The sequence below is a fragment of the Paraburkholderia mimosarum LMG 23256 = NBRC 106338 genome, from assembly GCF_000739815.1.
Taxonomy (GTDB): Bacteria; Pseudomonadota; Gammaproteobacteria; order Burkholderiales; family Burkholderiaceae; genus Paraburkholderia; species Paraburkholderia mimosarum.
In genome coordinates this window covers 1-57671 of sequence record NZ_BBJJ01000041.1, presented here as the reverse complement: position 1 = coordinate 57671, position 57671 = coordinate 1, and the positions used below count along the sequence as shown (strand labels likewise).

Annotated in this window: 50 protein-coding genes and 7 pseudogenes (1 of these 57 running past the window's edge); 48 read left to right on the top strand and 9 right to left on the bottom strand. The window is 59.5% G+C overall.

The genetic code is table 11. The annotated features are described in order from the left end of the window. The 29 genes and pseudogenes from BMI01S_RS24805 to BMI01S_RS24675 form a co-directional block, all read left to right on the top strand. Nucleotides 1–111: the 3' portion of an aromatic ring-hydroxylating oxygenase subunit alpha gene (locus BMI01S_RS24805; RefSeq protein ID WP_028231820.1), read on the top strand. 1212 nt of this gene lie to the left of the window's left edge; the window shows 111 of its 1323 coding nt (coding positions 1213–1323); its start codon lies beyond the left edge, outside the window; it ends in the stop codon at nucleotides 109–111. Beyond that, nucleotides 101–649 (top strand): aromatic-ring-hydroxylating dioxygenase subunit beta, encoded by a 549-nt coding sequence (locus BMI01S_RS24800; RefSeq protein WP_051381474.1) that lies wholly within the window; start codon nucleotides 101–103, stop codon nucleotides 647–649. Before BMI01S_RS24805 ends, BMI01S_RS24800 begins: the two co-directional genes overlap by 11 nt. An 11-nt stretch (nucleotides 650–660) precedes the next feature. After that, entirely contained in the window at nucleotides 661–984 is a 324-nt protein-coding gene (locus BMI01S_RS24795) for a bifunctional 3-phenylpropionate/cinnamic acid dioxygenase ferredoxin subunit (RefSeq protein WP_028231818.1), read from the top strand. Continuing rightward, the gene (locus tag BMI01S_RS24790; protein ID WP_028231817.1) at nucleotides 981–2192 is read left to right on the top strand and encodes an NAD(P)/FAD-dependent oxidoreductase; all 1212 of its coding nucleotides are present in this window, start codon (nucleotides 981–983) and stop codon (nucleotides 2190–2192) included. The genes BMI01S_RS24795 and BMI01S_RS24790 overlap by 4 nt, the downstream gene beginning before the upstream one ends. Continuing rightward, the gene (gene hcaB, locus BMI01S_RS24785; protein WP_028231816.1) at nucleotides 2193–3041 is read left to right on the top strand and encodes a 3-(cis-5,6-dihydroxycyclohexa-1,3-dien-1-yl)propanoate dehydrogenase; all 849 of its coding nucleotides are present in this window, start codon (nucleotides 2193–2195) and stop codon (nucleotides 3039–3041) included. Then, complete coding sequence (gene bphC, locus BMI01S_RS24780) at nucleotides 3038–3910, top strand: biphenyl-2,3-diol 1,2-dioxygenase (RefSeq protein WP_028231815.1); 873 nt, start codon at nucleotides 3038–3040, stop codon at nucleotides 3908–3910. Before hcaB ends, bphC begins: the two co-directional genes overlap by 4 nt. Nucleotides 3911–3925: 15 nt before the next feature. Further along, entirely contained in the window at nucleotides 3926–4768 is an 843-nt protein-coding gene (locus BMI01S_RS24775) for an alpha/beta fold hydrolase (protein ID WP_028231814.1), read from the top strand. A gap of 78 nt (nucleotides 4769–4846) precedes the next feature. Then, on the top strand, nucleotides 4847–6472 hold the full coding sequence (locus tag BMI01S_RS24770; protein ID WP_028231813.1) for a 3-(methylthio)propionyl-CoA ligase: 1626 nt from the start codon (nucleotides 4847–4849) through the stop codon (nucleotides 6470–6472). An 81-nt stretch (nucleotides 6473–6553) separates the two neighbouring features. After that, a complete protein-coding gene (locus BMI01S_RS24765; RefSeq protein ID WP_244145395.1) occupies nucleotides 6554–7351 on the top strand; it encodes a 2-keto-4-pentenoate hydratase in 798 nt (265 codons plus the stop codon). 28 nt (nucleotides 7352–7379) lie between these two features. Continuing rightward, entirely contained in the window at nucleotides 7380–8330 is a 951-nt protein-coding gene (locus tag BMI01S_RS24760; RefSeq protein ID WP_028231811.1) for an acetaldehyde dehydrogenase (acetylating), read from the top strand. Nucleotides 8331–8342: 12 nt separating this feature from the next. Further along, complete coding sequence (dmpG, locus tag BMI01S_RS24755; protein WP_028231810.1) at nucleotides 8343–9365, top strand: 4-hydroxy-2-oxovalerate aldolase; 1023 nt, start codon at nucleotides 8343–8345, stop codon at nucleotides 9363–9365. Between the two features lie 181 nt (nucleotides 9366–9546). After that, on the top strand, nucleotides 9547–10311 hold the full coding sequence (locus BMI01S_RS24750; RefSeq protein ID WP_028231809.1) for an OmpW/AlkL family protein: 765 nt from the start codon (nucleotides 9547–9549) through the stop codon (nucleotides 10309–10311). A 43-nt stretch (nucleotides 10312–10354) separates the two neighbouring features. Further along, nucleotides 10355–11125: an enoyl-CoA hydratase-related protein gene (locus BMI01S_RS24745; protein WP_028231808.1), complete on the top strand. Its 771-nt coding sequence runs from the start codon at nucleotides 10355–10357 to the stop codon at nucleotides 11123–11125. Then, nucleotides 11067–12215: a phosphotransferase family protein gene (locus tag BMI01S_RS24740; RefSeq protein WP_244145396.1), complete on the top strand. Its 1149-nt coding sequence runs from the start codon at nucleotides 11067–11069 to the stop codon at nucleotides 12213–12215. The genes BMI01S_RS24745 and BMI01S_RS24740 overlap by 59 nt, the downstream gene beginning before the upstream one ends. 34 nt (nucleotides 12216–12249) lie before the next feature. Then, on the top strand, nucleotides 12250–13461 hold the full coding sequence (locus BMI01S_RS24735; protein WP_028231806.1) for an acyl-CoA dehydrogenase family protein: 1212 nt from the start codon (nucleotides 12250–12252) through the stop codon (nucleotides 13459–13461). Nucleotides 13462–13508: 47 nt separating this feature from the next. After that, the gene (locus BMI01S_RS24730; RefSeq protein WP_028231805.1) at nucleotides 13509–15590 is read left to right on the top strand and encodes a 3-hydroxyacyl-CoA dehydrogenase NAD-binding domain-containing protein; all 2082 of its coding nucleotides are present in this window, start codon (nucleotides 13509–13511) and stop codon (nucleotides 15588–15590) included. A gap of 14 nt (nucleotides 15591–15604) precedes the next feature. Continuing rightward, entirely contained in the window at nucleotides 15605–16783 is a 1179-nt protein-coding gene (locus BMI01S_RS24725) for an acetyl-CoA C-acyltransferase (protein WP_028231804.1), read from the top strand. A 50-nt stretch (nucleotides 16784–16833) separates the two neighbouring features. Beyond that, nucleotides 16834–17619, top strand: a complete 786-nt coding sequence (locus BMI01S_RS24720) for an SDR family oxidoreductase (RefSeq protein ID WP_028231803.1) — start codon at nucleotides 16834–16836, stop codon at nucleotides 17617–17619. A gap of 23 nt (nucleotides 17620–17642) precedes the next feature. After that, on the top strand, nucleotides 17643–18620 hold the full coding sequence (locus BMI01S_RS24715; RefSeq protein WP_028231802.1) for a quinone oxidoreductase family protein: 978 nt from the start codon (nucleotides 17643–17645) through the stop codon (nucleotides 18618–18620). Between the two features lie 110 nt (nucleotides 18621–18730). Then, nucleotides 18731–20296, top strand: a complete 1566-nt coding sequence (locus BMI01S_RS24710) for a methyl-accepting chemotaxis protein (protein ID WP_161635542.1) — start codon at nucleotides 18731–18733, stop codon at nucleotides 20294–20296. An 11-nt stretch (nucleotides 20297–20307) separates the two neighbouring features. Continuing rightward, on the top strand, nucleotides 20308–21453 hold the full coding sequence (locus tag BMI01S_RS24705) for a Re/Si-specific NAD(P)(+) transhydrogenase subunit alpha (RefSeq protein WP_028231801.1): 1146 nt from the start codon (nucleotides 20308–20310) through the stop codon (nucleotides 21451–21453). A 21-nt stretch (nucleotides 21454–21474) separates the two neighbouring features. Further along, nucleotides 21475–21801, top strand: a complete 327-nt coding sequence (locus tag BMI01S_RS24700; RefSeq protein WP_028231800.1) for an NAD(P) transhydrogenase subunit alpha part 2 — start codon at nucleotides 21475–21477, stop codon at nucleotides 21799–21801. 14 nt (nucleotides 21802–21815) lie between these two features. Further along, nucleotides 21816–23270 carry an NAD(P)(+) transhydrogenase (Re/Si-specific) subunit beta gene (locus tag BMI01S_RS24695; protein ID WP_028231799.1) on the top strand — a complete coding sequence of 485 codons (1455 nt, stop codon included), beginning with the start codon at nucleotides 21816–21818 and terminating at the stop codon, nucleotides 23268–23270. A 356-nt stretch (nucleotides 23271–23626) separates the two neighbouring features. Further along, nucleotides 23627–24376 (top strand): electron transfer flavoprotein subunit beta/FixA family protein, encoded by a 750-nt coding sequence (locus BMI01S_RS24690; protein WP_028231798.1) that lies wholly within the window; start codon nucleotides 23627–23629, stop codon nucleotides 24374–24376. A 13-nt stretch (nucleotides 24377–24389) separates the two neighbouring features. Beyond that, the gene (locus BMI01S_RS24685) at nucleotides 24390–25334 is read left to right on the top strand and encodes an electron transfer flavoprotein subunit alpha/FixB family protein (RefSeq protein ID WP_028231797.1); all 945 of its coding nucleotides are present in this window, start codon (nucleotides 24390–24392) and stop codon (nucleotides 25332–25334) included. 155 nt (nucleotides 25335–25489) lie between these two features. Then, nucleotides 25490–25669, top strand: a pseudogene (locus tag BMI01S_RS44075) (acetyl-CoA C-acyltransferase); the annotation flags it as partial. Nucleotides 25670–25673: 4 nt separating this feature from the next. Continuing rightward, complete coding sequence (locus BMI01S_RS41040; protein WP_154671339.1) at nucleotides 25674–25928, top strand: hypothetical protein; 255 nt, start codon at nucleotides 25674–25676, stop codon at nucleotides 25926–25928. 365 nt (nucleotides 25929–26293) lie between these two features. Continuing rightward, a pseudogene (locus BMI01S_RS24680) lies at nucleotides 26294–26755 on the top strand (biotin carboxylase N-terminal domain-containing protein); the annotation flags it as partial. A 153-nt stretch (nucleotides 26756–26908) separates the two neighbouring features. Further along, nucleotides 26909–27688 (top strand): SDR family NAD(P)-dependent oxidoreductase, encoded by a 780-nt coding sequence (locus BMI01S_RS24675; protein WP_036045755.1) that lies wholly within the window; start codon nucleotides 26909–26911, stop codon nucleotides 27686–27688. Between the two features lie 156 nt (nucleotides 27689–27844). Here the strand turns inward: BMI01S_RS24675 and BMI01S_RS24670 are convergent, their stop codons facing one another. Continuing rightward, nucleotides 27845–28807 (bottom strand): LysR family transcriptional regulator, encoded by a 963-nt coding sequence (locus tag BMI01S_RS24670; RefSeq protein WP_028231794.1) that lies wholly within the window; start codon nucleotides 28805–28807, stop codon nucleotides 27845–27847. Nucleotides 28808–29194: 387 nt separating this feature from the next. Here BMI01S_RS24670 and BMI01S_RS24665 point away from each other — a divergent pair, with 387 nt between their 5' ends. The 10 genes and pseudogenes from BMI01S_RS24665 to BMI01S_RS24625 all read left to right on the top strand — a co-directional run bounded on the left by BMI01S_RS24665 (nucleotide 29195) and on the right by BMI01S_RS24625 (nucleotide 38193). Further along, nucleotides 29195–30145, top strand: coding sequence for a 3-carboxyethylcatechol 2,3-dioxygenase (locus BMI01S_RS24665; protein ID WP_028231793.1), 951 nt, complete (start codon nucleotides 29195–29197; stop codon nucleotides 30143–30145). A gap of 28 nt (nucleotides 30146–30173) precedes the next feature. Continuing rightward, nucleotides 30174–31685 carry a 4-hydroxyphenylacetate 3-hydroxylase family protein gene (locus tag BMI01S_RS24660; protein WP_042290885.1) on the top strand — a complete coding sequence of 504 codons (1512 nt, stop codon included), beginning with the start codon at nucleotides 30174–30176 and terminating at the stop codon, nucleotides 31683–31685. Nucleotides 31686–31748: 63 nt separating this feature from the next. Then, nucleotides 31749–32276: a flavin reductase family protein gene (locus BMI01S_RS24655; protein WP_051381472.1), complete on the top strand. Its 528-nt coding sequence runs from the start codon at nucleotides 31749–31751 to the stop codon at nucleotides 32274–32276. A 38-nt stretch (nucleotides 32277–32314) separates the two neighbouring features. Continuing rightward, nucleotides 32315–33212 (top strand): annotated as a pseudogene (locus BMI01S_RS24650) (2-keto-4-pentenoate hydratase). A gap of 90 nt (nucleotides 33213–33302) precedes the next feature. Continuing rightward, nucleotides 33303–34649 (top strand): MFS transporter, encoded by a 1347-nt coding sequence (locus tag BMI01S_RS24645; protein ID WP_028231791.1) that lies wholly within the window; start codon nucleotides 33303–33305, stop codon nucleotides 34647–34649. 316 nt (nucleotides 34650–34965) lie between these two features. Beyond that, nucleotides 34966–35145: pseudogene (locus BMI01S_RS39310) on the top strand (2-hydroxy-6-oxo-6-phenylhexa-2,4-dienoate hydrolase); the annotation flags it as partial. After that, nucleotides 35138–35419 (top strand): annotated as a pseudogene (locus BMI01S_RS42030) (IS5/IS1182 family transposase); the annotation flags it as partial. The pseudogenes BMI01S_RS39310 and BMI01S_RS42030, both read left to right, overlap by 8 nt. Before the next feature lie 47 nt (nucleotides 35420–35466). Next, a complete protein-coding gene (locus BMI01S_RS44070; RefSeq protein WP_407669056.1) occupies nucleotides 35467–35661 on the top strand; it encodes a helix-turn-helix domain-containing protein in 195 nt (64 codons plus the stop codon). A 799-nt stretch (nucleotides 35662–36460) separates the two neighbouring features. After that, on the top strand, nucleotides 36461–36880 hold the full coding sequence (locus BMI01S_RS24630) for a GFA family protein (protein ID WP_028231789.1): 420 nt from the start codon (nucleotides 36461–36463) through the stop codon (nucleotides 36878–36880). 29 nt (nucleotides 36881–36909) lie between these two features. After that, nucleotides 36910–38193: an acyl-CoA dehydrogenase family protein gene (locus tag BMI01S_RS24625; RefSeq protein WP_028231788.1), complete on the top strand. Its 1284-nt coding sequence runs from the start codon at nucleotides 36910–36912 to the stop codon at nucleotides 38191–38193. 65 nt (nucleotides 38194–38258) lie between these two features. Here BMI01S_RS24625 and BMI01S_RS24620 read toward each other — a convergent pair whose 3' ends face one another. Further along, nucleotides 38259–38465: an efflux RND transporter permease subunit gene (locus tag BMI01S_RS24620; protein ID WP_028231787.1), complete on the bottom strand. Its 207-nt coding sequence runs from the start codon at nucleotides 38463–38465 to the stop codon at nucleotides 38259–38261. A 156-nt stretch (nucleotides 38466–38621) separates the two neighbouring features. Here BMI01S_RS24620 and BMI01S_RS24615 point away from each other — a divergent pair, with 156 nt between their 5' ends. The 4 genes and pseudogenes from BMI01S_RS24615 to BMI01S_RS24600 all read left to right on the top strand — a co-directional run bounded on the left by BMI01S_RS24615 (nucleotide 38622) and on the right by BMI01S_RS24600 (nucleotide 42565). Then, complete coding sequence (locus BMI01S_RS24615; RefSeq protein WP_028231786.1) at nucleotides 38622–39422, top strand: SDR family NAD(P)-dependent oxidoreductase; 801 nt, start codon at nucleotides 38622–38624, stop codon at nucleotides 39420–39422. A 9-nt stretch (nucleotides 39423–39431) separates the two neighbouring features. Further along, nucleotides 39432–39850: pseudogene (locus BMI01S_RS24610) on the top strand (thiolase C-terminal domain-containing protein); the annotation flags it as partial. 107 nt (nucleotides 39851–39957) lie between these two features. After that, complete coding sequence (locus BMI01S_RS24605; RefSeq protein ID WP_244145397.1) at nucleotides 39958–41688, top strand: long-chain-fatty-acid--CoA ligase; 1731 nt, start codon at nucleotides 39958–39960, stop codon at nucleotides 41686–41688. A 541-nt stretch (nucleotides 41689–42229) separates the two neighbouring features. Beyond that, nucleotides 42230–42565 (top strand): hypothetical protein, encoded by a 336-nt coding sequence (locus BMI01S_RS24600; RefSeq protein WP_154671335.1) that lies wholly within the window; start codon nucleotides 42230–42232, stop codon nucleotides 42563–42565. 207 nt (nucleotides 42566–42772) lie between these two features. Here BMI01S_RS24600 and BMI01S_RS24595 read toward each other — a convergent pair. After that, nucleotides 42773–43111 (bottom strand): annotated as a pseudogene (locus BMI01S_RS24595) (ATP-binding protein); the annotation flags it as partial. A 281-nt stretch (nucleotides 43112–43392) separates the two neighbouring features. On the opposite strand from BMI01S_RS24595, the gene BMI01S_RS41030 reads away from it, so the two are divergent. The 4 genes from BMI01S_RS41030 (at nucleotide 43393) to BMI01S_RS24580 (ending at nucleotide 45984) form a co-directional block, all read left to right on the top strand. Continuing rightward, on the top strand, nucleotides 43393–43530 hold the full coding sequence (locus tag BMI01S_RS41030) for a hypothetical protein (RefSeq protein ID WP_154671334.1): 138 nt from the start codon (nucleotides 43393–43395) through the stop codon (nucleotides 43528–43530). 122 nt (nucleotides 43531–43652) lie between these two features. Beyond that, entirely contained in the window at nucleotides 43653–44087 is a 435-nt protein-coding gene (tnpA, locus tag BMI01S_RS24590; RefSeq protein WP_042290883.1) for an IS200/IS605 family transposase, read from the top strand. Between the two features lie 504 nt (nucleotides 44088–44591). Then, nucleotides 44592–44909 (top strand): hypothetical protein, encoded by a 318-nt coding sequence (locus BMI01S_RS41025; RefSeq protein ID WP_042290881.1) that lies wholly within the window; start codon nucleotides 44592–44594, stop codon nucleotides 44907–44909. A gap of 646 nt (nucleotides 44910–45555) precedes the next feature. Next, nucleotides 45556–45984 carry a hypothetical protein gene (locus tag BMI01S_RS24580; protein WP_028231780.1) on the top strand — a complete coding sequence of 143 codons (429 nt, stop codon included), beginning with the start codon at nucleotides 45556–45558 and terminating at the stop codon, nucleotides 45982–45984. Between the two features lie 46 nt (nucleotides 45985–46030). On the opposite strand, the gene BMI01S_RS24575 is transcribed toward BMI01S_RS24580, so the two are convergent. From BMI01S_RS24575 to BMI01S_RS43180, 6 genes are all read right to left on the bottom strand, one after another. Further along, on the bottom strand, nucleotides 46031–47044 hold the full coding sequence (locus BMI01S_RS24575; RefSeq protein ID WP_154671333.1) for a mechanosensitive ion channel family protein: 1014 nt from the start codon (nucleotides 47042–47044) through the stop codon (nucleotides 46031–46033). A 169-nt stretch (nucleotides 47045–47213) separates the two neighbouring features. Further along, on the bottom strand, nucleotides 47214–50306 hold the full coding sequence (locus BMI01S_RS24570; RefSeq protein WP_028231778.1) for a biosynthetic peptidoglycan transglycosylase: 3093 nt from the start codon (nucleotides 50304–50306) through the stop codon (nucleotides 47214–47216). 716 nt (nucleotides 50307–51022) lie between these two features. Then, complete coding sequence (locus tag BMI01S_RS24565) at nucleotides 51023–51514, bottom strand: polyphosphate kinase 2 family protein (RefSeq protein ID WP_208460994.1); 492 nt, start codon at nucleotides 51512–51514, stop codon at nucleotides 51023–51025. An 81-nt stretch (nucleotides 51515–51595) separates the two neighbouring features. Then, nucleotides 51596–52714, bottom strand: coding sequence for an alpha/beta fold hydrolase (locus tag BMI01S_RS24560; protein WP_028231777.1), 1119 nt, complete (start codon nucleotides 52712–52714; stop codon nucleotides 51596–51598). Nucleotides 52715–52778: 64 nt separating this feature from the next. Next, nucleotides 52779–55196 carry a plasma-membrane proton-efflux P-type ATPase gene (locus BMI01S_RS24555; RefSeq protein ID WP_244145398.1) on the bottom strand — a complete coding sequence of 806 codons (2418 nt, stop codon included), beginning with the start codon at nucleotides 55194–55196 and terminating at the stop codon, nucleotides 52779–52781. A gap of 563 nt (nucleotides 55197–55759) precedes the next feature. Continuing rightward, a complete protein-coding gene (locus BMI01S_RS43180) occupies nucleotides 55760–55888 on the bottom strand; it encodes a hypothetical protein (protein WP_255217821.1) in 129 nt (42 codons plus the stop codon). Nucleotides 55889–56173: 285 nt separating this feature from the next. Here BMI01S_RS43180 and BMI01S_RS24550 point away from each other — a divergent pair, with 285 nt between their 5' ends. After that, a complete protein-coding gene (locus BMI01S_RS24550; RefSeq protein WP_028231775.1) occupies nucleotides 56174–57625 on the top strand; it encodes a trypsin-like peptidase domain-containing protein in 1452 nt (483 codons plus the stop codon). Nucleotides 57626–57671: the final 46 nt, after the last annotated feature.

Sequence of the window (57671 nt, the reverse complement as noted above, 5' to 3'; positions counted from 1 at the left end):
GGCTGTTACAGCGAGGAGGCCGCACGGCGGCTCTATAGCCACTGGCTCAAGTTGATGTGTATTCCGACGCAAAACGATACGTGCGCCAAGGAGGCCGGCCATGGTTGCTAAGGAAATCGCCGCGACGCGCGCGAACGCAGTTTCGGCAGCAGAGCACTTCGCGATCGAACAGTTCCTCTTTCTCGAAGCCGAGCTTCTCGACGGCAGGAACATCGCGGAGTGGATCGAGCTGATGGCCGACGACCTCCGTTATGTGATGCCGATCCGCCGCAACGTGGGGCCGCGCGAGCGAAAACTGGAATGGACCAGTCCTGATGAACTCGCGTATTTCGACGAAAGCAAGGAAAACCTCAAGCTTCGTCTGCGCAAACTTCAATCGGGCGCCGCATGGGCCGAGGAGCCGCCGTCTCACACGCGGCATCTGATCACGAACGTACGCGCAAGCGCTGCTGGGCAGGGCGAATACCTCGTCCGCTCGAACTTCCTCGCCTATCGCAGCAGGTCGGAACGACAAACCGACTACCTGATCGGGGAACGCCATGATCGCCTGCGCTGCGTCGAGACGGACGCGGGATTTCAGATCGTCAGTCGGCGCATCTTGCTCGATCAGACGACGTTTCTCGCGAACAACCTCAGTTTCTTCCTTTGAGGGTGAGCGTAATGTCGTTTACGGATGTTTGCTCAGTATTGGACGTCCCGAGCGACGCCGGGCTGAGGATCGACGCTGGACCCGAGGCGGTCGCTGTGTTCAAGATCGACGGCGATTTCTACGCCATCGAGGACAAGTGTCCGCACGGCGACTGGTCCTTGTCTGACGGCTACCTGGATGGCGGGCTGATCGAGTGCAGCCTGCATATGGCGAAGTTCTGCGTGAAGACAGGGAAGGTCTGTGCGCCGCCGGCCATACGCGACGTCAAAGTGTTTCCGGTCAAGGTAGTGGGTGACCGGGTACTGATCGATCTTGAACCTGAGGCCGGCATATGAAACAGCCGCTTGCGATTGTCGGATCGGGCCTCGCCGGTGTACGCGCGGCGCAGACGCTTCGTGCCAATGGGTATAGCGACAGAATCATCCTGGTCGGCGAGGAGGCCCAGCACCCGTACGAGCGGCCTGCGTTATCCAAGGAAGCACTGTGCGGGGGCGCTCCGCCGGTGCTGTGCTCGACGGAAGACTTGAATGCGTTGGAGCTCGACTGGCGTCGAGGCGCGCGCGCGGTGTCGATTGACGCAGGCGTACTCGCGCTTGACGACGGCACGTCGGTGGCGACCGACGGCATTTTGCTGGCGACCGGCGCCCGGGCTCGCAAGGTCGACTTGCCCGGCGTGTCGTTGCCAGGCGTCTATACGCTACGTGCGCTGGGTGATGCGTTCGCGCTTCGAGACGCGCTAGCGGCGCAGAGCGAGATCGTCGTCATCGGTGGTGGCCTGATTGGGTGCGAGGTCGCGAGCACCGCGCGCAAGGCCGGGCATGCGGTAACTGTCGTCGAGTCTGGCGAGGAACTGATGGAGCGTGCGCTCGGGCGAATGATGGGCCATTGGGCGCGGGTTCAACTCGAGCAACTCGGTGTGGTTATTCATCGATCAGCGACGGTCGCTTCGATCGAAGGTCATACACGGGCGCAAGGCGTGAGATTGTCGAACGGCGCCTACTTGCCGGCTAACGTCGTTGTCTTGAGTGTGGGAGCCCAACCATGCGACGAACTCGCACAAGCCGCAGGCGCGGCGTGTATGCGCGGCGTGGTCGTCGATGCCGCGGGCCGCAGCACCATTCCCGGAATCTTCGCTGCCGGTGATGTTGCCTCGTGGCCGCTCGTAGAAGGCGGGCGCCGCTCTCTCGAGAGTTTTCTCAACAGCCAGGCGCAGGCGGCCGTCGCAGCATGCGCAATGATCGGGCGCGTGAACGAGCAGCCTCAGACCGCGCTCTCCTGGACCGAAATCGCCGGGCGAAAGATTCAACTTGCAGGCGATCTCACTGGCTCGGGAGGGATGGTTATTCGGGGCGATGAGACAGGCGCGTCCTTTTCCGTATTCCGTGTATCGAACGGACGGGTGGAAGGCGTTGCGACAGTCGACGCCCCGCGTGAATACGCGACGGCCAAACGGCTCGTTGAGTCGCGAATCGCGGTGCCGACCGATCTGCTGGCCGATCCCTCTACCGAGCTTCGCAGCTTGCTTAGCTACAAGGTGAACTAAATGAAAAAACTGGAAAACCAGGTCGTGCTGGTGACAGGCGGCGCATCTGGCTTGGGCCGCGCCATCGTCGAGCGGTTCGTTTCGGAAGGCGCGCGGGTGGGCGTGCTTGACCGCTCGGCTGATCGGATCGCCGAAATCCGCGCTGCACTCGGTGATGCTGTGATGAGCTTTCAGGGCGATGTTACGTCGTATGAGGACAATCTTCGCGCAGTGAATGGATTGGTCGCTCAGTTCGGCCGCCTGGATTGCGCGATCGGGAACGCCGGGATTTGGGATTTCAAGGTCGCACTGGTCGATCTCGCCGAAGACAAGCTCTCTTCGGCGTTCGAGGAATTGTTCGCCGTGAACGTGAAGGGCTATCTTCTGCTCGCCAAGGCCGCTTTGAAAGCGCTGGCCGAAAGTCGCGGGAGTCTGATCTTTACGGCATCGAACGCGTCGTTTCAGTCGGACGGTGGCGGGGTCCTCTACACAGCCAGCAAGCACGCAATTCGCGGCATCGTTACGCAACTCGCTTTCGAATTGGCGCCGTTCGTCCGCGTCAACGCCGTTGCCCCGGGGGGAATGATCACGAACCTCAGCGGCGTGAAGTCGCTCGGACTCTCGGATGCCACGATTCCGGCGGAGCCGTTCGTCGAAATGGCTCGCCATGTGGTGCCGATCGGTCATCTGCCGACTCCGGCCGACTACACCGGCGCCTATGTTTTCTTCGCATCACGCGAAGACAACGTGCCGGCGACCGGAACGGTCCTGAGACACGACGGCGGGTTAGCCGTTCAAGGATTTATCGATAGCCGCGGCGGAGCCGGGTTGCTCGAAAAACTTTCAATCAATCAGGAGACAGTCGCATGAAGGTGCAATCGTTGGGTTATATCGGAATCGACGCTTCCGACTTATCCGCCTGGAAACGTTACGCGACCGAATTCCTGGGCTTGATGCCTGGAGAAAACAGCGCGTCCGGTGATCGCTATCGTATCGATAACCGTCTCTGGCGGATTTCGGTTGAACAAGGTGAACGCGATGACATCGCCTATGCAGGGTTCGAACTGGAAGGGCCGGAAGCCCTCGCGCGAATGGCCGGGCACCTGCAGGACCTGGGGTACAGCGTCGAAAGCGATTCCGGCGAGCTCGCGCGCAGCCGGCAGGTGCGCGGGCTAGCACGTTGCGCCGATCCGTGCGGCATGCAAGTGGAACTGTACTGGGGCGCGACCGAACGCGGCGAAGCACCGTTCCGATCGGCTGTGGTCGACGGTTTCGAAACCGGCGACCAGGGGCTTGGGCATATCGTGCTGCTTGTTCCTGACGTCAAAGCAGCGCTCAAATTCTACTGCCAGGGATTGGGCTTCAAACTGTCCGACATCATCACGATGCCGATCGGTCCCGACCACACGCTCGAACTGCATTTCCTTCACTGCAACCCGCGGCATCACACGTTGGCTTTCGCCGAAATGCCTGCCCCAAAGCGCCTGCAGCACTTCATGTTGCAGGTGCCGTCGATCGACGACGTCGGCTTCGCGCTCGATCGCGCAAAGCAGCAGAGCGTTCCGGTCACGATGACGTTGGGTCGCCACACCAACGACCAGATGGTCTCCTTTTACGCGAGAACGCCGTCTGGGTTTGAAGTCGAATACGGCGCGGGAGCGGTAAGCGTCGACGAGTCGTGGACGGTGGTGAGTCACGATCGGATCAGCCTGTGGGGCCATCAGCGTACCGGCCAGTGAGATTGGGAGAACAACATGAGTGAAGTGAATTTCCGCAGCGCGTTCGTCGAATTCGAAGGCACCCGAATCCACTACCAGGAGGCGGGTGAAGGTCCGGCTCTGATCATGCTGCAGGGATCGGGGCCGGGCGCGTCCGGTTGGTCGAACTATAGCCGGAATGCGCCGTTCTTCGCGCGCAGCCACCGTGTCATCGTGCCTGACCTCGCCGGGTGGGGCAAATCCGACATGAGGCCGATTGGCGTATCGATTCCTGGCTGGTGGGCGAACTCGATTCTCGGTCTCATGGAATCTTTGTCCATTGCGCAGGCTGACGTCATCGGCAATTCGCTCGGCGGAATGATTGCCCTGAAGATGGCCTTGACTGCTCCGGAACGTATCGGCCGCCTCGTGCTGATGGGGCCGGCCGGCGGCTTCCCGACGCTTGGCCAATGGCCCACGCCCGCGATCCGCACGTTGGCGACCGCTTATGAGGGCGATGGCATTACGGCGGAAAAGGTGAAGAGTTTCATCAGCGAGAGCCTGTTCGATCAATCCGCGATCACCGATGAACTGGTCAAGGGCAGACTTGAAGCGGCAATGGATCCGCGCATCATTGCGCAGCCGCCGATGCGCCTGGAGTCCGGACAACCGTTCGAAGAACTCTGGCGAGACCCGGGCCTTGCGACGCTGCCACACCAGACACTGATCATTTGGGGCAGAGAGGACCGCGTGGTTCCACTCGATACCGGAATGATCTATGTCAAGCGTATTCCCAATGCGCAACTCAACACCTTCCCGAAGTGCGGCCACTGGGCGCAATGGGAATGGGCGGATCGGTTCAATCGAGTCGTTTCGTCCTTCCTCTCGGAAGAGCGTTGACGGGCGCGAGAAGCGCAGGGCGGCTGAGGCGAATACGACGCCGATGATTGTTGAACCACGACCTAATAGAGATCTTCCATGGCAATGAGAGGCCGGATGATGAGCACGCCCCTGCTCATCTCTTCGATCATAAGGCGCGCGGCCCGATACAACGGCGGCGTCGAGATTGTTTCGCGCAGCAGCGATGGCGACATTCATCGCTATACCTATCGGGAGTGCGAGCTCCGCGCGCGCAAGCTGGCCCAGGCGTTGGAGGCGCTCGACGTGCGACAAGGAGATCGCATCGGCACACTGGCGTGGAATAGCTATCGCCATCTGGAGCTTTACTACGCCGTGCCAGGTGCGGGTGCGATCTGCCATACCATCAATCCACGATTGTTTCCTGAGCAAATCGTCCATATCGTCAACGATGCCGAAGACACGTACGTGTGTTTCGACGCTCAGTTCTTGCCGCTCGTCGAGGAAATCGGAGGACGGTGCCCAAGAGTCAAGGCATGGATCATGATGGCCGGTCGCGAGGACATGCCCGCGGCTAGCAACGTTTCCTTGCTCTGCTACGAAGAATTGATCGGTGCGCAGGACGGAAATTACGAATGGCCGATGTTGGACGAGAACCTCGCATCGGGCCTTTGCTATACGTCCGGTACGACCGGCAACCCAAAGGGCGTGCTGTACTCGCATCGTTCGACGGTTCTGCATACGTACGCTTCCGCCTTGCCCGACTCGCTGAGTTGTTCGGCGTCGGAGGTCATCATGCCCGTGGTTCCCATGTTCCACGTGAATGCATGGGGGCTGCCGTATTCCGCGGCGCTCGTCGGCGCGAAGTTGGTGCTTCCGGGGTCCAGGCTCGACGGCGCTTCTCTCTACGAGCTGCTCGAGCGGGAGAAGGTTACGTTCTCCGCCGGCGTGCCGACTGTGTGGCTGGGTTTGCTCGAATACGTCCGGTCGAACAACCTCGCGTTCTCGACATTCCGTCGAACAGGTATCGGCGGGTCCGCCGTCTCCCGTTCGATTATTCGCACCTTCAAAGGATTGGCTGTCGACGTGGTTCATGGCTGGGGCATGACGGAGACTTCGCCGATGGGCACCAGCTGCACGCTGCGAGGTCAGCATGCCGCGCTTTCCGAATCCGAGCAAGAAAAGGTCCTCGAGAAGCAAGGTCCTGTGATTGCAGGCATAGACATCAAGATCGAAGATGGTGACGGTCACGAATTGCCCTGGGACGGCAAAGCGGCCGGCGACCTCTTCGTTCGTGGCCCGTGGGTGATCGATTCGTACTACGGCAACGACACGTCGCCGCTGCAGGATGGCTGGTTTCCAACTGGCGATGTGGCGACGATCGATGCGGATGGCTACATGCAGATCACCGACCGCAGCAAGGACGTCGTCAAATCCGGAGGTGAATGGATCTCGTCGATAGACATCGAGAACATCGCAGCGGCTCACTCGGCGGTGCATATGGCCGCGTGCATTGCCGTGCGCCATCCGAAATGGGGCGAGCGCCCATTACTGGTCGCGGTTAAAAAAGCCGGCGCGAATGTCAGTCGAGATGAATTGCTGCAGTTTTTTGAAGGAAAGGTTGCGAAGTGGTGGGTTCCGGACGATGTGGTTTTCGTCGATGCCATGCCCATGACCGCCACCGGGAAATTTCAAAAAGCCGCACTGCGAGAGCAGTTCAAGGAGTATCGATTGCCGACGGGCTGAATATCGAAGCTTATCGATGGAACACACCACCTATTTCAAGGCTGCGGAACGAACGGCAGTCCGCGCCGAAGATCCTGGTTCATGACGGTTGGACGTATGGCTAATTCATCTATTCTTCAGCAAGCTGCGGATGTCTTACACGAAGCCCGCAGTACGCGTATCCCGGTTTCCAGGATTTCGGAAAGGTTCGGGATCGAGAGTCTGCACGACGCGTATCGGGTAGCGGCGATCAACACGAACCGTGCTATCGACGCTGGGAAACGAATTTGCGGGAAGAAAGTTGGACTGACATCGGTTGCGGTCCAGCGACAACTCGGGGTCGATCAGCCAGATTTCGGCGTCCTGTTCAGGGATATGGAGTTTGTCAGCGGCGCAGACATTCCGGTCAGTAGCCTGATTCAGCCCAAGGCCGAGGGCGAGGTGGCATTTGTCATTGGTCGCGATCTGACCGAAGAGCTGAGCTGGGGCCGATTCCTGCAGGGAATCGAGTACGCGTTACCGGCGATCGAGATTGTCGACAGCGCGATCGAAAACTGGAGCATCACGCTCGTCGATACGGTGGCAGACAACGCCTCGTGTGGCCTTTATGTCCTCGGCACGGATCCGAAACGCATTTCCGATCTCGATCTCGCTACTTGCCAGATGCGCTTCCTGAAAGCGGACGAGCTGGTTTCGGAGGGGCATGGGGCCGCATGTCTGGGCCATCCGCTTCTTGCCGCCTGGTGGCTCGCCCAGACGATGCAACAACTCGGCGATCCGCTTCGCGCTGGCGATGTCGTGCTGTCGGGTGCGTTGGGGCCGATGTTCCCTATACGCAAAGGCGACGCATTGCAGTTGGAAGTCGACGGGCTAGGCAAAGTTTCCTGTATCGCCGCGTAGGCGATCGATTTAACGAGCGGGAGAATTCATGACAGGCAAGTTGAAAGTCGCGATCATCGGTTCGGGCAACATTGGCACCGATCTGATGATCAAAATCATGCGACACGGTGATCATCTCGAGATGGGTGCGATGGTCGGCATCGATGCCGCTTCCGACGGTCTCGCGCGTGCTGCACGTATGGGTGTCGCGACGACGCACGAAGGCGTCGAGGGGCTTACGCGCCTGCCGGTGTTTGGGGACATCGATATCGTCTTTGACGCTACGAGCGCGGCAGCGCATGTGAAGAACGACGCATTCTTGCGGCAGCTCAAGCCCAACGTTCGCATGATCGACCTGACGCCGGCCGCGATCGGCCCGTACTGCGTCCCGGTCGTGAATCTCGACGCACATGTCAATACGCTAAACGTCAACATGGTGACTTGCGGCGGCCAGGCGACTATTCCGATGGTGGCAGCGGTGTCGCGCGTCGCAAAAGTGCACTACGGCGAGATCATTGCCTCCATTTCGAGCAAATCCGCTGGGCCCGGCACGCGCGCGAACATCGACGAGTTCACGGAGACGACGTCCAAAGCGATCGAGCAGGTTGGCGGCGCGGCAAAGGGGAAAGCCATCATCATCCTCAATCCGGCCGATCCACCCCTCATCATGCGTGACACGGTTTATTGTCTGTCCGATTCGGCCGACGAAGAGGCCGTGGAGCGGTCGATCGAGGACATGGTCGCCGCCGTCAATCGCTATGTGCCCGGCTATCGCCTCAAGCAACGGGTGCAATTCGATCGGATAGAAGCCCATGTACCCTTGAACATCCCTGGTGTGGGCGCGCGTATGACAGGCCTCAAAACCTCGGTGTTTCTCGAGGTCGAGGGCGCCGCGCATTATCTCCCGTCCTACGCCGGCAATCTCGACATCATGACCTCCGCGGCGAAGGCTTGTGCTGAGCGCATGGCCGCCGAGATGGTCGCCCATGCTACGACCTAGGGGAAACACGGCATGACACTCGGCAAAAAACTGTACATCTCCGACGTGACGCTGCGAGACGGTTCGCATGCGATTCGTCATCAATACAGCGTGCAACAGGCGGCGGCGATTGCGAAAGCGCTCGACGAAGCCAAAGTCGATTCGATCGAGGTGGCGCATGGAGACGGGCTGCAAGGATCGAGTTTCAACTACGGATTCGGCGCTCATACCGATCTCGAATGGATAGCCGCGGTGGCGGAAACGGTCAAGCACGCGAAGGTCGCGACATTGCTGCTTCCCGGCATCGGCACGATTCACGATTTGCGCAACGCCTATGATGCTGGCGCTCGTATTGTCCGAGTAGCCACCCATTGCACCGAGGCCGACATCTCCAAACAGCACATCGAGTACGCGCGAGAGCTCGGGATGGAGGCGGTGGGCTTCCTCATGATGAGCCACATGACCACCCCGCGCGACCTTGCACAGCAGGCGAAGCTCATGGAGAGCTACGGGGCGACGTGTTGTTACGTCGTCGATTCCGGCGGCGCATTGGGAATGAATGACGTACGCGAGCGGTTTCGCGCCTTCAAGGACGTATTGAAGCCGGAGACCGAGACAGGCATTCACGCGCATCACAATTTGAGCCTTGGCGTTGCTAACAGCATCGTCGCCGTCGAGGAAGGCTGCGACCGCATCGATGCGAGCCTTGCCGGCATGGGCGCCGGTGCGGGAAACGCGCCGCTCGAAGTGTTTATCGCCGCGGCCGAACGGCTCGGCTGGAACCACGGCTGTGATCTCTATAGCTTGATGGATGCTGCCGATGATCTGGTTCGTCCGCTCCAGGACCGGCCCGTTCGTGTCGATCGCGAAACGCTGGCGCTGGGTTATGCGGGCGTCTATTCGAGCTTCCTTCGTCACTCCGAAAGCGCCGCTCGGAAATACGGATTGAAGACCGTCGACATCCTTGTCGAACTGGGGCGACGCCGCATGGTTGGCGGGCAGGAGGACATGATCGTCGACGTGGCGCTCGATCTTCTTCACGCTCAGCAGTCGTAGGAAACCTGGTGGTCCAAGGATAGCGGATCGGTCAAGCGAGAGATTTTCAATCGGCAAAAATAATCGGCGCAGTAAGTTATGTAATTAGTAATGCAAAATAAAGCTCGACAATTAGTGGCCATTGAGAGCCCAACCGGCGCCTTTCGGGACTGAGGTCGCCGTAAAATGGAGGAGACGAAATATGAGGAAGCAACTGAATTCGATCGCGCTGGCGATTTCGATGTGCGGTATCACGGGTACGGCGTACGCACAGGAGGCGGGAAGCGTTGTCGTGACGGGTGGTGCGGCGTGGATCGACATGACGCTATCTAGTGCAGAGGAAGTAAAAAGCAGCTCCCAGTTCGGCACTTTCACTTCTCCTGGAACAGGCGCGGAAATTCATAACACCTTCACGGGAGAGTTTCTCGTAACTTACTTCGCAACCGAGCATATTGCGATCGAAGGAGCAGTGGGGATTCCGCCGAAATTGAATTTTTACGCCCATGGCGTTGTCGCCCCGCTTGGGCCGCAGGGGCCGTCAATGCCGGTCGGCGATCTCAAGCCATTGGTATCGGCTCGGGTGTGGGCGCCCACATTGTTCGTGAAGTACTACTTCGGACAGAAGGACAGTGTGTGGCGGCCATTCCTGGGTGTCGGAGTGAACTACACGTGGTTCAGCTCTGTCCAGCTTCATCCGGCATTTAGTGGGGCGCTCGGTCAGTTTGCCGGACCTGGAGGAAGGGCTGACGCATCGGCGAGTTCGTCGTGGAACCCCGCCTTTTCTGCGGGGGTGACCTATCGCCTCAACGACAGATGGTCAGTGTTGGGCTCGATTACCTACATTCCGCTAAAGACGACTGGAAGATTCAATGCAGTCAGCGCCAACGGAACCACCGTTTTGAGCAATACGTCGAGAATCACGGCCAATCCGATCATCGGCTTTGTTGGCGTTTCTTATCGATTTTGAGCAGCTGCTCGAGTCTGAATGGTATAGCGAAACAGGAGATTTTATCGTGAGCGACGTAAACGTTCAAGTCGATGGGAAGGTAATGAGTCTCACGATATCCAGGCCGGAAAAGAAGAATGCGTTGACCGGTGAGATGTACGGCGCGCTTGCGGACGCGCTCGAATCAGCTGCCGCTAATGGGCGCGTGAACGCCGTTCTCATTCAATCTGATGGCGACACCTTCTCGGCGGGAAGCGACCTGGGTGAATTCTCCGGCGAGGCAATCCGTGACGGCATCGGCAAGAGCCGCGGTGCGCGGTTTCTACGATGTCTGGCGGCAATGGAGGTTCCCGTCGTGGCCGCCGTACAAGGCAAAGCCATTGGTGTCGGAGCCACCATGCTATTGCATTGCGACTACGTCATCCTTGCGAACGACGCGCAACTCAGCGCGCCGTTTGTCGACCTGGCGCTGGTTCCTGAAGCGGCGTCGGGCTACCTGCTTCCGTTCCAGGTCGGAAACATTCGTGCGTTCGAAATGATCGCGCTCGGCCGCCCTGTCGATGCGCAGACCGCCGTGGAATGGGGAATCGCCAATCGATCGGTGCCGGCTGATCAGCTTCGAGCCGAAGCGAAGGCGATTTCGGAGGTTATCGCTGCGAAGGCGCCGGGCGCGATCAGAGCGACGAAACGGTTGATGAGTGAGCGCAGGAGAGTGATCGATCAAATGAACGCGGAATTCGATGCGATCGACAAGCAATTGGCAGGGAACGAGTGCAGTGAAGCCTTGGCTGCATTCAAGGAAAAGCGTCGTCCCGATTTCTCGAAGCTTCAATAACGTGATGGATAAAAGCAACACTGATACACGGTCGCATGAGGCGGCCATGAGGCGAGCCCCTGATTTCGACATGCGGCGATTGGAATCGTGGCTGGGCGGAAATTTGCGTGGTTTTAGCGGGCCACTCGAAGCATCGCAATTCTCGGGAGGCCAGTCGAATCCAACCTATTTGCTGACGACGCCATCCGCCCGCTATGTCCTGCGCCGCAAGCCATCCGGCACGCTATTGCCGTCCGCTCACGCGATCGATCGAGAATATCGCCTGATACATGCGTTGAACGGATCCGCGGTGCCGGTCGCACATGCGCACTGCTATTGCGACGACGCGTCGGTGATCGGCGCCGAGTTTTATGTCATGAGCTATGTGGAAGGCCGCGTGCTTTGGGAGCCCAGCCTTCCGGGCATGACGCCCGACGAACGCCGCCTGGTTTTCGATGAAATGAATCGTGTCATGGCGGCGCTTCATACGCTGGATGTGGACGCCATCGGGCTCGGTGATTACGGCAAGGCCGGCAGTTACTTCGAGCGGCAAGTATCGCGCTGGACTAAACAATACCGCGCATCCGAGACGCACCGCATCGATTCCATCGAGCGGCTGATCGAGTGGCTTCCGCTCCATCTGCCGTCCACGGAGACGACGAGGGTCGTTCACGGCGACTTCCGTATCGACAACCTGATTTTCGCGCACGGTGCTCCGCGCGTGATGGCTGTCCTGGATTGGGAGTTGTCGACGCTCGGCGACCCGATGGCGGATTTCGCCTACCTGTGTCTCGCCTGGCACCAGCCGGCCGGCAGCCTGCGCGGGCTCTCAAACTTCAGCGACGTGGAGCTGACGGAACTGGGAATACCGCAGGAGCGGGAATTCGTCTCGCAGTATTGCCGCCGCGTCGGTATCGAAGAAGTGGAAGCGCGCGACTGGAACTTCTACCTTGCCTACAACTTCTTTCGTGTGGCCGGGATTCGGCAAGGAATCATGAAACGCGCACTCGATGGCAACGCCAGCAGCGAGCAAGCGTTCGAACAAGGCCGACTGGCAGCCGCGATGGGCGACTTTGGCTGGCGCTGCGCGGAACGCGCAATGTCCGAGTGAACGCCGTGCGGATCTTAATTTGGGAGTGGAATCGATGACCTTTGCACCGTCGGAAAACGTTCGAAACCTGCAGAGCCGCGTTTCGGCGTTCATGGAGCAATACGTGTACCCGAACGAGGACCGTTATGAGCGGGAAGTCAGCGAGGGAGATCGTTGGCAGCCGATCGCGCTCATCGAGGAGCTCAAAGCGCGTGCGAAGGAGCAAGGCCTGTGGAATCTGTTCCTGCCCGATTCGCAATATGGTGCAGGGCTGACGAACGCCGAATATGCGCAGCTTTGCGAAATCATGGGCCGTGTGCTGTGGGCTTCCGAGGTGTTCAATTGTTCAGCACCGGACACCGGCAATATGGAAGTGCTGGTCCGTTACGGTACCGACGCGCAGAAGAAGGCGTGGCTGGAACCGTTGCTGCGCGGTGAGATACGCTCCGCTTTCGCGATGACCGAGCCGCTCGTCGCTTCGTCGGACGCGACGAACATCGAGAGTTCGATCGAGCGCGACGGTGACGAGTACGTCATCAACGGCCGGAAATGGTGGACCTCGGGCGCCAATGATCCGCGTTGCCGCGTGTTCATTTTCATGGGGAAGAGCGACCCGAACGCGGCCGAGCGTCATCGTCAGCAGGCGATGATCCTCGTCCCCCGCGACACGCCCGGCGTGACCATCGTTCGGCATCTGCCCGTGTTCGGCTTCGATGATGCGCCGCACGGGCACGCGGAGATCCTTTTCGAGAACGTCCGCGTTCCAGTCGCGAACATGCTGCTTGGTGAGGGCCGCGGCTTCGAGATTGCGCAGGGACGTCTCGGACCCGGACGTATCCATCATTGCATGCGGTTGATTGGCCTGGCGGAGCGAGCGTTGGAGATCATGTGTAAGCGCGGCTTGTCGCGATCGGCGTTTGGGCGGCCGATTGCCGAGCAGACGCTGACGCAGCAGCGCATCGCCGACGCTCGAATCGCCATCGAGCAGACACGCCTACTGGTGCTCGACGCCGCACACAAAATGGACACGATCGGCAACAAGGCGGCAGCCCGGGAAATTGCAATGATCAAAGTTGCGGCCCCCAGCATGGCATGCACGGTGATCGATTGGGCCATCCAGGCCTGCGGAGGTTACGGTATGCAGGATCGCTTTCTCGCGCAAGCCTATGCCGCTGCGAGATCGTTGCGCATCGCAGATGGCCCGGACGAAGTGCATCGAAATCAGATTGGGCGCATGGAGCTGGCTCGCTATCGCGATGCCCGCTGATTGATCCAGGCAGCAGCCCCGTACATCGCACATAGAAAGGAATGGACATGACTGCACACTACAGCGTGCATGAAGATGTAGCGGTTATCACGCTCGATAATCCCCCCGTTAACGGCCTCGGCCATGCAACGCGTCTCGCTATCGTAGAGGCAATGGAGGCCGCAACGGATGACGTCCGCGTGCGGGCCATTGTCATCACGGGCGCGGGCAGCGGCTTTTCGGCCGGGGCGGATGTGCGCGAATTCGGCACGCCCAGCGCAATGCAACAGCCGAGCATACACACGGTTATCGCGGCTCTGGAATCCAGCGCCAAGCCGGTGATTGCCGCGATTCACTCGTTAGCAATGGGCGGCGGGCTCGAATTGGCGATGGGCTGCCATTATCGACTCGTCACGCGCGGCGCTCAGATCGCGCTGCCCGAAGTGAAGCTCGGCGTACTCCCCGGAGCAGGTGGGACGCAGCGGCTCCCCAGAGCCATTGGCCTCGAAGCGGCGCTCAACATGATTGTGTCGGGCCGCGTCGTCTCTTCGGACGAACTATCGGACAGCGGCCTGTTCGACTTAGTGGTAGAAGGCGATCTCTTGCCGGGCGCCATGAAGTTTGCACGGCAAGCAGCAGAGCGGGGTGAGTTGCCGAAGCTGCGCGACCGTCGGATCGATCACGTCAACCCGGACGCATTCCTGCAATTCGCTCAAAACACCGTTGCGGCCGCGAGCCGCAATTTCCCAGCGCCGCTCAAATGCGTCGAAGCAGTGCGCGCTTGCGTGCAGCGATCGTTCGATGAGGGCATCGGGGTCGAGCGCAAGCTGTTCATGGAGCTGATGAACACGTCGGAATCGCGCGCGCTGCGGCATGCGTTCTTCGGAAAACGCGCTGCCGCGAAGATTCCTGACCTGCCGCGCGACACGCCGGTGCGGACGGTAACGCAAGTGGCTGTCGTCGGTGCGGGCACGATGGGAACGGGCATTGCGATGAACTTTCTCAGTGCGGGCCTTCAGGTCACGATTCTTGAGACGCGGCAAGACGCGCTCGAGCGCGGTGTCGCGGCGATCCGCAAAAACTACGACGACAACGCCAGAAAGGGCAAGCTCACGCAGGAACAGGTCGAGCAGCGTATGTCCCTTCTGACACCGACGCTCTCCTATGACGACCTCCGGCACGCCGACCTCATTATTGAAGCGGTGTTCGAGGAAATGGGCGTGAAGGAAAGTGTGTTCCGGGCGCTGGATGCTGTCGCAAAGCATGGAGCCATCCTGGCATCGAACACCTCGACCCTGGACGTGGACAAGATCGCCGCGTTCACGAAGCGGCCTCACGACGTGGTCGGTATGCATTTCTTCAGTCCGGCCAACGTGATGGAACTTCTCGAGGTCGTACGCGGTGAGAAGACCGCACACGACGTGCTGGCGACAGTCATGAGTCTCGCCAGGAAGATCGGCAAGACGGCGGTGGTTTCCGGTGTTTGCGACGGCTTCATTGGTAACCGGATGATCAATCAGTACCTGCGCCAAGCAGGCTATCTGCTGGACGAGGGGGCGCCACCAGAACAGATCGATCGTGCGATCGAGAAGTTTGGCTTTGCGATGGGCCCGTTCCGCATGCTCGACCTGTCCGGCAACGACATCGTCTGGGCGATCCACAAGCGCCATGCGGTGGAAAGGCCGGATCTCGTGTATTCGAAGACCACCAATCTGCTCTGTGAGATGGGGCGGTTCGGCCAAAAATCCGGTGCAGGCTGGTACGACTACAAGGCGGGCGATCGCAAGGCGTATCCGTCACCGGCTGTCAATGACATGATCGTCCAGCAATCCCGAGATATCGGTCTGGAGCGGCGTGTGATTTCGGACGACGAGATCGTCGAGCGTCTTGTCTATGCGCTCGTGAACGAAGGTGCCCGCATACTGGAAGAGGGCATCGCATCGAAAGCATCTGATATCGATGTCGTTTATCTCACGGGCTACGGCTTCCCGATGTTCCGCGGCGGTCCAATGTTCTATGCCGACACCGTAGGCCTCTACAACGTGGCGCATGCGACGCGCCGCTACGGCAAGGGGTATCGCGGCGAAGCGTGGAAATCGGCCTCGTTGCTCGAGCGGCTGGCCGAAGTGGGCAAAAGTTTCAACGATTGATGTGGAGCACGAATATGACTGAAGCAGTGATTGTTTCCACCGCTCGGACGGCCCTCGCGAAGAGCTGGAAGGGCGCTTTCAACATGACGCACGGCGCTACGCTCGGCGGGCACGTCGTCAGGCACGCGATCGAGCGTGCGCACATCGAGCCGGGTGAAGTCGAGGACGTTCTGATGGGCTGCGCCGTTCCGGAAGGCGCGACTGGCTGGAACATCGGGCGGCAGATCGCACTGCGTGCAGACTGCCCGGCGAGCGTGCCAGGTGCAACCATCAACCGCTTTTGCTCTTCTGGACTGCAGGCGATTGCGACGGCCGCGCAGCGTGTGATTGCCGGTGAAGGCGATATCTTCGTTGCGGGCGGTGTCGAATCCATTTCCTGTGTCCAGCAGGAAATGAATCGACACATGTTGAACGACGGCTGGCTTGAGAAGCACAAGCCCACCATCTACTGGAGCATGCTGCAAACCGCTGAAACCGTCGCCCAGCGTTACAACATCGGGAGAGATCGTCAGGATGAGTACGGCGTGCGAAGCCAGCAGCGGGCGGCGGATGCCGTTGCCGCCGGAAGGTTTGCGGACGAAATCGTGCCGATCACGACAGTGATGGGCGTCGCTGACGCGAAGACCGGGGCACTCGGCACGCGCGAAGTCACGGTGTCTGTCGATGAAGGCATCCGTGCCGATACGACGCTGGAAGGTCTTTCGAAAATTCGTCCTTCTTTGCCTGGTGGCGTGATTACGGCCGGTAATGCGAGCCAGTTCTCCGATGGTGCATCGGCTGCTGTCGTCATGGACGGCAAGCTGGCCTCCGCCCGCGGCCTGCAGCCACTCGGCGCATTCCGGGGTTTTGCCGTTGCCGGCTGTGAGCCGGACGAAATGGGTATCGGGCCGGTGTTCGCCGTACCCAAGCTGCTTGCGAAGGCCGGCTTAACGGTCGATGACATCGGCCTTTGGGAGTTGAACGAGGCATTCGCTGTCCAGGTGCTTTACTGCGCCGACAAACTCGGCATTCCGATGGAGCGCCTCAACGTCAATGGCGGCGCCATTGCATTGGGACATCCGTACGGTGTTTCCGGCGCTCGCCTCGTCGGGCATGCGCTGTTGGAGGGTAAGCGCCGTGGTGCTCGATTTGTCGTTGTTACGATGTGCATCGGGGGTGGCCAAGGCGCAGCAGGGCTGTTCGAGGTATTTTGATGTCTGCGCAAGAAGCGTCGCAGAAACAGGAATAATGCGGAGTAGACACAATGGGTACGCTCAAACAATTATTCGATCTTTCAGGCAAGACTGCGCTCATAACTGGCGGCTCACGCGGGCTCGGTCTCCAACTCGCCGAGTCACTCGGCGAACTTGGTGCACGCATCGTTCTGTCTGCGCGCAAAACCGGCGAGCTGCAAGAGGCGCAGGCGCATCTGGCGTCGCTCGGCATTGAGGCCGACTTCATCGCAGCGGACGGTTCCATCGAGGCAGATATTCATCGTCTGGCTGACGAGGCGCTCGCCAGGTTGGGGCGCATCGATATCCTCGTAAACAATGCGGGCGCAGTCTGGAGCGCGCCGGCGGAGGATCATCCCATCGACGCATGGGATAAGGTGATGGACCTCAACATCCGAGGCCTCTTCCTGCTTACCCAGCAAATCGGCAAGCGATCAATGATCCCGCGCGGGTATGGCCGAATCGTCAACATGGCATCGATCGGCGGGCTCAGAGGTAATGCGCCCGACGCGATGAGCACGATTGCCTACAACGCGAGCAAGGGGGCCGTCGTGAATTTCACTCGGGCGCTGGCGGGCGAGTGGGGACGGCACGGGATTACCGTCAATGCGATAGCCCCGGGCTTTTTCCCTTCGAACATGACGCGCGGGTTGCTCAACAAGTTAGGCGCCGATAGTGTCGCCGCGGAAGTGCCGTTGCGCCGTATCGGCGACAGCGGAGATCTGAAGGGGGCCGTCGCATTGTTCGCATCGGATGCCGGCAAGCACATCACGGGGCAAATCCTTGCAGTAGATGGTGGCGCAACTGCCGTGCTCTAGTTTGGTGAAAGGAGATACAGATAATGAAGGCAATGCAAATCGCACGTACCGGTGGGCCGGAGGTACTCACGTTAGTCGACATCGAGGCGCCTAAACCCCGTGTTGGAGAACTACTGGTCAAGGTGGACGCCGCCGGCGTCAATTTTGCCGATACAGTCCGTCGCCGGGGTGCATTTTATCCCGCCCCAACACGCCTTCCGATCGTACTGGGAAGCGAGATATGTGGAACCGTTGTGTCCGTTGGCGATGGAGTGACCGGCTGGCAGCCGGGTTCAAGGCTTATCGGCCTGCTCGATCACGGCGGCTACGCCGAATATGTCATTGTCGAAGCTCGTAGTGCGATTTCGATTCCGGAAGATACGGACTCATCCATTGCGGCGGCCATTTTCGTGCAAGGTATGACCGCGCTTCTGGTGCTTGATGACGTCGGCGGTCCCGTGACGGGCCGTAACGTGCTCGTCGAAGGGGCGGCCGGAGGCGTAGGCGGCCTGGCGGTGCAAATTGCGCGACTGCTCGGCGCCCGTCATGTCATCGGCGCGGTGAGTTCGCCGGACAAGGGTGAGCTCGCCCGTGAGCTAGGCGCGACTGGCACAGTCAACTATACGGAGCCGGGCTGGGAGGAGGCGGCGCGTGCCCTCACGAATAACGAAGGCTTCGATCTCATCCTCCATGTCCAAGGCGGGGAGGCACTCGCTCGCGAGCTGGCTCTTCTCAGGCCTTCTGGGCGCATCGTCGCGTACGGGGCGGCTTCCAACGAGCCGATGCTAGTGGACGCTGCACACATGCTCGGGGGCAACCTCGGTGTCTGCGGCTTCTATCTGGGGGTGCACCTCGCTGACGCCGAGCGAATGAAACGGCAGTTCTCCCGCCTGATGGGATGGGTTGAGTCCGGGCGGATCACGGTGCCGATCGGCGGGTGCTTCCCTCTTGCCGAGGCGGCTCGCGCACATGCGTTACTTGAATCTCGCCAGTCAACGGGCAAGCTGATCTTGAAACCGTGATGCCACGTGCGGCAGCAGACTTAAACTAAGGCGAGCAAACGCCCACGCGCATCCGAACGAAGTTCGAATCGCGAGAAGTGAAGCGTCAAGAGGATGAGATGGACGGAAGGATGCGAAGCATCAAGGTGGACCTGGTCGTCGTGACCTGCGTGTTTGTGCTGCTGCTATTCGCCATCAGCTTTTCCGGACTACATGGACTTTCCACGATCAGCTCGGATCTTCGCGCGTTGGATTCAGAAACTTTTAGGGGCCTGCAAGGTTTTTCCGACATGAGGTCTGCAGAGGTCGACGTTTGGCTTGACTTGAGAAAAGTCGACATCGCTCGGAGCAAAGAGGATACAACCGCTGCATTCGGTCGAATTCGGTCGGACCTGCAGCGGTTGAATAGTGCGTGGCGAAGCGCATCGGAGCGGATGACAGACGAAGCGCAGCGCGAGAATGTCGCGCGGACCGCATCATACGTAGTGCAAATCGGGGAACTCATCGATCGCATCGAGTTGGCATCGAACGCAGACGAAATCGACACTGTTCGATCAACGATGAAGGAGCTCGAGAGCGTAACAGCGAGCCTGAATGGCTCGATCGAGAACAATATCGGTCATATCGCTTCACAAGCGAAGGCGACCGTTGCCGATGGAGACAGGACGTTCGGCGTCGCGCGCCGCTATATAGGCATGTTGTTTGTCGTCAGCGTGATGATTGGGGTTTCGGTCACCCGATACATGATGCGAACCATGCTTGGGCCGTTAAGCAAAGCAGTCCTGATCGCCGACGAAATCGCGGCAGGAAAGTTGGGGAACGCGATTGAAGTGACCTCCCGGAACGAATTCGGTCGTCTGCTGGAGTCTTTGGGGAAGATGGATCACCAGCTTCGAGAAATGGTAGGTGCGATTCAAGGGGCATCCGCGATCGTCGAAGGAACGTCACGCGAGATCGCCGCCGGTAACGTTGATCTGTCGGCGAGGACCGAGGAGCAGGCAGCCTCCCTCGAGCAGACGTCCGCGAACATGCTGCAACTGACGGAGACGGTGAGGCATAACGCCGACAACGCTCGACATGCAAACGCGCTGGCAGACGACGCGAGTCGGTCTGCCGATACCGGAAACGAACTAGTACATGGGATGGTCGCAACGATTAAAGAGATCAGCGCAAGCTCGGACAAAATCTCGGAGATTACAGGCACCATCGAGGGCATCGCCTTCAAGACGAATATTCTCGCCCTCAACGCGTCGGTTGAAGCCGCGCGGGCAGGACAGCTAGGCCGTGGCTTCGCCGTGGTCGCAGCTGAAGTACGTGCGCTTGCGCAACATGCTTCGGCTGCCGCAAAGGAAATCAGTCAGTTGATCGGGGCTTCGGTCGCCTTGATCCGGACCAGCGACGAGCAAGCGGCGGACGTTCGCGAAACGATGTCCGCAGTAAAACAGGCAATTAAGCACGTATCGGACATTGTGGCTGAAATCGCCAGGGCGTCTGACGAGCAGAGTTACGGAATCGGACAAGTGAGTCAGGCTCTCGTGCAGATGGATCATGTCACGCAAAGAAACGCGACGCTGATCGAGCAGACGTCCGCTGGGACTCAGTCTCTTACCGAGCGGGCAAGAGCGCTGGAAACCGCCGTATCGGCTTTCCGGATTTCGACTCTTGAGCATTCCTGGCAGGCTCACGTCGATCACTAAAGAGGCAGCACATGCATATTGGAATACCAGCTGAGACAAGGGAATACGAAAGACGCGTCGCCGCGACACCCGAGACAGTCAAAAAGTACGTGTCCATGGGGCACAAGGTCTCGGTACAGAGCGGTGCAGGAACCAGCGCCAGCTACCCTGACGAAGCTTACGCATCAGCGGGCGCGCAACTCGTTAATGCGCAGACCGCGTTTGGCGCCGATCTGGTGCTCAAGGTCCAGACACCGACCGATTCCGAGATCCCTCTTCTCAAACGTGGTGCCGTCGTGGTCGGCATGCTCGAACCTTTTGATGTCGAGAACTCGTCAAAGCTTGCGACAGCGGGAGTTACTGCGTTTGCACTCGAGGCCGCGCCGCGTACGACGCGCGCGCAAAGTCTGGACGTTTTGTCATCTCAAGCCAACATCGCGGGCTACAAAGCGGTGCTGCTGGCTGCGGACCTGTATCCGCGCTTCATGCCGATGCTGATGACGGCCGCGGGCACCGTGAAGGCCGCGCGCGTGTTGATTCTGGGCGCGGGCGTAGCAGGCCTGCAAGCAATTGCAACAGCGAAGCGCCTTGGTGCAGTTATCGAAGCATCCGATGTTCGGCCAGCCGTGAAGGAACAGATCGAATCGCTCGGAGCGAAATTCCTCGACGTGCCGTACGAAACCGATGAAGAACGTGAAGCGGCACAAGGCGTCGGCGGCTACGCGCGGCCGATGCCACCCTCATGGCTCGCTCGCCAGTCGGCCCTCGTGCATGAACGGGCAAAGCAGGCCGACGTGATCATCACGACGGCGCTGATTCCAGGCCGTCCTGCACCCACGCTGATCACGGTCGACACCGTTCGGGCGATGAAGCCGGGCTCTGTGCTGATCGACCTCGCTGCAGGACGTGGTGGCGAATACGAGGGCAGGCGCGGCGGAAACTGCCCGCTGACGGAAGCCGACAAGGTCGTCATCAGGCACGGTGTAACTGTTGCTGGCTATACGAATCTCGCATCAATGGTCGCCTCGGACGCTTCGGCGCTGTACGCGCGGAATTTGCTCGACTTCATGAAACTCATCCTGACGAGCGAAGGCGCGCTCAATATCGATCTCGCCGACGACATCATCGCGGCGACGCTGATTACACGTGATGGCTCGCTGTTGCGCAAGGCCGCATAACTCATACTTGGAGACCGATCAGTGGAAGTTATCAATCATACCGTGATCAACTTGATCATTTTTGTGCTGGCGATCTACGTCGGTTACCACGTCGTCTGGAACGTCACGCCAGCGCTGCATACTCCGCTGATGGCTGTCACCAACGCGATCTCGGCGATCGTCATCGTCGGTGCCATGCTCGCCGCGGGCCTCACGGTTGGCAATGCGGGAAAGTCTTTCGGCGCGGTCGCCGTGGCGCTGGCAGCTGTCAATGTATTCGGTGGGTTCCTCGTCACACGACGAATGCTCGAAATGTTCAAAAAGAAAGAGCCGAGGAAACTTCCGGCCGAATCCAGGGAGAGTGCGTGATGAGCCTTGGGTTTATAAGTATGAACGTCGTTACGTTGCTCTATCTGTTCGCTTCGGTGTGCTTCATCCAGGCGTTGAAGGGCTTGTCCAATCCCAGGAGCGCGCGGGCCGGGAACGTGTTCGGCATGGCTGGCATGGCGATCGCCGTCTTTACGACGGTCGCGCTGATCGCGAAGCAGGCCGCGATGCTGGGTTCGGACCTGTCGCTCGGATTGTTGCTCGTGTTTGTTGCGCTTGTTCTCGGAGGCGCGATAGGTGCGTTCGTTGCCGCGCGCGTCGAGATGACGAAGATGCCCGAACTCGTCGCGGCCATGCATTCGCTTATTGGTCTCGCTGCGGTTTGCATCGCATACGCGGTCGTTTCGGAGCCCGCCGCGTTCGGCCTTGTTGCCGAGGATGCACCGTATCGAGGCTTCCTGCCGTATGGCAACCGCATCGAGCTCTTCGTCGGCACGTTCGTCGGCGCGATCACGTTCAGCGGCTCGGTCATCGCATTCGGCAAGCTCTCAGGAAAATACAAGTTCCGCCTGTTCCAGGGCGCTCCCGTGGTGTTCCCCGGTCAGCATCTGATTAACCTGATGCTCGCGCTCGGCATGATTGGCTTCGGCATCCTGTTCTTCGTTACGCAGTGGTGGCTGCCGTTTATCGTCATGACGGCGATCGCCTTTTCCATCGGTGTGCTGATCATCATCCCGATCGGTGGTGCGGACATGCCCGTGGTCGTTTCGATGCTGAACTCGTATTCGGGCTGGGCGGCGGCGGGGATCGGATTTTCGCTGAACAACGCCATGCTGATTATTGCGGGCTCGTTGGTCGGTTCATCCGGCGCGATCCTGTCTTACATCATGTGCAAGGCAATGAACCGATCGTTTTTTAACGTGATCCTCGGCGGATTTGGCGGCGAAGCCGCTGCGGCGACTTCGGGCGGATCGGCTGAGCAGCGTCCCGTAAAGCCTGGGTCAGCCGAGGATGCGTCGTTCATGCTCGGCAATGCTGAAAGCGTCGTGATTGTTCCTGGCTACGGTCTCGCGGTGGCGCGCGCGCAGCATGCGCTGAAGGAACTGACCGACAAGCTCGTCGATAAGGGTATAGACGTGAAGTACGCAATCCACCCGGTTGCGGGGCGGATGCCCGGCCACATGAACGTACTACTGGCCGAAGCCGAGGTGCCGTACGAGATCGTCCACGAAATGGAAGACATCAATGGTGAGTTCGGTCAGGTCGACGTGGTGCTGGTGCTTGGCGCGAACGATGTCGTGAATCCGGCAGCGAAGAACGACCCGAAGTCGCCGATCGCGGGCATGCCGATCATCGAAGCGTACAAGGCACGCACGGTCATTGTAAACAAGCGCTCGATGGCGGCAGGATATGCCGGTCTCGACAACGATCTCTTCTACATGGACAAGACGATGATGGTGTTCGGCGATGCGAAGAAGGTCATCGAGGATATGGTGAAGTCGACGGAATAGTGGGTGAGATCGGCGAGCAGCGACCTGGCATATCCAGATTCATGCTCGTGCATTGCAAAGCGACGTGTATCTGACTACGGATGCGAAGAAGAGAGCCTACGCCGTAATCGCCGATAAGGGCGCTTCAACAACGGAGCATTTATGAGGTCAATAGAGACCCGGGGCGCGGCCGTCCGGGGTGCGTAAGATTGGGTCAATTGCAACCCGCAGCCGGGAACGTCGGCTAAGCGAATTCTGTTTATCACACTTGCCTCGCGAATGTGTAACCGCGAGAAGCGTCCGCAAGTCTGGTCTGGCGATAACTTACGATTGGTTCGGTGTCTAACGCCGTATGTTTTGATGAAAAGAGGTGTCTTGTGAGAGTCCTTGTCGCGGTAAAGCGCGTGATTGACTACAACGTGAAAGTCCGCGTGAAATCGGATGGTACCGGCGTCGATATCGCGAACGTAAAAATGTCGATGAATCCGTTCGATGAAATCGCCGTGGAAGAAGCGGTGCGTCTGAAGGAAGCGGGCGTCGCGACCGAAGTGATCGCCGTGTCGGCCGGTGTGATGCAGGCGCAGGAAACGCTGCGCACGGCGTTGGCCATCGGCGCGGACCGCGCGATCCTGATCGAATCGAACGAAGAGCTCCAGCCGCTCGCCGTCGCGAAGCTGCTCAAGGCGCTGGTCGACAGGGAGCAGCCGCAACTGGTGATCCTCGGCAAACAGGCGATCGACGACGACTCCAACCAGACCGGCCAGATGCTCGCTGCGCTCGCGAACCTTCCGCAGGCGACGTTCGCATCGAAGGTCACCGTTGCCGATGGCAAGGTCACCGTTGCACGTGAAGTGGACGGCGGCGCCGAAACGCTGTCGCTGACGCTGCCCGCGGTCGTCACGACCGATCTGCGCCTGAACGAGCCGCGCTACGTGACGTTGCCCAATATCATGAAGGCGAAGAAGAAGCCGCTGGAGTCGATCAAACCCGAAGACCTCGGCGTCGATGTCATGCCGCGTCTGAAGACGCTGAAAGTCGCCGAACCGCCGAAGCGTTCCGCCGGTGTCAAGGTGCCGGACGTGAAGACGCTGGTCGAGAAGCTTAAGACCGAAGCGAAGGTGCTGTGAGGAGACCCGACAAATGACGAACCTGGTAATTGCAGAACACGATAATGCGTCGATCAAGGCCGCGACGCTCAACGCCATCGCAGCGGCGCAGAAGATCGGCGGCGAGATTCACGTGCTGGTGGCGGGGCATAACGCGCAGGGCGCGGCCGATGCGGCCGCGGAGATCGCGGGCGTCGCCAAGGTGCTGCTCGCTGATGCGCCGCAACTGTCCGAAGGGCTTGCGGAAAACGTCGAAGCGACCGTATTGAAGATCGCGAAGAACTACACGCACATCCTCGCGCCGGCAACCGCCTACGGCAAGAACATCGCGCCGCGGATCGCCGCGAAGCTCGACGTCGCGCAGATCAGCGACGTCACCGCAGTGGATTCGCCGGACACGTTCGAGCGTCCGATCTACGCGGGCAACGCAATCGCGACGGTCCAATCACAGGATCCGATCAAGGTGATCACTGTTCGCTCGACCGGCTTCGACGCGGTCGCAGCGGAGGGCGGGAGCGCAGCGATCGAGAAGATCGAATCTGCCGCCGACGCCGGCATCGCGCAGTTCGTTAACCGCGAAGTGACGAAGCTGGACCGTCCGGAACTGACGAGCGCAAAGATCATCGTGTCGGGTGGCCGTGGTCTGGGCAATGGCGAAAACTACACGAAGGTACTGGAGCCGCTCGCCGACAAGCTCGGCGCGGCGCTCGGCGCATCGCGCGCGGCGGTCGACGCGGGCTTCGTGCCGAACGACTATCAGGTCGGCCAGACCGGCAAGATCGTCGCCCCGCAACTGTATGTCGCGGTCGGCATCTCGGGCGCCATTCAGCATCTCGCCGGCATGAAGGACTCGAAGGTCATCGTCGCGATCAACAGGGACGAAGAAGCGCCGATCTTTAGTGTTGCAGATTACGGCCTGGTCGGTGATCTTTTTTCAGTTGTGCCTGATCTTATAGATTGCATTGGACACTTCGCGTGATTTGTACCTAAACGGACCCAATTGAGCTTCGTTCAGAGTTCGTGGCAGTGGTGATTGGGTGCCACGCGAAACCAATATCTAAGCTACTAGCACGGGAAAACTGCGGGCACTTTATCGAGCGCATCGCTTGATCGCCCGATATTCCTGAATGACCATGTGCTGTAGGAATTTATCTCTGCTTTGATCCGGACAAAGTAAATCCAAACGGATCAGGCATCGCGCGTGGGCATCCTATCGGCGCGACCGGTGCGATTCTGACCGTCAAGGCGTTATACGAACTGCGGCGCGTAGGATGAAAGCACGTGCTCGTGACGATGTGCATTGGGGGCGGCTAGGGAATTGCCGCAATTTTCCGCAGGGAGTGAGGCGTTCCACGTTGATCTCGATACCGGGCGGCATTTTGCGATGATGCCGGTTTGTCGCCATGGATTGAATGGCTCACAACGCGATTCATGTAGTGGCTTAGAAATCGCATGCGAACCTGACGAGCTTTATTGCGGCAACGCGTTCGATGCTGCGGATATCTCCGTGAAGTTCGCGCTGTGTTCCCTTTCTCAGGAATCAATCTATGCGGTGATGCACCTGCGTGATTGAGGCGCGGAATCACGGCGGGCAACTCTTGCATGGCGCGTTTCGGTTTGAAGATGCTGGCACGACGCGAAACGGCATGAAAGTCTACCGCCCGGCTTTATCGGAGCGTGGCAGCCAGAACACCATTACCATAGGAGATCGACATGAGCGACAGCGAAAAAGCAGGGCGACCGGCGAACGATCGCCGAACCGGGTCCCAGCCAATTCGAGAGGCCAGTGCTGGCGATCGAAGTCGTCGCGCGCGCACGCGCCAAGCCGCAAACTGGGCGTGGGCGACGCCGCATGACCAATATGACTGGATGGATTCACACACGCTTTCTGGCGACTTGGACAAACACTGAGCCGTTTGGACGGGCGGGCTGCATACGATGACCTACGCACCTATTAAATCCCTCCTGATTGCCAACCGCTCCGAGATCGCAATCCGTGTGATGCGCGCCGCGGCGGAGATGGACATTCGTACGGTCGCCATCTATTCGAAGGAAGACCGACTCGCGCTGCAACGATTCAAGTCCGACGAAAGCTACCTGGTGGGCGAGGGAAAAGAGCCGCTAGCGGCCTATCTCGATATTGATGACGTCCTTCGGGTCGCAAGGCAGGCTAACGTCGATGCGATCGATCCCGGGTATGGCTTTCTCTCCGGGAATCCGGGATTCGCCCAGGCGGTGATCGATGCTGGCATGCGCTGGATCGGCCCGACGCCGGAGGTGAAGCGCATGCTCGGCAACAAGGTCGCGGCGCGCAACTCCACGATCGCCGCCGGCGTCCCCGTGATGCCCGCTTCCGATCCGTTGCCGCACGACCTCGAACAATGCAGGCGGCTCGCAGCGTAGATCGGCTACCGGTTGATGCTGAGGAAAACTGAACAAGCATGCGGCCGAGCAAATCCGTCGCGTTGTTGACAATGCGTTCGTCCTTGCTTGATCCAGGTCGTTGATGGTCGTAATTAATTGGCGTTAGTCACTTAAATCACAGGAGAAATCATGGAAAAGCTTTCTGGAAAAACGGCGCTCGTAACTGGCGCAGCAGGCGGACTCGGGTCGACGATCGCAGCGGAGCTCGCTCAGCGTGGTGTAAAGGTTCTGCTAACCGATCTTCAAGAAGAGCGCTTGGAGAAAGTTGCTAGCACAATCGAGGGCGCCCGCTTCGTCCAGCATGACGTCACAAACGAGGTCAGTTGGCAACACGCTATCGAGGCCGCGATGCAAAACTTTGGGGGCCTCGACATTGTCGTGAACAACGCGGGAGTTGCGGTTTTTTCGCTTCTGGAGAACTTGTCGCTGGAGAAATTCCAATTCATGCAGCGTGTGTGCCTGGATGGAGCGTTTCTCGGCACAAAATGGGGTATCCAGACAATGCGCCCGGGCGGCTTGGCCGGTAAGGGTGGATGCATCATAAACATCTCCTCTCTGGCGGGCATTGTTGGATCGGTCGGTCTTGGAGGCTATTCGGCTGCGAAGGGCGGGGTGCGGCTTCTGACAAAGGCCGCTGCTATCGAATGCGCCCATTTGCGCCACGGCATCCGGGTAAATTCTATTCACCCTGCGGTTGTCAAAGGTGGCTTTGGAGACACGGTTTTCAGTGACATGGTTAAGGCGGGTTTGGTACCCGATGAGGCTACCGCCGAAGCAGCCCTAAACAGTTTTCATCCGATGGGCCTGGGTGAGCCGGAAGATGTCGCCGACGGCGTCTGCTATGTCGCTTCTGCAAAGTGGATGAATGGTGCTGAGCTCGTTCTAGACGGCGGCGCCAGCGCACAATAAACAGTTTTCGGGGGGCCTAACCAGACGTTCTTCGCCTCGGTGTGCGCACGTTGTTCTGAAGCCAGAGAGTGGCGCAAGGCGTTTGCGCCATTCAGAAGAATGGGCCGCCAGGTTGCCTTCATCGAGGCTACCGGTGCTCCGCATGACGCCTGACGGCTATGCTTCTTCAACGAGCTCGAAGGTGTTTGCCTTAGATGTCTTGGACAGCCGTTCTGCCCCCAGCCACTCTCCACGCCTGAGAATGTCGTCCACCAGTTTGTGGACGAGCTTCTGGCCTTCACGGACGGCCGGTGAATGAGACCTCGCGGTGTTCTCGCAGAGTGCCCAGCTCATGAACATCCCGCGAATAGGGCTCCAGGATACTTCATCCTGATAGCGCGCGTTACCGCTCACCGCGCAGCAGGGCGTGACGGTATCGCAGATACCTTGTCGAGCAAGCTCTATCGAGAGGTTCATCGCGTCAATCTCGAATAGCGTCCTGAACTGAAGTCCTCTTCTTTCAAGCGAGTTCTCGATCTGGGCGCGGATGACATTTGGCTTGCCGGGCAGCGCGAGTTTCAGGTTCTCCAGGCGCGACAATGGAACCGGTCTGTCCGGCCGAAGCGGCGTGCTGCTGTGCGATACGAGAATGAGCGGCTCACGCACCAGTGGAGTATGAACATAGCCCTGCGGCGGATTCCCTTCAAAAGGCACTATTGCCAGGTCGAGCATGCCGGAGTGCATGACTTCGCGCAGTTCGTGGCTCGCGCCCTCATGGATTCGCAACGAGACCCCAGGAAACTCCTGAACGAGCTGCGAGATATACGCGGAGGTGAACATGTGCTGCCACGACGGCGCAACGCCGATGGACAACTGGCCTGCCGCGCGGTCCCCAACTTCTTCCACAAGCTTGGACAGCTGACGCAGGATTGGCCGCGCGCGCTCCAATAGCAGTGTTCCCGCCTCGGTGAGCGTCACTCCGCCTTGCGTGCGGGTGAACAACTTCGCGCGCATCTGATGCTCGAGCAAAGCAATATGCCGCGACATCGCCGGCTGTGACAGGCGAAGGTCGCTCGCCGCCTTGTTGATGCTGCCGAGCTCAGCGACACGCAAGAAATATTCGATAAGTCTGGAATCCATCGTCCGCCTCCATTACGCCTCATTCGTTCAACCCCGGCGCTTGTTATCGCATTTCAATTATAGGGTGGTTGTGGAGGCCGGCATCCTGTCAGGGGGGGCGCCGCGATCCTCCTCAAATAGGATGTATGTCATTGAAGACAAAGGTATTGGCAGATGAAGTTCGCTTTGCTATACCCTCAAAAGCGAGGGTTTTCACCGATATCAAGAAGGCGGATTAGTTCTATAGAGAATCCGCATTATCGGCATAACGGGTGCATCGCTACTATTTGACCAAGGTCAAGCACTGGGAGCGGGTTGACGCTCCAGGAAGCCGTGGTTGAGACCTTCCCGTAAGTCAGTCAAACCATGCCATCGCGCATGGAATCAAACATACATAGGAGACAGACCGTGTCACTGGCCGTGCTGAGCGCATCCCATACGCCTCTTATGAAAGACGGCGTCACCACGGATGATGTCCGGGTTGCTGTGAAACGCGGTTTTCGCGAACTGGCCGAACGCGCTGAACAGTTCCAGCCTGACCTCGTCATCCAGTTTGCGCCTGACCACTTCAACGGATTCTTCTACGACGTAATGCCGAGCTTTTGCGTCGGTATTAACGCGTCGTCCGTCGGTGACTGCGGCACATCCACTGGCACGCTGCCTGTCACATCGACTGAAGCTCAGGAGTTGAGTGAGTTCCTGATTGAAGACGGCTTCGATATCGCCGTGTCGTATCGCATGCAGGTCGACCACGGGTTCGTGCAAATCTGGGAAGAGATGTTCGGCGACTTTTCCCGATATCCGACCATCCCGATTTTCATCAACAGCGCTGCGCCTCGGCTTCCTGCTTTCAGGCGCGCCCGGGTCCTTGGCGAGGCCGTGGGCCGTTGGGCTGCGGCGACAGGAAAGCGTGTGCTGTTTTCGGCATCGGGCGGCCTGTCTCACGACCCGCCCACGCCGAGCATCGCTACTGCCCCTGATGAGGTGAAGGCGCGTCTCATTGATGGCCGTAACGCAACTGAGGAAATGCGCCACGCACGTGAGCAACGTGTCCTAGCCGCAGGCGCACGCGCGTTTGCAGGCGAGCCGGGGATTTTGCCGGTGGACGCTGATTGGGTCGCGACCTTCATCCAGCAGCTTCAGTCCGGAAACGTCTCGCAACTCGATGCGATGACGACGAAGGAGGTCCGCGAAAAAGCGGGCCGCGGCGGTCCGGAAGTCCTCGCCTGGGTCGCGGCCTTCGCCGCGCTTTCCGTCGACTGTGAATACACGGCCGACCTCATTTACTACGAAGCCATCCAGGGCTGGATTGCTGGGATGGCAATGATGTTCGCTCAATCGAAGAAGCCGCGTGCATGAGCTTAGGCGCGAATCAAGGAGATATGTCATGGGTATCAGAACCGGAAAGCAGTTCATCGAGGGTCTTCGCAATCGTCCGCGAGACGTATGGGTGCGCGGTGAGCGCGTGGAGGACGTAACGACTCATGCGGCATTCAAGGGCGCTGTCGAGCAGTTGGCGGCGCTCTACGACACGCAGCATGACCCGGAACTGCGGGACAAGGTCACCTACGTCGTGCAGGAGACTGGTGAGCGCGCTGGTCTTGCGTTCATGCCGGCGAAGTCGGCTGACGACCTTCGCAAGCGTCGTGAAGCGTATCGCATCTGGGCGGAAACGAACTTTGGCCTCATGGGCCGCTCGCCGGACTTCATGAACGTGACGCTGCTCTCATTCTGGGAGGCACGCGACGACTTCGCGAAAGGCGGCGAGCAGTTTGGCGAGAACATCGTCAAGTACTACGAGTACATCCGCGACAACGACCTCTTCCTGAGTCATGCGCTCATCACGCCACAGAACGACCGCTCGAAGCAGTCGTCGGAGCAGGCGAGCATGCACCTTCGCGTCGTGAAGGAAACGTCGGAAGGCATTTACGTCAGCGGCGCCCGCATGATTGCGACCCTCGGCCCGGTCTCCGACGAAATGATTATGTACAACCTGCCGCAGTTCAAGGCAGGCGATGAAGACCACGCGCTTATCTTCGCGGTCCCGACGGACGTGAAGGGCCTGCGCCAGATTGCTCGCGACCCGTACTACGTCGAGGCGCACGAGAGCTACGACCATCCGCTGTCGACGCGCTTCGAAGAAAACGACTCGCTGCTCATCTTCGATAATGTCCTCGTGCCGTGGGAGCGTGTTTTCTGCTATCGGCAGGTTGAACTGTCGAACAAGCTGTACTCGCACACCGCAGTCCGCAATCACACCGCGCACCAGACGAATACTCGTGCGCTCGTGAAGATGCAGTTCTCGGTAGGACTCGCTATTGCTGTGGCGAAGTCCATCAAGGCTGACCAGTTCCTCCACGTTCAGCAGATGCTCGGTGAACTGCTCGGCTATATAGAGCAAGTCAAGAGCGCGCTGGTGCGTTCGGAGTACGAGTCCGAGCTGACGGAAGTCGGTACCATCCGTCCGTCTCTCGCTCCGTTGCAGGCAATTCGAACGATGCTTCCCTTCGCGTATCCGCGCGTCATCGAAGTGTTGCAGACCATCGGCGCGGGCGGCTTCATGCTTATGCCGAGCGGAGCTGATTTCCGTGCGCCGGAGCTTTCCGACGACCTCGCACTGTACTACCAGGGTGCCGGTGGCATGCCGTCCGTGGACCGTGTGCGTCTCTTCAAGCTCGCATGGGACCTCGCGGGCGAAGCGTTCGGCCAACGCCTCGTGCAGTACGAGCGCTACTACGCCGGTGACCCCGTCCGTAATCTCGCGATGAACTACCTGAGCAACCAGAGCCCGGACATGCAGCGCCTCGTGGATAACGCATTAGCACTCGCAGGCCGTCCGGAAGTGGGAAAAGACGTCAAGGCTAGCTCTGTCAAAGAGCTGGAGCCCGCACTGGACTAGCCACGTCGATGTGGTCCGCGAACAGAGCCCGTTCCCGGACCGCTCGCTGCACAGGAGCGAACCATGTCTTCAATCAACGTTACGGATGGCGCGTCGGAACGCAAGTGCGACATCGCCGCGGCTGACTTTCGCCATGCACTCGGTCATTTCGCGACGGGTATTACCGTGATTTCGACGCGGGATGCACAGGGCAAGCCTTATGGCGCGACAGTAAGCTCGTTTGCGTCGCTGTCGCTCGACCCTCCGCTCATTCAGTGGAGCCTAACCACGACGTCGTACTCGTATCGCATCTTCAGTCAGGCAACTTACTTCGCGGTGAACATCCTGGCCTCGGACCAGGAGAATGTTTCCCGAATTTTCTGCAAACCGCTGGACCGCTTCTCGCATGTCGATTCGCTGGAAGGTGTCGAAGGTCTTCCGCTCGTTGCAGGTTGCCTCGGCTGGATTGAGTGTGTGCGTGAACGCGAAGTCGAAGCAGGCGATCACACCATCTTCATCGGCCGCGTGCTCCGTACGCGGGTCGCCAAAAAGTCGCCGCTCCTTCATTGGCGGGGAGCGTACCACTCACTTGAAGTCGGCGCGCTCTCTTGACTTTTACTTTGCTGCGGCGACACACAAAGAGGTTTTACATGTCGGACGCAATCATTGACCGACCGGCTCTCGATACTGCGAATGTTGCCGCGCTGGCTGCGGAACTGCGCAATTGCTTCGAGACGGGGCAGACGGTTGCCCCCTTGCGCACACGGACCACACGCGATGACGTCGATACGGCATACGCAATTCAGGATGCCAACACGAGCTTCTATGAAGGCCAGGGCCGCCGCCTAATCGGCCGCAAGATTGGCCTGACCTCCAAGGTCGTACAGGCGCAACTCGGCGTCGACCAGCCGGACTTCGGGATGCTGTTCGCAGATGTGGCGGCAGGCGAAGGCGAAGAAATCGCAGTGAGCCGTTTGCACCAGCCGAAGGTTGAAGCTGAGATTGCGCTCATCCTCGGGCAGGACCCCGACATCGAGCAGCCGACCATTGCGGATGTGATTCTCGCGACTGCGTTTGTCGTGCCGGCGCTCGAAATTGTTGGCAGCCGTGTCTTGAACTGGGACATCCGGATTTTCGACTCCGTTGCTGACAACGCTTCGTCGGGCATGTTCGTCCTCGGCGGTCCGGCCCGCCGACGACCTCCATTTGCGCGGTCTTCAAATGACGATGCGACGCGAACATGCGGGCGTAACCACAGGCCCGCATGTGGTTTCCACCGGCAGCGGAGCCGCCTGTCTTGGCCATCCCCTGAACGCCGCGGTCTGGCTCGCGGGGGAAGTGGCAAGGCGTGGCCGCCCACTCGAAGCCGGCGACGTAGTGTTGACCGGCGCACTTGGTCCGATGGTCCCGGTCATGGCTGGCGACACGTTCGTTGCTCAACTGTCGGGACTCGGCGAAGTCACGGTTAAATTCGTTTTAAGAGGTTTGCAATGTCCAAAACCAAAGTGGCCATCATCGGTTCGGCAACATGACGAACAGGCAGTCTGAGATACAGCAGAGCAGTTGGTAAATGACCGGCCTCGAGAACGAGCCCGGCAATCACAAGAAGAAAAATTCAATCCACGTTTGGAGGAAGACATGAACGAGTATGTTGCTTCGGGAAACGATAGCGACGTCATAAAGCGTCGTGCATACCGGAAAGTATGGTGGCGCATTATTCCTTTGTTGTTTGTTTGCTACGGCATCGCATTTATCGACCGTATCAACCTTGGCTTTACCAAGCTTCAGATGAGCGATGCGCTGGGCATCAATGCTACGTGGTATGGCATTGCGGCCGGAGCGTTCTTCATCACTTACGCGCTTTGTGAGATTCCCAGCAACATTCTCCTGGCAAGGTGGGGAGCGCGTATTACGTTTGTCCGCATCATGTTTCTGTGGGGACTCGCAACCGGTGCCACAGCATTCATCACGACCGTTGGCCATCTGGTGACGCTTCGCCTGCTGGTTGGTGCGTTCGAAGCGGGTTTCCTGCCGGGTATCGTGCTTTATCTGACGTTCTGGTTTCCCGCGAGCATGCGCGCTCGCGTGACCGCAGTCATCTTTGTTGCCAATGCCGCAGCCGGCTCTGTCGCGGCGCCCATTAGTGGCTGGATTCTCAGCAGCATGAACGGCGTTTGGGGGCTCGAAGGGTGGAAGTGGGTCTTTATCCTCGAGGGGCTGCCTGCATGCGTTATGGGCCTCGTCTGCCTGAAAGCGTTGCGCGACCGGCCGGAAGAAGCCGAGTGGCTCACCGACGCGGAAAAGGCAGCAATCAAGGCTGACCTTGCATCGGAGGCGGTGACGCATCCCGACCATTCCAGGGGTGTGCTGCGTCAGGTCCTCGCAAACCCGATTAACTACATGGTCGCCTTCCTTTTCTTCACGGCAATCTGCAGCAACTATCTGCTCTTCTTCTGGTTGCCAACCATCGTCAAAGAGAGTGGCGTCGCCTCTCTCTTGAACGTTGGTCTGCTTACGGCCATTCCTCTTGCCATGGGCTTCGTTGGCGCGGTGTTCCTGAGCTGGAGTTCTGATTGGCTCAAGGAGCGGCGCTGGCACCTGGCCCTTTGCTTTTGCCTGCTAGCGCTGGGCCTGATTGCGAGCACGTCGACGCATTCTCTGCCGCTAATGCTCGTCTCATTCGCCGTTGCAAGCTTTGCAACTGGCGCGAGTGGCCCCCTTATCTGGGCTATTCCGCCTGCTTACCTCGGCAAAAAGGCTGCGCCTGTCGGTCTCGCGTTCATCAGTACGCTCGGCAATATCGCTGGGTTCGGAAGCCCGCCCTTGCTTGGCTACATCAAGATGACGACGGGAAGTCTGACGCCAGGCGTCATTGGCATCGCGCTGCTGTCTGCTGTCGGCGCGCTCTGTATCGCCTTCGCCTTCCCTGAGCAAGCAGTCCGCGTACGTGGCAAGGACGTGCTCGAAGGTTTCGAACAGGCTTAAGGGCTCGGCCAGCAACGTAAAACGAGACCACATTTAGACGACGGGGGGCGCCCTTGTGGCGCCCTGCACGCAAAGTTTCGTGTGCAGCCAGTGGGAAGTGCCCATGGATGCGTTTTTATAATTTTGTGTGCGGCCGGATGGATACATGGCGTGGCGACAACTTGACGATGTATCCGACCGCGCTACCGCGCGACAGATGCTTCGGTCGGCTCTCGAGAGCGTACTGGGCACGGTTTGAGAATTCTTCCGGCCGTAGTTTGAATGCAGCGGCCAGCGCCGCTGCTCTGTTCCACCTAAAATTTCACAGGAATCGAGTATGAGCACGAATACTGCACACACCGAAGCTTCCACGAGCAAATTCGCTCGCATCAAGGAAGGCGGCCTTGACCTTCAGATTCAATACAACGATATGGGCAACGGTCCCGAGACCGTAGTCATGCTCCATGGTTCTGGCCCGGGCGCAAGCGGCTGGGCGAATTTCAACCGTAATCTGGAACGTGCCGCTGTGTCGCCAGTTCGCACGCCTTGACGACGGTATGGCGCGTTTGCCTTATCAAAGCACGATTCTGCGGTTTCGCCATCTGCTCGAAACGCATGGTCTGGCGGCACAAATGCTCGCACTGGTCAATGAGATCCTGACGGAGAAAGGCTTGATGCTAAAGGCTGGATCGGCAGTGGGCGCCACCTTGATTGCCGCGCCCAGTTCCACAAAGAACGGTTCCGGCACCCGTGATCCAGAAATGCACTCGACACAGAAAGCCGGCAACTGGTAACAGAGTGGATCATCGCGGAGCGACTCGAGCGATGCAGAAATCGATTGCTTCATAGAAGCCAGGTTAGGGAAACAATTTGCCAAATCGCGTACGAAGAAGGATTCAAAAACATTAGCCACTTTAATCGAGCCTTCAAGAATCGATTTGGCGAAAGCCCAGGCCAACTGAGAGACCGTATCCGCTGCGAAAGCCTTCCGTCAGTCGACGCCGAAAGGGGCGTCCAGCTGGAAGTCATGTGAGCATCTGTGTGCCCGTGCCCGTGCTGACGCGCCACGTTTCACTGCGCGAACGCGCTATCAACTAAAGTCCATCGCTCTCTGCGGTATGACGCTCGTCCGTCACAACGGGCATCCCTCCCAACGTTTCCAATCTGCGGCCGGCAGCATCTTCCATCGATGCTGTCCCGCGAAGCATCGCCATGTGATCCGCGGATGTCGCTGCCGGACAAGCAAAGCTTTTCCGCCCTGTGAGCAAAGGTGGACAGTCCGCGAACGCCTATTGTTCCAGTAGCGGAAATACGCGCGACGCTCACACCAACGGCCGCATACCGCAATAAGAGCCGATGCTTCGCCATGGGCAACTATCCAGGAGACGCAAGTGCCTGATACCCCCATTCAAGGCAATCCTGCCTCTGCGCTGTTCGACGAAGAGGCGGGGACGATCAGTCCACTGGTCCACTCCGACCGGGGTATCCACGAGACAGGAACTGGCCCGCATCTTCGGGCGGTCGTGGATGTTCATCGCTCACGAGAAACATATTCCCAAGACCGGGGACTTCCTCTCCACGTACATGGCGGAGGATCCCGTCGTTGCAGCTCGGCAAAAGGAAGGGCCCCTGCCTCGCTACGGCGTCGAGCCTGCGGAACACGCTTTCCTTCACGCTCATTTCGTCGAAGGCGGCCTTGATGATCAGGTCGGCGTCATCGGCAAAAGGCGCCCATGCAAATAGAGGCGCGCAAATACGTAAGCATACGCTGAACATACTGCGTCGGAGGTTCGTAAAGCGTCCTCCGCTCAACAACCGAAGAGGAGGTGTACATGAGTATTTCATACAGTGGAGGGTGCGCCTGCAAGGCGATTCGCTACGAGTGCTCGGCCGAGCCGATTTTCTCATTGAACTGCCATTGCCGTGACTGTCAACGTGCAACCGGCAGTGCTTACGCCTCGGTGCGGATCGTGCCTGCTCCCGCGTTTCGGATCGTATCGGGCGAGCCTCGATATCACAGGGTAAAGAGTGATCTCGGCCACGACGTGGAGCGCGGCTTTTGCCCCGATTGCGGATCGCCCATCCTTGGAACGATCGCGGAGAAGCCCGAGATAGTGCTGATCTTCTGCGGCAGTCTCGATGATCCCAGCCAGTATTCGCCCTCGATGGACTTCTACACCACCAGTGCTCAGCCGTGGGACTTCATGGATCCGGCGCTGACGAAATATGCCAAAGGTCTGCCCAACTCATAACGCGTTGCTTAAATCCAAAGGAGACGAACGTGCTGCAACTGAAAACTGAACTGAACTTGCCGGACGTTTGCCTGACCGGTTTCGAAACGCCGCTGTCTGAAGAGGAGCGCGCCGTTCAGGAGACGCTTCATCGGTTTGCCAAGGAAGTCCTCCGCCCAATGGGCACGGCGCTGGACAAGATGACCGCGGAGCAGGCCATTGCCCCAGGATCGCCTTTTTACTCGGTCTTTACAGAGTTCGCGAAGCTCGGCGTAGATCCCGCGCTGTTCGCTTCGCTGCCCGCCGAGACGGCGTTGCGCATGGAATCGATGATCGCCGAGGAGCTCGGATGGGGCGACAGCGGGCTTGCTCTGTCGCTGGGCATCGCCAACTTCCCTATGCAACTGGCTGTTACGGCTGGCAAGCAGGAACTGGTCGAGCTGTGTGCCGGCCGCATCGGGTGCTGGATTGGAACGCAGCCCGACCGGGGCAGTGACTTCCAGGTGTTCGACATCGAACGCGATTGGCCCCACGGCACGCCGGGTAATCAAGGCAACCTGTGGGCGAAGGTGGGCGACGACGAGATCGTGATCAACGGACAAAGCTCGGCCTGGGTATCCAACGGCGCCGTTGCGCAAGTGGCGATCGCCTATATGGGTGCGGACTATGGCGATGGACGGCTCGACAAGAACGGCCTGCCGCACGGTGTCGGGGTGATCATCCCTCTCGACCTTCCCGGGGTCTCGCGCGGCAAGCCGCTTGAAAAAATCGGCCTGCGCGCGCTTCCTCAAGGGGAAATCTATTTTGACAACGTTCGTGTGCCGAAACGCTTCGCCGTCGCGTTGAAGGACGAATACTACGGCAATTTTGCTTCGGTTTGGTCCTACGCCGGAGCACACACGTCGCCGATATTCGTGGGCGTCGCCCGCGCGGCGTTCGAGATGGCGCTGCAGTACTGCCATGAACGCAAACAGGGCGGAAGGCTGCTGATTGATCATCAGCTGACGCGTTATCGTCTCGGCGACATGCTGCGCCGGATTGAGCTGGCCCGCGCGACTTCTCGGCGCTCACTCGCGTTTGCTCGCCTTTCGGAGCGGACCCACCCCTATGTCACCGCAGCCAACAAGGTGACGGTAACCGAAGAGGCGATGAAAGTGGTTCACGAGGCGCTCCAGCTTTTCGGCGCGGTGGGCACGACACGCGAATATCCCATCGAGAAGCTGTTCCGCGACACCCGCCCCTCCCTTATCGGGGATGGCGAGAGCTACACGGTGACCATGCGCCTTGGGCTTCTCTGTCAGCAGCTCTATGCGGAGGGTTGGTGCAATCCTTGATCCGTCGAAATGCCGCGTACAACTTCACGAATTCGCCGATTAGCAGGGGATGACAAGGAAAGTGCCTATTTCTTCCTGCGCGCTTTCCGGCCTCGCCAGCGACGCGAAAGCCGCTCGAAGGCCAGGTAGACGACGGGCGTGGTGGACAGGGGCAGCATCTGGCTGACGGCCAGCTCGCCGACCATCACCACGCCCAGCGGCCGGCGCAATTCGGTGCCGCCGCCACCGGCCAAGATCAACGGCAAGCCGCGAAGCTCAGTGGCTGCTTCCACGGCGCTCGGTGGGAGCCTTGACGAACGAAGATTTCGAATACAAGGAAGGCGCGATTCCGACATCTTCTGATGGTGAAGTCGTGGTACGCATGTGTTGAAACAATGCTGACCCCTCAACCTGGTTCAGACCACGGGAAGTAATTGCCGAGGATTATCATGAGTTGTTTCCAAAAAAAGGTCACTGTCATAACCGGTGCGGGTTCTGGAATCGGGCGCGACCTGGCGATTCAGGTTGCCCAAAAGGGCGGCCTGCTCGCGCTCTCCGATGTGAGCCTGGATGGGCTGAACGAGACGAAGAAGCAGTTGCCGAAAGGAACAGAAGCCAAGATATATCGGGTTGATGTCTCTCGGCGTGATGAGGTTTTTGATCACGCCGACGAGGTCCGGCGCGATTTCGGCACGGCGCATTTTGTGATCAACAATGCTGGTACAAATGTAATTGGCACCTTGGCCCACGTCTCCATCGAGGAAATCGAGTGGCTTTTGGGTATCAACCTTTGGGGCGTCATATACGGATGCAAGGCATTTTTGCCCATGCTGCTCGAGCAGCGTGAAGGGTGCTTGGTCAATATCTCCAGTGTCTTCGGCTTAGTGGCCTATCAGACGCAAGCTGCCTACAATATCTCCAAGTTCGGCGTTCGAGGTCTCACTGAATGCCTTTGGGCAGAGCTGGAAGGAACCGGGGTACGTGCAGTCTCCGTGCATCCCGGTGGCATTCGCACCAACATCGACAAGGCCTCGCGAAGGGCGGCCGCATCGGGTGTGGAAGAGGCGCGCTTTGATAGCTTCGCCAAGATGTTGACCACACCGCCACAGAAATGCGCTGCCGATATTCTGGCGGGAGTCGAACGTGGAGATCGTCGAGTACTTGTCGGAAATGGAGCAAAGAAGGCGTACTGGTTGAGTCGCCTTTTTCCGAATCATTACGACAGAATTTTTCGATTGATGACCCCATAAGATAATCGAATGTCCGATGGTGCGGCGGCGGCAATCCTGTGTAGCCAGGAAGGGCTTAAGCGCATTGGCGGCGACAAGTCGCGCGCGATCCGCATCTCGGCAAGTGTCATGCGCAGCTTTAGCAAGCGGACCATGGCCGAGCCTGAGAAGAATGTTGCGGCACTTACGGCGCCGCAGGCCTACGAAATCGCGGGCATCGGGCCGGAGGATATCCACGTTGCCGAGGTGCACGACGCCTCGCCGATGGGCGAAATCCCTCAGGCCGAAAATCTGGGCTTGACGCCTCGGGGGCTGGGAGGCGTTTGTGCGGAGCCACCGATTTCACGATTGGCGGACGCGTTCCGATCAACCCGTCGGGCGGCCTGGAATCGAAAGGGCATCCGCTCGGTGCGACCGGTATCGGTCAACTTTTTGAACTCGTGACCCAACAGCACGCTCCGGTGCGACGACCATCATGGGGATTGGCGAGGCGCTATTTTGAACGATGCCCAGTGCGCGCGGAGCTGTGCTTTCGTCAAGTTGTGAGAATGTGATCTTGTCCGCCAACCACGGAAGCACGCAGCTGAACGGCGCGCTGAATCGCGCCAGTGTGTTAGAGGAGCCTCATGTGAATCGTTTTGCCAATTTGCCGTCGTCGGGTGCGTCGCTGTATTCCAACCTCGATGTTGCTGCGACTCGCCATCCGGAAAAAATCGCGATTTCATACTACGGTTGCGACATGACATATGCCGAGCTGAAGCGAAAAGTCGACGCTCTTGCCGGCTTCCTTCAGCAGCGGTGTGGTGTTGTGCGTGGCGATCGCGTCGTGCTTTATATGCAGAATAGCCCGCAGTTCATCATTGGCTTTTATGCGATTGCGCGTGCAAATGCGGTTGTTGTGCCTGTAAATCCTATGAATATGATGGGCGAGATTCGTCACGTCGTTGCAGACAGTGGCGCGAAGGTCGCTCTGATTGGGGATGAGGTGCACGAGAACGCCAGGCCGTTACTCGGCAACATACTGAGTCACATCGTTGTCGCCCGCTACGCAGACTATCTACCCGAGTTCACGGACTTGCCGTTACCTGCCGTGCTAACCCGGGAAGCGGAGAACGTTGCGGATCGATCGGGCGGACCAGATTGCGAAATGTCGGGCGCGGTGCAGTGGCGTGAGGCGCTGGCGTCCAACTGTGTGCCGTCGAAGCACGTCGCCGAGCGGAATGATCTTGCGGTGATCCCGTATACGTCAGGTACAACGGGCCAGCCGAAAGGTTGCATGCACACCCATGGCAGCGCAATGCACGTCACAAGGGCGAGTGCGCAATGGTTGTCAATTGCGCAGGACGCCGTCTTCCTCTGCGCGGTCCCAATGTTTCATGTTACCGGGATGCAGCTGTGCATGAATATGGCGATTCTGTGCGGCGCAACCATGATCGTGATGACACGATGGGATGCCGGTTGTGCGGCTCGATTGATTGAGCGTCACCGTGCTACGACCTGGGTTTCGATTCCGACCATGATGATCGATTTCATGAGCCTGCCGGAACTCGACCGCTTCGATCTGAGTTCCATCGTGTGCCTTTGTGGCGGCGGCGCTGCGATGCCGAAGGCTGTGGCGCAAAAAATCGAATCTCGCTGGGGCATCTCTTATATTGAAGGCTATGGGTTGTCTGAGACCATGTCAGCGACCCATTTCAATCCTCCGGATCGAGTCAAGCAGCAATGTCTGGGAGTGCCGATCCAAGGCGTCAGTTCACTCATTGTCGATTCGACGACGCTTGAACGCACGCCAACAGGTGCGCCGGGCGAGATCGTGGTCGCCGGGGCGCAAGTTTTCGAAGGCTATTGGAAGCGTCCCGATGAGACTCGGGAGGCGTTCGTGGAAATCGATGAGAGGTGCTATCTGCGCACGGGTGATATTGGATACGTTGATGAAGATGGCTACCTATTCATAGTCGACCGGTTGAAGCGAATGATCAATGCATCCGGTTTCAAAGTGTGGCCATCCGAAGTCGAGGCGATACTTTATAGTCACCCCGCCATTCAAGAAGCATGTGTCGTGGCGGCTAGCGATGCTCGCCGTGGCGAGACGGTCAAGGCATTTGTCGTCTTGCGGGATGGCTGCAACCTCTCCGAGGAGCAAGTCATTGCATGGGCGCGCGAGCAAATGGCGTCTTACAAGGTTCCTCGCGTAGTGAAGTTCGTTTCCGCACTTCCTCGTTCCGGCAGTGGGAAAATTCAATGGCGATTGCTTCAGCAGCAAGAACGTGACAGCAACGATGCCTGAAAATGAAGGCGCCCAGAAGGCAAAGTCAGGCGGTTCCAAATTCGCCGAGTGAAGGGTAAGGGAGACGACATGAGCCGAAGGGCGCGAAGGATAAAGTTTGAAATGGTTATCGGTTGCGGGGTATTCCTACTGCTGCTGTTTGCTACTGGCGGCTCAGGAGTGTTCGGCCTCTCCCGGCTAGGGTCGATCCTGAAGGAGTTGAACTCGGGCGGTATGGCGTCGTTTCAGGACTTGTTGGAGATTCGTGCAGCGCGTTGATGTCTGGCTTCATTTGAGACGAATCGGACTCGCGCAAAACGGTGAAGAGGTAGCCACGTCAATCGGCACGATTCGCTCCGACGAAGAACGGTTGGTGCGTATTTCGGGGAAGTTGAACGCCCGTTTCGGTGAAGTCGAACAGGAGCCAAGCTGATTCGATCTTGACGCCACGGCAGCGTGACGAACTGATGGCACTGGGCAGGGACTTGCCGCGCGTGTGGTCTCATCCTTCGGCAGGCAACGAAGTGCGCAAGCGGATCTTGCGCTCCGTCCTCAAGAGATCGTGGCGCGCGTCGTCGAGACGCATATTGAACTCGTCATTCATTGGGAGGCTGGCGACCACACCGAATTAAGCGTGGTGAAGAACCGCACCGGACAGCACGGCTGGGCCACCGATGTCGCGGTCAAGGCTCTGATCACGCGGATCGCACGCCAGCTCAATGACTCTAGCATCGCCTCGCTGCTGAACCGTCTCGGTCATCGGACTGGCAAGGGGCACACCTGGACAGAGATGCGGGTGCGCTCGTTCCGAAGTGACCACCACATTGCGGTCTACCGAATCGGCGAGCGGGAAGCGCGCAGCGAACTGACGCTGGAGCTCTCGGCACGAGCAAGATGACGGTACTTCGCATGATTAGCGCCGGGACACTCGCGGCTAAACAGGCCTGCAAGGGAGCACCTTGGGTCATCAAAGCCGTCGATGTACAGCGCCCCGAGGTCTGCGCATTGGTCGCAACCCGTGGCGCGGGTCCGCTATCACAAGAACCTCGGCAAATTCCCCTTGAACTTCAATAACGTGGCGAGGTGAGCATCATGTCGCGTGCTCGGACGGCCCTGTCAGGATGAGGTTCTGTGCATTGCGCATCCAGTCACAGCCGGCGAGGGTGGCGACGATACCCTTGTCGGGCCCACGGCTCTGCCGGTACTCGATGTCCTCAACGCAGGCCTGGGGGTTCTCGAGCTTCGCAGACTTGAGCAATCGATCGAGCCGCCGGGTATCGCGCCAGGCGATCTCACGATCCACGACCATGCCGAAGCGTTCCTCGAACGACAGGCTCGTGCTGGCCGTCAGCGCCGCCTGTTCCTCGAACGCGCGAGCCATGCCGTCCAGCTTGAGGGCTGGGAGAGGGTTTGCTACATCAACATCGCGACCTCCTTGGGTCAGTGGTATTACTTGGGCCCTCGCGCGTTCTCGTGCATCCCTCCCAACGTTTCCACTCTGCGGCCGGCAGCATCGTCCATCGATGCTGTCCGGCGAAGCATCGCCATGTGATCCGCGGATGTCGCTGCCCGGCAAGCAAGGCTTTTCCGCGCTGTGAGCAAAGGTGGACAGTCCGCGAACGCCTATTGTTCCAGTAACGGAAATGCGCGCGACGCTCACACCAACGGCCGCATACCGCAATAAGAGCCGATGCTTCGCCATGCGCAACTATCCAGGAGACGCAAGTGCCTGATACCACCATTCAAGGCTATCCTGCTTCCGCGCTGTTCGACGAAGAGGCGGGGACGATCAGCCCACTGGTCTACTCCGACCAGGGTATCTACGAGCAGGAACTGGACCGACAAGCTCGACTCGATCGATAAGGGGACAATCCCAACTAACTCAGTGAGGTAAGCCACCGGCTTTGCCGGTGGACTCACCAAGGTTTGACCTTTACGACGGTCCGCGTGAATTTCCTATCTCCGCCAAGAGAAGGAGATTCACGATGAAAGAGTACCAAAGCCTGAGCCATACGAGATGGGACTGCAAGTATCACGTGGTGTTCATACCGAAGCGACGCAAGAGGAAGATCTTCGGCGTGTTGCGAAGGCAATTGGGAGAGATGTTCCACGAGCTGGCGTCGCACAAGGAGTCGAAGATTGTCGAGGGGCATGTGATGGCAGATCACGTTCACATGTGCCTGAGTATTGCGCCGAAGTACGCGGTTTCGAACGTAGTGGGCTATATCAAGGGCAAGAGCGCAATCCAGATAGCCAGGAAGTTCGGAGGGCGACAGCGGAATTTTACAGGGGAGCATTTCTGGGCCCGTGGCTACTTCGTCTCCACGGTGGGGCTGGACGAGCAGATGGTGCGAGCGTACATCCGCAATCAGGAGGCAGAAGATGAGCGGTATGACCAGATGAAGCTGGTCATGGAGTAAGCCGCCATCGGCGGCTCACGGTTTTATGGGCGCCTTTGAGGCGCTCACAATTTCAAGCCACCGGCTTTGCCGGTGGTATTTGACTGAAATTCGCAGGACTACCGCCGCCATTCGATAAACGGCGGAGCTGTCGAAAGCCTGGCTTGGCGAAAGAGTCAGGGCCTTCGCTCAGATCGTTCTAACCGCCACGCTTATCGCGGCGCAGACCAATTTGGTGGCCTTAGGAAAGACGCTTCCTGATCGCGCATGGAAATGTGGGCATGCTGAGGAGGCGAGATGTGCAATGACCCAACGGACGCCTGCTGAAGGCAGCGCTGTAATATCTCCGCCTGGGTTCTGGTCATCAGGGACAGGTGCTCCTCGAATCGATTTGCAGAGAGGCCGTCGCACACGTAACGAAACACTTGAAGACATGTAACTCGAGTCCTGCAATCGCGCTCCAAAACAAGCGCCCGCGCGGCGCGGCGCGTGCGAGCGATGACTCTCTACTGACGGGAAGTGAAAATGGCCAACCGCCAACGGATGTATTTCGGCTTGCTTGACGCTGCGTATTCGCTCGACGAACAGGCGGCCGGTCGCAAACCAGAATTGTCTCGGCTATTGTCAGGCGCGATAACGCTTGACTCACTGTTTCGAAGGCGTGCCCTCGACATCGATTTGCAGGAAGCTGCGCTGGGTCTTGAGCATAGTGTCACGAGAGATGCAAGGTACCTTGACGCAGAAGGGCGCATGCGTGCCGACAAGTTGGCAGGTGCAGTTCGAAGGCTCGCCGAGCGAATTGCCAACGGTGGGATCGTCGACGGCTGCGTGAGTGACGAATAAGCAGAAGTGTTGCCATGGAGATGGATGACGCGCGAGCGTGCTGAAATTCGTGAAACGAGCCGTATTTCAGGGCGTTGTGCGGGGGTAGAGTTAATACGTGCTAGTTTCCGCCCGCGATCAGGCGCATTAACGGCGCTCCCGTCGGACTTAAATGTGAAAGTAACGATGCAGGAATCGTAAAACCTGAATCCGTATCGCGCAGCAATCCGATGTGCTTCTTTGTGAACTTCAAGCGCTAGAGGCACGACCTCGCACAACACTTAGACGTCGTCCGAGACACACTCGATTTCGGGCCGCGAAAGACCCATCTTCCGACTCGTCACGAGCGTGACCTCGTTCATCACCAGGGACCGTTGACTGGCTTCGAACTTCGCGGATTGCGACGTCCTGTACAGCGAAGACATGCACCACGGTAAAGTCGTCTTCAATCGACTGAGCCTGATCAACCCGTTCTTTTGAGACCGTGTGAGACGTACTGCTCTCGGCGGCTCAGACGCAGCGGAGCCGCCGCCAAGGTGGCGCACGCAGCGAGGACGGGAGCAACGAGGCCGCGTAAGAGACGCGCAAATGGCTTTGCGGGGGGGGGAATTTAACATAAATTTAATTGTCGCATTTGACACGCATGTCGAAAGCGCGTTTGCCTCGAATGGCCAAGGCGCTGCTCGACGAGGAGAGCGAGTTCTATGTAAGGAACCTGAAATTCGTTGAAGAGGAAATCAGGATTCGCGAGGAGTTGAAGCCCAAGCTTGCAACCCCAAACGAGATGCGCCTGGATCTACGCACCATGTTGCTACGCGACTACGGCAGGCCGGGAGGGATTCCCACCCTCGTCGATGCGCCCTACGCCGTACATACCGCGATGATCGCCGGCTACCACAAAGGACAGAGTCTCGTCGAGACACTGCTCGCCAATGGCATCGGTCATGTTGCGCTGACTGACTGGAAGTCCGCGACTCTCGGCATGAAGGACCCGAGATCGACAACTATCTCGCCGCGACGAATCCAGGAAATTGGGGGGCGTCGTTTCGCGAAGCATACGTCGCTGCTGGTCGCTATTCCCGATCTCCTTTCTTGATTTCATTTTGGCCTCCAATAGTTGAAATCATGGCCACGGGTGCCACTTATCGGCCTGTCCGGATATCCGGCGGCGCTGCTGCTGTGACCGGTTTTGCCTCCGGTGCGACAGATGCTCCCGTTCGCGGACTGGAAAGTCGCAGGCCGGCGCTTGATATGTCCGAAAGTACTTGTTTGAGCGTGTCGCTTTGCGCCGAAGGGATTTCGGCGAAATTGACCACATAGAACGTAACAGCGTAAGAGACCGTCCGGCCTCGAATTCTTTGCACCGTGACTTCTGGGGGCGGGTCGCGGAGCACATGACTGGCTTTGAGGACTGCCGCCATGAGGACCTCTGTTACCGTGTCGGCGGATGACTGAGCCTCGAAATCGATGCTGATGCTGGCAGGGTGAGGCCTCCTGGGCAGGCAGTGATTGGTTACGCACGACTTGGCGATGCTGCTGTTCGGAATAATCGTAATGTCGCCGCTCCGGTCGCGAAGCCGCGTCGCCCGCCAGTTGATCTCGATAACTTCGCCCTCGTTGTCTCCGTCGACCGTTATCCAGTCGCCGGCACGGAAAGGGCCTTCGATGTTGAGCGCGATGCCTGAAAAGAGATCGGCCAAAGTACTTTGCAGCGCAAGACCGAGCACCACAGCAACGATCCCCGACGTCGTCAGCAGACCCTCTACCGATTGGTGAAACGCAAACTTCAGGATGCCGAACAGGGCACCAAGATAGATCAATCCAGTGACCAGACCGGAAAGGATTTCGCGTCTCTTGAGTTGTCCGTCAGATGGGAAAAGAACCCGGTGTAATACATACCTGAACAACGCTGCAGCCAACCAGGCTGCGATGCACCACCAGGCGATCGTAGCAGCGCCGAGTGCAACGTCAGCTGTTTCAGCGCCGACATCCGTCATCAGGCGGCGGACGTAGCTTCTCCCCACTAGAATCGCAGTGAGTGTGATAAATGCGGCTCCGCCAAAGACCCTTTTTCCAGCAATCCGTCGGTTATCCATGGTTTTGGCCTTGCAGGCATTTGAAAAGCGCGCCGTTTTGACGACTGGAGCGCCGGTCAAAGGAATTCTCCCCCTTGTTCACTGCCCACCGTGCATATTCACCGGAACAGATTGGGCACCCAATAAGAGATCCCGGTATCGGCCCGGATCCGTTCTCCGCCACTCGCGGTTGCACAAATTGCCTGGCTAGCGATCTCAAGCGCTGCATCGCCGTCGCCCGCTGATCGACCTACCTTACCTCCTGTGCGTTGGTTCCGGCCTTTAGCATGCCATTTGCCGCGTCCTTGTCCTCAAGCAGCGGCTGCAGGACCGGCGCCATCGACTTGAGCAACTGTACCGCCATCGCGCTCGTGAACGTGTAGTGCGCCGCGTAAGGCTCGTGCACCCAGGCTGTGATCGCACCATAGAAGCGGCCGCCGATCACAAAGACGAAGGTCGCACAGCGATTGACCTTGCGCGACTCGATCAGGTGTGCGCCCCTTGCGTAGACGTTGAAACGCTGGTCGCCTGTGCCGGTCTTGCCATAGACCGTCAGCGTCTTGCCATCCGGGAGCGTCATGCCAGCGGCGAGGCGCTTCGCGGTGCCGCCCTCCACCACTGACGTGAGCAGCTCGCGCACCACCTGCGAGATCTGCGCCGAGATCAGCGGCTGCGGCGGGTTATCTGCGTGCACGAAGCTCGTCTCGTATGGCGTGCCGCGTGCGAAGTCGAGCGATTCGAAGCTATGCGTCGGCAGCTTCTCGCCGTTGCTGGAGACGAGACCGATCAGATACGCGAGCGCCGACGGCCGGTCGCCAGACGCGCCGATGGCCGAGGCATACGATGGCGTGATGTTGTCGAACGGATAGCCGAGCGCACGCCACGACCTGCCGATCGCGACGTAGGCCTTCAGCTCGATCATGTGGCGGATGCGCCGGTCCTGCGTGGCGTGATAACGCGTCTTGAAGAGCCACCTGTACGTATAGAGGCGCGCGTCGTGGCTTTGCTGTTGGACTTCGGCGAGCGTCGCATCGGGATGCACGCGCAGGTAGTTCAGCAGCCACAGTTCGAGCGGATGGATGCCGGCGATATAGCCGCGGTCGTTGAGGTTGAACTTGTCGATCGCGTACCTGGTGTAGTACCTGGCGAGGTCTTCGTCGTCGAGCCACTGGAACTGGGTGTTCTTCAGTTGCGCGCGCATCTGCGCGTTGAACCACGCCAGCCCCCCGTTCGGGTTCACGCTGCGCAGCACCGTCGCGATCCGCGCCGGGCCCTTGCGAGTGTGCTGCAGCAGGATCTGCAGCGCCTCGTCGTTGCTCCTGCCCGCGTAGCGCGTGTAGAAGCGCTGCATGTAGACCTGGCTTTCGCCGTCGGCGAACTGCGTGAGGTAGCGATTGCGCACGGCCGGATCGTCGAGGTAAGCCGAGGGCGGCCCTGAAGTCTGGATCATCTCGTAGTGGACGATGTCGCGCATGAGCCGCACGAACACGAGATTCACCGAATACTGGAAGGCCTGCTGCACGGTGAGGATCTGCGAGTTGTCACTCGACTCGAAATTGTTGAACGTCTGCGCGCCGCCGCCCGTATAGAAGACCTCACCCGGATTCGCCGAATACTTGCGTTGCACGGCCGCTTCGAGCATGGCAGTCAGCGAACGGTCGGGCGTCGTCGAGAGATAGTCGAGCACCCAGCGCGTGAGCGCATCGCTCGGATCGACCTGCGGAATCATCGCACGCAGCGTCTTCGCATCTTCGTTGGCATACTTCGCGTGCAGCGCGCTCACGATCTGCAAATACGTGATAAGCGTGCGCAGCTTCGCCGTCGAGCCGAGATTCAGGCGTGCGCCGGAATTGATGTCGAACGGCTCGTTCACGCTATCGGTCTGCACGCGCACGAGATTCTCGCCGCCGCGCCGCTCGAACAGCGTGAAGCTGTACGCGATCTTTGATGGATCGTCGGCAGGTCGCAGCATCTCGAAGCCCACGATTCCTGCCGCGCGTGCGCCATCCATGGTCTCGGCATCGGCGAGGCGATCGCTCACGGCCAGCTGGACGGCGTTGTCGAGGGTGGACGTTGCCGATAGATCGAGGCGGTCGACATCGTAGATCGTCTTCAGCCCGAGCGCCTGCATCAACTGCGTGCGCATCGTGAGCACCGCCTTGCGCTCGGCGTAGGGGACCGCCGGGCGCGGCGCGGGCTTCGAGCGGTTGAGCGTGAGCTGCGTCGCGAGTGCGGCGTCGCGCAGCGCGGGCGAGATCACGGCGCCGTTTGCGAGCAGACGCAGATAGCTGTCGGTGAGCTTCGCAAGCGCGTCGTTGTTCTTCTGCAGGAAATACGACGGCGCTCGCTGGGCGATCAGCAGTGAAAGCACCTGCCGGAACGCGAGCGCCTGCTCGTCGAGCGTCGAGTTCGAAATGGGCTCGCGCAGGATGCGATTGACATCGCCGAAGTCGCGTCCGTACCAGGCCGCGAGGCCGTCGCCGATGCCGTTGATCTCGCCCACGCCCGGCCTCGCCGAGAGCGGCACGGAATTCAGGTAGTGTACGAGGATCTTCTGGCGCGCGGGCATCGTCTGCGGACCGTCGAGGTAGGCGCGCACCGAGGCCGACGCGATCTGGCGCAGCTTCTCTGGCGGCGTGGCGGTGCGCCCGCCCGTGGAGTGGCGGAACTTCTCGAGCTGCGTGGCGAGCGTGCTGCCGCCCGGCGTGTGCTGGTGCCGGTTCACAAGGCGCAAGCCCTGATCGACGAGCGCGCGGCTAAAGCGCCCCCAGTCGATGGCCGGATTGCGGTTCGGCTGGTCGGCGGCGAGCAGGTACTTGTCTTCGATGAAGACGAGCGAATCGCGCAAGAGGGGCGGCACTGCGTCGAAATTCTCATAGACACGCCGCGGATAGCGCGTCTGGAAGAGCATCGCGCCGTTCGCGTCGCGCAGCACGATGCCGGCCTGATCCTTTTCCTCATACGGCAGGAAGAGGCCGTCGTCGGCCAGCGCGATCATGCGGTCCGAATCTCGCGCCTGCGCGGCGATCGCGAAGCCGTGCCTTTCGAGCCGGTCGGTGAACGCCGGCAGTTGCGCGTAGCCGAGCCTCACGTCGTAAGGGCCATTCGTCGCAGGAAAGCGGATGCGGTGGCTCGGCCCTTGCTCGACCGTATAGCCGATGTCACGCGTAAGCTCGGAGAGATAGCGCGCTTGCAGGCGCGATGTGTCGATTTCGATCTGGACCATGCGCGCCACAATGGCGACGGCCGCCAGAATCGCGACGACCAAACCCCACCTGATCCATCGCCAGACTGAACCGGCATGGGTGGCAGTAATAGGAGAGCCGACCGACGGGCGGTTCATGGTTGTTCTCCTGGACGTCGCGTCAGATGGAGGAATGCACCTCTGATAGTCTATCTTGCTGGTTGACTCGTGTGTGGCCATGCCGCACGATGGCGACGTTAGTCGCATCGCTGTGGCACCACGGTCTGCCGCGCACACTCGATGGTGACGTGCCCGATCTCCAGATCGCTGAGTCCGTCAGAGCGCAAGCCCATGTCGCCAGAAGCAGGGGCGCCCGGCGCCGGCTGCAGCCTCCCGTCAGACCGCGCCGGCCGATTTCCACCATTACGGTTGCGGGCGGCGCGGGAATGCGGCGGCGCCGAAGGACACGACGCGTGCAGGGCCTCCCGCAAAGGCTCACCGATCTGTTCCGCTTTCATTCACTCATCCGGTACGCTCGCGCGCGCGACCGAGCGATATGGCCGATCGACCCAGCACGTATGAACGGCCTCGACCCCCCGGGGCGACGATGTTGCTGCTGCCGGCCAAGCCTGAAGGTCGTATGCTCGCCCGCTTCGCAACGCCATTAGCGAGAGACAACGGCCCGTTATGAGCACCTGGTTCCCTGGCAGTTCGAATGAGAAGTCAGCGTTCATCGGGTAACTCCTCGTGGAGCCTCGCCGTCGTGCTGCATATATTGATCAGGATGGGAGCGTAAGCCGCTCAGTGCGGAAAACAGGCCAATTTCTTTCCGATTCGGAGCAAGCGATGAACGACGGATATCACTCCGGTCGCCGTCACGTGCTGCAGTCCATCATGGCGGCAGGTGCGGGCTGCCTGGCGTGGGAGGCCACGCCCTCACCGGCCAGTATCTCCGGATGCACCCGCAGGATCAGTACTTCCTCGTAATACGAGCGGTTGAAGATGCCGATGCGGCCGCGCTCAGGCAGGTCGCGCGTGGTACGCCAGAGGAAATCGTGCTGAAGCTCCTGCGCGCTCGGATGCTTGAAGCTGAACACCTGGCAGCCCTGTGGATTGACACCTGACATGACGTGCTTGATCACTCCATCCTTTCCCGCGGCGTCCATCGCCTGGAAGATGAACAGGACCGCGTAACGATCGTCGGCATAGAGCAGGCTTTGCTGCTCGCTCAACTGCCGGATGTGTTCGTCCAGCATGGCGTGATACTGGCTCTTCGACTTGTAGATTGGGGCCACGCGCGTGGGCCACTTCCCGAGTTGAACCAGTGCGCCCTCGCGTACCCGAAAGTCAGCGGAATCGATTTTCATCCTGCCTCTCCCAGCCTGCGCGTCATGCCTCCTGGCGCCATGTACATGGCACGGTCGACGCGCCCTCGTCGATCATCGACCTCACTGCCCCGCGATCCAACGGGCGATCTGCGGCCAGTGTTCCGACAGCGTTCTCGCCCCCATGAATAGACCAATGTGCCCGCCCGCGATGGTCTTCCGGACAATCAGGTCTTTTGCTGTACCGAGATACCGGCTGGCGTCGAGGACCTGCTCGGGTGTGGTAATGTCGTCCGCAGCACCCGCGAGCAAAAACGCGGGGCAGACGATTTCGTGGAGGTCGAGCCTGCGGCCCAGCCCGACGAACGTGCCTTTCGCGAGCCGATTCTCCTTGAAAAGCTGCGTGATCGCCTGGAGGTACCAGCGTCCAGGCAGGTCGATCGGGTTTTCGTACCAGCTCTCGAACGCTTCCTCCTTCGCGAGGTACGAGGGATCGTCGATATGCTCGTACAGATCGACATGCTGCTGGATGTAGTGCTGGTCCGGGTGCATGTTCTTCCAGCCCTGCAGCATGAATTTACCTTTCATCAGGCCGCCGCCCAGTTCGACCAGTTCCTCGTAGAACGACGGCGGCGACGTGTGCACCATCCGTTTGATCGCTCCGTTTCCGGCATCGGTGTCGATCGGTGAGCCCGCGAGCACAAGTTTAGCCACCTTCTGGGGAAAGCGCGCCGCGATCATGGCCGACGTCCAGCCGCCCTGGCAAAGCCCGACGAGGTTCACGCGCCCGCCCAGGTCGTCAATGGCCACCACCAGTTCTGCCAGATAGTTGTCGATTTCCAGGTCCTTCATGTCGGGCGTGGCCGACTTCCAGTCGGTTAGCGCCACATGGCCTATGCCGTTCGCAAGCAAGGTTTCGACGAGGCTCTGCCCCTGGCGGTAGTCGGCGATCACCGCGGTGTGTCCTGCATAGGGCGCGACGACCAGCGTCGGTACCCCGTCACCCGGCTTGCCATAGTCCCGCAGCAGCATCGTGCGCAGGTCCAGACGGATCTGGTTCGCCGTTGCGAGCTTTGGCCTTGACTCCTCGTGGATCCTGATCTCTTCCTCGATGAACTTGAGGTTCCTTGCATAAAGCTCTCCGCCTTCCTCGAGGAGTGCCTGTGCCATGGCCACGGGCCAGAATGCGGGTACGCTCAGCAACGACAGCCCGGATGTTTTGATCGAGGGTTCTTTCGGCATATGCATTTCCATAATGTGAATGGGTAACGGGGCCGTGCGGGCTTGCGCACGACCGGCCCCGTAGTCAACGAAACTTCGTTGCGTGCGGCATCAGATTACCTTCCACTCGTGACAGATGACGCTCCTGTCTCGCTTCGCGGTGATCGAGCAGACGGTACACAGCGATCTTGATCACGCTTGCCACACCGAACGACAGCAGCGCGTAGGCCCAAACCAGCAGTGCGTAACGCCAGCCGGTCGGGGCCATGAACAGGCCGTAGACGACCACCAGCGTGCCGGCAAGCTGGGTCAGTTCACACGGCACGACGAGCTTCAGATTGGGCCAGGGGCGCTGCCACACGGCGCCCCTGTTGCGCGTGAGGTAGATCGTCATGTGACCGGAAACGAGCAGTTTCAGGAAGATGAGTGCCTGCACGACCGGCAGTGGCAAGGCGAGGTAATCCCGTACGAGCCAGAACAGGCCAAAGCTTTCGATCACGCCATAAACGCCGAGTGCCGACGCGACGGTGAGCACCCGCGTCATGTCCCACCTTACAGGCTTCATGGCCATCGGTGCATTGTCATACGCGATCATCATGATCGGCAGATCATTGAGCAGCGCGAGCAGCACCACCATGATGGCCGTCACCGGATAGAAGTTGAAGACGAGAATGCTTGCCGTCATGAACAGCAGCAGACGGATCGTTTCGGCGATCCGGTAGATCGCGTAGCTCGTCATGCGCTCGAAGATCCGGCGCGCCTCCTTGATCGCAGTCGTAATAACCGATAGACCCGGCGAGGTCAGCACGAGGTCGGCCGCAGCGCGTGCTGCGTCGGTCGCGCCGCTCACCGCGATGCCGACGTCGGCCTGCTTGAGCGCTGGAGCATCGTTCACACCGTCGCCCGTCATGCCAACGATATGCCCGGCATCCTGCAGCGTTTTGACGATCCGGAACTTGTGTTCCGGGAACACCCGCGCAAAACCATCTGCGGCGAGAATGCGCCCTAGCTGCTCGCCCTCGTTGTCATGTGCGAAAACCGATTCCGCGACGACAATATTCTGGCCAAGCTCGAGTTGCCGCGCGATCTCCTTCGCAATCGCCTCGTGATCGCCCGTCACCATCTTGATCACGACGCCCATCTCGCGGGTGGCCGCGATCGTCTGCGCACAGTCGTCGCGCGGCGGGTCGAAAAGCGGGAGAAGTCCCAGGTAGTGCCACTTCCCCGTTTCGTCGGTTCGTGCGACGCCGAGCGTGCGAAACCCTCTCGACGCCGCCTGCTCGACGCTATCCGCGATCGTGCGGCGCGTGTGCTCGTCCGGTGCGCAGAGGTCGACGACAACCTGCGGGGCGCCCTTGGTCACCTTGAAGCCGCGGCCCTCGCCCTGGACGTCCGCCTCTGCGCGCTTGGCGACCGGGTCGAACGGGCGAAAGCTTTTGATCGTGTAGCGATTCGTTGCGCCGGACGGCGTGCCGGCGAGGATGGCGGCGTCGATCGCGTCCGGCGCCTCGCGGCGAGAGGCCAGTGCCGCGGCCAGCATAAGTTCTTCAGGCTTGACCGATGCCGCGGGCTCGATCTGGCCCAGCGTCAACTCGTTTTTGGTGAGCGTTCCGGTTTTATCGCTGCACAGCAGGTCCATGCCCGCCATTTCCTCGATCGCCACCAGCCGCGAAACGATGGCTTTCAGCTTCGCAAGACGCTCCGCTCCAATAGCCATCGTGACGGACAGGACGGCAGGCAACGCAACTGGAATCGATGCGACCGTCAGGATGAGAGCAAACTGGATCGTCTCGACCACAGGATCGCGGCGAAACAAAGCGGCCAGACCGATCAGCAGGACAAGGCCGATCGTAACCAGGATCAGGAAATTGCCAATGCGCAGCACGGCGCGCTGAAAGTGCGAGACGGTGCTCGCCTGTTCGACCAGGTGCGCGGTCTTGCCAAAATACGTGTGCATGCCGGTTGCGGTCACGACACCGCTCATTTCTCCCTGCTTCGCGATCGAACCGGAATAGGCATCGTCGCCAGCCTTCTTGTCGACGGGCAGCGATTCGCCCGTCAATGCTGCCTGATCAACGCTCAGGTACTCGCCGTCCACGAGCTTCAGATCAGCCGGTATCACGTTGCCGAGCTTCACCTGTACGAGATCCCCCGGAACGAGCAGGCGAGCTTCGATGTCCTTCCACTGGCCGTCGCGGCGCACCCTCGCCTTGAGCGCGAGCCGCTGCTTCAGGAGCGCGATTGCATTGTCGGCCTTGAATTCCTGCCAGAACCCCACGCTCGCATTGACGAGCAGCATGGTTACGATAATGGCGAGATCGTCCCAGTGCTCAAGCACTGCAGACAGGACGGCGGCGATTTCGATCATCCAGGGTATCGGCCCCCAGAAGAAACGCGCCAGGCGCTCGAATGCGGTAACGTGGTGCTCGCTCAGGACATTCTCGCCAAACCTCGCCAGTCGCCTGGCCGCCTCGTCCTCGGTCAGGCCCTGGCTTCCACTCACCGGAGTCTCATCGGCCTCGACCTGAGATTTATCCTGTGTCCGCTGATCCTGGTTCATATCAATCCAACTCCCGCTCTATCCGAATTCGAGTCGCGCCTTGTCCGGTCCGTGAACTGCAATTGCGCGCCTCGTCACTGCAGTGGCAACTGCGATTGGCATACTGGCGATGGCTGCCCACCCAGATCCGGTTGTGGCACAAGCGGTATACGTTTCGCCCGTTCCGTAGCGCCACGCCGATGTCTGGTCGCCTCCTGTGTGTAACGTCAACCAAATAGAGGCGCGCCCGTCACCCGGCATAGCCTGTAGTACAGGACGGTCATGACGATTGTCAGACTATTGCCCATGAACGACCTTCACGTTGATTTACGTCAAGCCAAATGGGCAGCTTGTTAAAGCGCGCCTTCAGGTTCCTTTCGGTAACGCTATTCAGAGCTGTGACCATACCGTCGACGCCAGTGGCTGCGCCAGCAAACCTGATACGTGAGTCCGATAGCAATGTTGCGACTCATCGACGCATTGCGGGCGACCATCGTCGTACGACGTCCCTTGCCGCCAGGATCGGTTCACTGAATACAGATTCGACTGAGATCGACCATCCGCCGATAGACATTCTTTTCCAGCCAGGGCACGAACGTGTACTCGTCGTACGCGTTGCTTCCGATCATGATCCAGTTATGCAAAACGTTGCGCATGGCATCGCCCCCACTTTCTGCTACTGCTGACGCTTCCGGGCAAAAAAACTGCTTGTTCCGACACCCGACGGCGCACGCGACAGTGAATATCGCTTTCCACGACTCGAAAGTAGGTTGGCAGAATTAAAGCGTGCTTAAGGTGACCATCCACGCCTCCTGCATTCGATTTAAGGTTCAATTAACGATCCCCGCCTAGATTGAAATTGTTGCAACCCGGGATCGCGCCCTGGAGTCTCATCTGATGGGCGCAGTGCATGTGGCGCGACCCCGATTGGGAGTAGCGAGATGACGTACGGCATTCTGAAACGCCTGACGATCGTGACGGCTGCGGCGATGTCACAGGGCTGCGTGGCGCAGCCGGGTCCAACGCAGGCCCGGCCCGGTTCGGCATCGGCTAGTGTTGCGGCGGCCAAGCCTGATCAGGCACCGCCGATTGTGACGGACTTCTCCGCTCTCGCTCGCGACAACGGGGCCGGCATCGTCAACATCAGCACAACGGGTGCAAAGCCGCAAGCCAGCATGACACCGCTCTGGCCGCCAATGGGAAATGGCAATAATCCACTTTCCAGCCTGTTCCAGCAGTTTTCATCGGAATTCGGCGACACCAATGGAACCCCATCGCAAACGCTCGGCTCTGGCTTCGTCATCGACCCCGGCGGATATATTCTCACCGATTCGAAGGTTGTCACCGGTGCCTCCAGAATCCGGGTGACGCTCAGGGACGGCCGCGAATTCAAGGCCGAGCTGGTCGGCAACGACCCTGCCAGCGGAATCGCACTACTCAAGATTCCCGCGAAGGGCCTGACGACCGTCGTGATCGGATCGGCATCCGATGCGAAGGCGGGTCAGTGGGTGGCATCCATTGGGTCCCCTTATGGTCTGAACGACACGGTGACGGCAGGGATCATCAGTAACATGGCGAGGGCACTCCCGCAGGATTCGTACATACCGCTTATCCAGACGGACCTGACTGAAGGAAGTGGCGACGCAGGGAGCCCGGTTTTCAACCTCCACGGAGACGTAATCGGCATCGAGACTCCGGTCAACGCTGTGGTCAGCAACGCCGAGGGCCTCGCATTCGCTATCCCAATCGACGAAGCCATGAAGGTCGAGCGGCAGTTGCAGCAGTTCCACAAGGCGCAACACGGACGGCTCGGTATCGTCATCCAGGATGTCAGCGGCCCACTCGCGCAATCGTTCGGCCTGACCAAACCAGAAGGCGCGCTCGTCAGCTCCGTCGAGCCACGTGGGCCGTCGGCAAGGTCAGGTCTGCGGCCAGGCGACGTGATCCTGAAGATGAACGGTGTCGCAATCACTGATTCCGCGCAGTTGCCGGTGCTTGTCGCTGACCTCAAGCCAGGCTCGACAGTACGTCTCGCGTACTGGCGGGCAAACGCCGTTCACGATACGGCTGTCGTACTCGGCCGACTTGACGAAGGCGCTTCGGAGGCAACTGCCATGGCACAGGCCACCGCTCCCGACGGCTTGACAGTTCGCGGGTTGACGCCCGACGAACAGCGCGAAGTCGGCGCCAAGGGAGGCGTGCGCGTCGAAAAGAGTGTCGGCCCTGCCGCATTCGCCGGGATCGAACCGGGCGACATCATTCTGATGGTCAATAACGCGCGCGTATCGAACCCGGACCAGTTCCGGCAGAAAGTCGAGAAGAGTGGAAATGCGGTTGCCCTGCTGGTTTTGCGCAATGGAGAACGTATGTTCGTGACCCTCGATATTGGCTAGTTGACTCGCCGTGCGCACCTGTCGTAGACCAAATTAAAGATGTCAG

Bases quoted from the DNA above. Each gene is read 5' to 3' on its own strand.
- BMI01S_RS24800 (WP_051381474.1), top strand. From the start codon at position 101: ATGGTTGCTAAGGAAATCGCCGCGACGCGCGCGAACGCAGTTTCGGCA.
- BMI01S_RS24795 (WP_028231818.1), top strand. From the start codon at position 661: ATGTCGTTTACGGATGTTTGCTCAGTATTGGACGTCCCGAGCGACGCC.
- BMI01S_RS24790 (WP_028231817.1), top strand. From the start codon at position 981: ATGAAACAGCCGCTTGCGATTGTCGGATCGGGCCTCGCCGGTGTACGC.
- hcaB (WP_028231816.1), top strand. From the start codon at position 2,193: ATGAAAAAACTGGAAAACCAGGTCGTGCTGGTGACAGGCGGCGCATCT.
- bphC (WP_028231815.1), top strand. From the start codon at position 3,038: ATGAAGGTGCAATCGTTGGGTTATATCGGAATCGACGCTTCCGACTTA.
- BMI01S_RS24775 (WP_028231814.1), top strand. From the start codon at position 3,926: ATGAGTGAAGTGAATTTCCGCAGCGCGTTCGTCGAATTCGAAGGCACC.
- BMI01S_RS24770 (WP_028231813.1), top strand. From the start codon at position 4,847: ATGGCAATGAGAGGCCGGATGATGAGCACGCCCCTGCTCATCTCTTCG.
- BMI01S_RS24765 (WP_244145395.1), top strand. From the start codon at position 6,554: ATGACGGTTGGACGTATGGCTAATTCATCTATTCTTCAGCAAGCTGCG.
- BMI01S_RS24760 (WP_028231811.1), top strand. From the start codon at position 7,380: ATGACAGGCAAGTTGAAAGTCGCGATCATCGGTTCGGGCAACATTGGC.
- dmpG (WP_028231810.1), top strand. From the start codon at position 8,343: ATGACACTCGGCAAAAAACTGTACATCTCCGACGTGACGCTGCGAGAC.
- BMI01S_RS24750 (WP_028231809.1), top strand. From the start codon at position 9,547: ATGAGGAAGCAACTGAATTCGATCGCGCTGGCGATTTCGATGTGCGGT.
- BMI01S_RS24735 (WP_028231806.1), top strand. From the start codon at position 12,250: ATGACCTTTGCACCGTCGGAAAACGTTCGAAACCTGCAGAGCCGCGTT.
- BMI01S_RS24730 (WP_028231805.1), top strand. From the start codon at position 13,509: ATGACTGCACACTACAGCGTGCATGAAGATGTAGCGGTTATCACGCTC.
- BMI01S_RS24725 (WP_028231804.1), top strand. From the start codon at position 15,605: ATGACTGAAGCAGTGATTGTTTCCACCGCTCGGACGGCCCTCGCGAAG.
- BMI01S_RS24720 (WP_028231803.1), top strand. From the start codon at position 16,834: ATGGGTACGCTCAAACAATTATTCGATCTTTCAGGCAAGACTGCGCTC.
- BMI01S_RS24715 (WP_028231802.1), top strand. From the start codon at position 17,643: ATGAAGGCAATGCAAATCGCACGTACCGGTGGGCCGGAGGTACTCACG.
- BMI01S_RS24710 (WP_161635542.1), top strand. From the start codon at position 18,731: ATGCGAAGCATCAAGGTGGACCTGGTCGTCGTGACCTGCGTGTTTGTG.
- BMI01S_RS24705 (WP_028231801.1), top strand. From the start codon at position 20,308: ATGCATATTGGAATACCAGCTGAGACAAGGGAATACGAAAGACGCGTC.
- BMI01S_RS24685 (WP_028231797.1), top strand. From the start codon at position 24,390: ATGACGAACCTGGTAATTGCAGAACACGATAATGCGTCGATCAAGGCC.
- BMI01S_RS24675 (WP_036045755.1), top strand. From the start codon at position 26,909: ATGGAAAAGCTTTCTGGAAAAACGGCGCTCGTAACTGGCGCAGCAGGC.
- BMI01S_RS24670 (WP_028231794.1), bottom strand. From the start codon at position 28,807: ATGGATTCCAGACTTATCGAATATTTCTTGCGTGTCGCTGAGCTCGGC.
- BMI01S_RS24660 (WP_042290885.1), top strand. From the start codon at position 30,174: ATGGGTATCAGAACCGGAAAGCAGTTCATCGAGGGTCTTCGCAATCGT.
- BMI01S_RS24655 (WP_051381472.1), top strand. From the start codon at position 31,749: ATGTCTTCAATCAACGTTACGGATGGCGCGTCGGAACGCAAGTGCGAC.
- BMI01S_RS24645 (WP_028231791.1), top strand. From the start codon at position 33,303: ATGAACGAGTATGTTGCTTCGGGAAACGATAGCGACGTCATAAAGCGT.
- BMI01S_RS24630 (WP_028231789.1), top strand. From the start codon at position 36,461: ATGAGTATTTCATACAGTGGAGGGTGCGCCTGCAAGGCGATTCGCTAC.
- BMI01S_RS24615 (WP_028231786.1), top strand. From the start codon at position 38,622: ATGAGTTGTTTCCAAAAAAAGGTCACTGTCATAACCGGTGCGGGTTCT.
- tnpA (WP_042290883.1), top strand. From the start codon at position 43,653: ATGAAAGAGTACCAAAGCCTGAGCCATACGAGATGGGACTGCAAGTAT.
- BMI01S_RS41025 (WP_042290881.1), top strand. From the start codon at position 44,592: ATGGCCAACCGCCAACGGATGTATTTCGGCTTGCTTGACGCTGCGTAT.
- BMI01S_RS24580 (WP_028231780.1), top strand. From the start codon at position 45,556: ATGGCCAAGGCGCTGCTCGACGAGGAGAGCGAGTTCTATGTAAGGAAC.
- BMI01S_RS24570 (WP_028231778.1), bottom strand. From the start codon at position 50,306: ATGAACCGCCCGTCGGTCGGCTCTCCTATTACTGCCACCCATGCCGGT.
- BMI01S_RS24565 (WP_208460994.1), bottom strand. From the start codon at position 51,514: ATGAAAATCGATTCCGCTGACTTTCGGGTACGCGAGGGCGCACTGGTT.
- BMI01S_RS24560 (WP_028231777.1), bottom strand. From the start codon at position 52,714: ATGCCGAAAGAACCCTCGATCAAAACATCCGGGCTGTCGTTGCTGAGC.
- BMI01S_RS43180 (WP_255217821.1), bottom strand. From the start codon at position 55,888: ATGCGCAACGTTTTGCATAACTGGATCATGATCGGAAGCAACGCGTAC.
- BMI01S_RS24550 (WP_028231775.1), top strand. From the start codon at position 56,174: ATGACGTACGGCATTCTGAAACGCCTGACGATCGTGACGGCTGCGGCG.